We start from the raw sequence: 51,625 nt of genomic DNA, 5'->3' as shown, positions 1-51,625 counted from the left end.
ACGGCAAACATGGAACTTCTTCTCGGCAATCAACTGTAGATAAGTTTAGCAAACTATTTGGCACTTAAGTCCGACTCCCAAACAGGCAGTTCAGTTGCCGGATGATGCCGAAACCAGGGGTCGGTTTCTTCGTATTCATGGGGAAGGGCTATCCAAGTTTGAATGCCATGCAGGATGGCTTCTTTGCTGCGATCGTCGTCAGGCGTGCGTTCGGAGTGGACAATGCCTCGCCCTGCCGTCATCCAGTTCACCGCACGCCTGACGGATTTCTTGAACGCTGCCCACACTATCACGATGCAGCAAAACACCTTCAAACAGGTAGGTGACGGTTGCTAAGTTGATGTGCGGATGCGGTCTGACATCCACGCCCCGGCCGGGTGGAAACACCGCAGGGCCGAGATGGTCAAAAAAGATGAACGGGCCTACCAGTGCTAAAACGTCTGAGGGAAGCAAGTGACGGGCTTGGAATCCACCCAAATCTTGAATGTGTGGCTCATTGACATACTCACTGACCTGAAGGTACGGTGATTCTTAAGCCTCGCGACTTAAGTTTCTGCTTCTTCGCAACTGCCTCCACCCTCAAAGAGTTTTGGTCTTATGTTCGCTCCACAGACTAACCCCGCAAGCCCTGCGGTTTTTACGTGTCGAATACCAAACGGAATTCTTCTCCTGTTTTGATTCTAGGGTTAGACTTCCATTGCCCTATCCTCTTTTCCCGGTCTACCGATTTTGCTTCGCCGCCAGCACCTCGGGCTGAACTTCGCTCGTATAGGCTGTTTGATCCATCGTCTCGGGTGGGTCGTTGACCAATTACATTCTAATATAAAGCCGTCCTAAAAGGACGGGGTTTCTACCCAAATTTGTGATGAGATGCTGGATGGTATCCGTCATAATGTTTATGAAGTTCCCAACGCTAATCGTCTATGTCAAAAGTGCATGATACAAAAAGCTATCCTTGTAAAGGACGATCGCAATATCAGTGACTGGTCTAAACTTTCCCAATCGAAAGCTCTTGTAGAGTGTCGAGTTCTCAACGAGCTTTCTGCTTACGAGACGATGGAGAGTTCATCACTGACTTGAATCCTACCTTTGACTAGGGAGCGAATCAGACGATCGAGTGAGCCACGTTCTTCTTCACTGATAGACTCATCGAGGATGGCGGCCATCATGCCGTAGCGGTCAGCCTTGGTAACGCGGTGAGTATCGGTGACAGTGGCAATTAATTCGTTGATAGCGCCGGGGAGAAGATTAACTGGATACATGGGATTGTTTTGAACTCGACACCTTAATCATCTCGTGGTTTCTCCTAAGAGCAAGTGATGGTGCTGGTTTTTTTCCGTGATAATACTGAAAATCTTCGGTGAACCAAGTCCGTGTTACCAGTGATCGAAGTCACAACATTGAAACTAATGCAGCGGTGGAACAATTAGAACCCACATCTTGCACCCTTCTCAAGAACAGGCTTTTCGGCCTGTTCCACAAAGAGTGAATTTTCTTGTGGAACAGGCCGAAAAGCCTGTTCCTAAAATGCCTATCGAGAATGGTGCAAGATGTCAGTTAGAACCAACCTTCGGCCCTTCAAGTGTCACAGTGATAATTTTCGTTTTTCACGAGTCTGAACCTCTTGCTGTGCAAATGTTTCAGACCTTCATAGGAAGAACTACCTCTTCTTCAATCACTTGTCAACAAGTAACGACTGTTGACTTTTTATCCAAAATCAAAATAAGTAGACAGACAAAAAAATTAGTCCGCCTACTTAATCGCTAACTAGAAATCACTCCCACTCGATCGTTCCCGGTGGCTTAGAAGTAATATCGTAAACCACTCGGTTCACCCCCTTAACCTCATTCACAATCCGATTCGAGATCAGTTCCAACAAATCGTAAGGAACCCGCGCCCAATCAGCCGTCATCCCGTCTTCACTCTTAATAAATCGCAAGACGATCGGATAAGCATAAGTGCGCTGATCGCCCATCACGCCTACACTGCGAATCGGTAGCAAAACTGCAAAAGCTTGCCAAAGTTCACCGTACAATCCGTGCCGGTTAATTTCTTGGCGAACAATGAAGTCAGCATCCCGCAAAATATTTAGTCTCTCGGAGGTAACTTCTCCGATAATCCGAATCGCCAATCCCGGGCCGGGGAAAGGTTGTCGGTTCACTATTTCTTCGGGAAGCCCGATCGACCGGCCGACTTTTCGCACCTCATCCTTAAACAGTTTTCGCAGCGGTTCAATCAGCTTAAATCGCAAATTTTTCGGCAAACCGCCGACGTTGTGGTGGCTTTTAATTTTAACAGCAACTCGCTCGCCACTTTTGGGGTCTGCATTCGTGTCAGCCGACTCAATCACATCAGGATAAAGAGTACCTTGTGCGAGGTAGTCAAAGGGGCCCAGACGCTTCGATTCTTCTTCAAATACGTTGATAAATTCGTGACCGATCCGCTTGCGTTTTACTTCAGGATCGGTAATCCCTTCAAGTTGAGCTAAAAAGCGTTCGCGAGCATTAACATACTCAACGTCAATGTGGAATTGCTCTTTAAATAATTTTACCAACCGTTCTGGTTCATACTTCCGCATAAACCCTTGATCGATAAACATACAGGTAAGTTGGTCGCCGATCGCCTTATGCAGCAAGAAAGCCAAAGTAGAAGAATCTACACCGCCCGATAGAGCCAGCAAAACTCGTTTATCTCCCACTTGCGCGCGAATTTCGCGAATCGATTCCTCCACAAAAGTAGCAGTCGTCCAAGTCGGTTCGCACTCGCAAATGTGGTAAACAAAATTGCGAATTAAAGCTATTCCCCCGATCGAGTGAACTACTTCGGGGTGAAACTGAACCCCGTACAAATTTTTCTCGTGGTTAGCCACAGCAGCACACGGAGTATTGTCTGTGTGAGCGAGGATTTCAAAACCCGGTGGCAGTTGAGTACACGAGTCTCCGTGGCTCATCCACATCGTGCTGCCTTCTTCGACATTTGTCAGCAAATCTGTAGGATCGTCAATAAATAGCGATGCCTTGCCATATTCGGCTAACTTAGCCCGTTCAACCGTGCCTCCGAGCTGCTTTACCATCAACTGCATCCCGTAACACACTCCCAACACCGGTATTCCCAAATTCCAAATTTCTGGGTCGCAGTGGGGTGCTTTTTCATCGTATACAGAACTTGGGCCTCCTGAAAGAATAATTCCTTTAGGATTGATAGCTTTTAACTGTTCTGCCGTAGTGCGGTAAGAAATTACTTCTGAATATACTTGAGTTTCGCGAATTCGACGAGCAATCAGTTCGGAATATTGCGAACCGAAGTCGAGAATCACGATGATCTGGCGATCGATCTGCTGCATTAAAGAGTTTGTGAGAACGGACTCAGTTTCTATTTTAGTAGTCACGGTTATTGCGTAATTGCTAAGTGCTAATTGGGCAGAAAGTAGCGGACGTATCTGTCGCGCTCTCAGTACAATTCTAAGGAAGACTAGGAACCATTGGTCGCTAGGAATAAATCTTATTGATACTAGATTGCCGTCAGCGATGTTAGTCGATTAATCGGGTACAGGGCCATAGATTTACTTCGATCCTTACCCTAATTAATTGAATTCTTGCTTCAGAAATAGCTTCCCGAAGCAACCTAGTATAATTAAGGTTTAGGGACAGAGAATTATTACTTGTTAAATATTATCCCTGACCGATGTTTTAAACAGAATTCAGGGATATTCACACTACATTAACAAATTTGGGTCAAAAATGTATCTCCTATGTCACTTTTAACAATAATTTTGCGATCGCGCCCGAACATCACCGAGCCCACGGGGATGTGCAAGTTAGTGTGAGTAAAAATGCAATCCGATGACCGCAAGTCTATTTGTCGGGCGATGTCGCCGTAAATTAGATCGACCCAATTGCTCCCAAACTCGGCGTCTAAAGCCCGCAGTTGCCCGAGAGCCTCTTCGGCTGTCGCTGCGGCAAAAATTGCGGAACACGCATCAGCCGGCATTCCAGCCTTAGCACAGTAAGCTGTGAGAATTTCCCTGCGCCCGTCAGCGAGGTGGTGGTGAGTGTGAAAAATTCCCGCCGCCAATTTCATCAGTTTCCCGTGATAGCCAAACAGCAAAATTGACTGCACGCCCTGATATCCGGCTTCTACCAGCAGCGGGCCGAGCCAGTTAGCGGTTTTGACTAACCTCTCACGATTAATCCCCAGTTGTCGCGCCAAATCCAAGCCGTTTTCGCCGATGCAGAAAACCAAACAGTCAAACAGTTCGGCTTTTTGTTGCAGTTGTTCGCGGTAAACTTCCAACTGTCCAGGGGCGCTCAGCGGTTGAGAAATGCCCGTTGTACCCAGCAGCGAAAGTCCTTCTACCACGCCGAAAGCTTCGTTAGAAGTGCGGGTGGCTAGTTGCCGCCCAGACGGCAGAATCAGGGTGACAGTAATTTTTTCTCCCCCTGCGAGTTCTCGGCTCAGATTCGATCGCAACAGTCGCATTGCGTAATCATAGATCGCCGCCCCTCCACCGACTGTGTGACGCCCTATACCTTCACCGCCGAGAATCACAATCTGCTCTCCCTCTTCCCAATTCCCCAATTCCACCATTGCCCAAACGGGGGTATTTCGAGTCAGATCGAGATTGTCGCCCGGATCTGAGCGAGTCACTCCTAAAGCGGTATCAGTTTTGAGTACAGACGCCTGTTCGATCGGAATTTCTGCCGTTATTTGCGGTTCCAGTAAATTTACTGATACGCTATCAACAGACTGGATACCTGCGCGTAAGCACCGCAAAGCTGCAAGTGCGGCCGCACAGGCAAATACTGGCAGTGTATACCCCGATAAAGGTTGAGTTTTGGTCACGATCAAATGCAGAAATACATAAATTTGCTGGCGATCGACATCACGCCGTAGCAGTGATACCCCTCAAACATTTAAGCTTAATTTTAGGGTTTGTTATTATCAGCAGTTAGGGTAATTTTTGTCAAGTAATCATTTGGTTCTCCCAGTTGCTGATCGCAGCCACACTTTTGTTGAGGTGCGTTAGCGGAGCCCGCCCCTACGGGGGCTACGCCAACGTAGAGGATCGCCAACAACCCACTCCGAAGGCTTACGGGCCGGTGCGGGCGATTTTCACAAAAAACCCGGAATCTCGATCGCGAGCGCTGGGGCTGAACAAACGGATTCCAGGAATTAGGTACAAATCGTTAGCAGCTATACTCGGCAAGTCGATCGTCTTTCATTCTATAGATTTACCTAGCCGTAAATGTGTCAGAGCCGAGTCGAGGATCGGGCGAAATTTGTTTTGGCCCTTGGGGCGACTTGTTTGAGGCGGAATTCGAGCAATTGTTGGCAGGCGAAATGCTGCGATCGCTTCCTTGTTAAGCCCTAAAACCTACTTTTTTACAATTAGCAGATTTATATCTCCCAAGCGGTTGATGTCCCAGCGATCGCAAGTCATTTATATTGATCTGAATTACCCGGACGTGCCAGTCCTACTTTCGAGTTAGCCTCTTGAAGGTGGGGCTGGTTTTATCTAACCCTGTTACTTCAATTATCCAATCTACAATCTAAAACCTAAAATCTAAAATCGATTGACTATGGTTGAACCAGTTGCAGAGTTAAATGAACCTCTATCTCTTCAGACTGCAGAAATAGTAGAAATAGTAGACCCGAAAATATTTCAGCTCGTTCTCTCTCCAAAAATAGCTCTCAAATTTTCCAAAAAAGACGTTCGATCGACCCTGAAAGCCTCAACTCTAGACGGCGTTTTTGCCACTATCTTCGAGTCGGCGACCACCGGCGTGCTGCTGAGCAACTTCTTGCTGCAACTCGGCGCGAGTAGCGTGGAAATAGGTATATTCTTTGCTATTCCGATGGTGGTAAATCTCCTGCAACCATTAGGAGCCTACATCGCAGATCGGACAACCACCCGCCGCTCGTACAACCTATTTGTATTCAGCGTTTCGCGGCTGCTGTGGCTGGTGCTGGCGGTGGCAATTGTTTGGGGTTCCCAGCACCAAGATCCCCGCCAACTGCTGCAATGGACACTGGTAACAGTCGTAGCAGCTAGCGTGCTGGCAGCTTTTGCCAATTCTAGCTGGTTCAGTTGGATGGCTGCTGTGGTTCCTCAGCGCTTGCGGGGACGCTATTTTGGCTTTCGCAACAGTGCTGTCAGCCTCATCACTTTGCTGGGAGTGCCGTTGATGGGATTGGGAGTGTCAACTTGGGACGGCGGCCCAATTTTGGGCTACGGTATTGTTTTATTGGTGGGTGTTTTGGCGGGAATGATTAGTTTGGGGTGTCAATCCTTCATGGTTGATGTGAATCCCCAGGTATACAAAAAAAATGCACTGAACGATCGACTTACAAAGAAAAAAGAAAAGCAAATAACAGATTTTGTGCCTTCTGTGCTGAAAGATTCTAATTTTTTAATGTTTATTCTTTACTTCAGCCTATGGACATTTGCAGTTAATCTCAGCGCGCCTTTTTTTAATATCTACTTGCTGAAAGATTTAAGCTTGGATGTGAGTTTGGTAACGATTTACACCAGCTTAAGTTCCGGCGCAAATCTACTGCTGCTGATGTTTTGGGGTAAGTTGGCCGATCGCTGGGGGAATCGTCCGCTGCTAATTGCGGTTGGGCTGGTGGTGGCTGTAACCCCTTTGCTGTGGTTGGGTACGGGCAATTACCCGTTTGCCCTCTGGGTGTGGCTGCCGCTGCTGCACTTGTTGGGGGGAACGACTTTAGGGGCGATCGGGCTGTGTACTAACAATATTCAAATGGAGCTCGCGTCGATCGAGCAACCTTCGACTTATTTTGCGATCGGCGCTGCTGTTTCGGGATTAGCTGGGGCTTTGGGAACTACCGCCGGCGGCTTTCTTGCCCAACTTCCTGGTATGAGTTTGGGCTCACTGTTTGCCCTCTCGGCTGCTGTGAGGCTGGTAGGCTTGCTGCCTTTGATTTTGGTGCGAGAACCTCGTAGCCAGTCGCTGCGGTCGATCGTCCCCACTTTGGGACGTTTTAAATTTAATCGGGGCTAGGAAATTTTCGCACAAATTTACCGATCGAGAAACCAGAAAAGCCCACAGATTGTTAAAAACTTCAAGCAGATCGCAGAAAACCTGAGAGTGACTGAGACAAAAATTAACCTAAAACATCGCCTAAATCTGATGTGCGGCAAATATCTCACTATTATCTTGCAGCCAACCGACAAATCGATAATATATAGCTGTTCTAAAAACTCACTGTGCAGACCGTAAATGTGTTTAAAGGTTCGTTAGCTAGGGCGTCGTATCACTACTTATGTTACGATAATCGAGCATTTTCCCTGAAGCAAACCTACGATTTCACGCTCTGAATTTTTTACGTTTTAGGATAATCGAGCATTTTCTCAGAACCAAACCTACGATCTCACGCTCAGCCCTTTTTGTATTAAGAAATATAAATATTATTCACATTTTAATACAATAAACTCAACTAGGTGGTGGTTTGAGACTACTATCCTGACAATCGAAATAACTAAAGATTGCCCACCCACATAACAATTTCGATCCAAAAACTAGCAGCGATCGCCTGACGCCATACAAAAAGGGGAATTGGCAATTCTCTTGTAACCGATGACCAATGACAGATCGCTCTCAAATTTCCGATTCAAAGAGAGACAAGTAAAAATGAAACGTCTAATCGTTTGCTGTGATGGCACTTGGCAACAACTCAATAGTAGTTACCCAAGTAATGTGATTAAACTTGCCCAGGCAGTGAAATCGACCGCCAGTGACGGGGTTCCGCAAATCGTGTTTTATGACGAAGGAGTTGGAGCGGATAGTAACAAGATTTTGGGCGGAGCCACTGGACTGGGAATCGATAAAAATATACAAGATGCCTATCGTTTTCTTTCTCTCAACTATGAGAAGGGTGACGAAATATATCTATTCGGGTTCAGTCGCGGTGCTTACACAGTCAGGAGTCTAACCGGGATGATTTATTGCTCCGGTCTCCTATCCCGCCCTCATATTACCAGGGCATCAGAAGCTTACGAGCTTTACCGTAAACGAGACATTAAACCAAAGGATCGGGTAGCAGCCAATTACCGCGAAGATTACGGCGATCGCGTCCCGATTACCTTGCTTGGTTGTTTCGACACCGTTGGAGCCCTTGGTATTCCTACTCTACCCGCCTTCAAGAAGTATGACGAACAGCTCAAGAAAAGGTACAGATTCCACGACACCACTTTAAATAAGTTAATTCAAAATGCGTTGCACGCCGTTGCGATCGACGAAGTTCGCGAAATCTTTGATGTTACGCCTATGAAAAAAAATCCTGATATTGAGAACCAGCGGGTTATTCAAGTTTGGTTTCCCGGCTCGCATATCTGCATCGGCGGTGGAACGAAAGAATACAGCGGTTTATCAGATGCCGCCTTACAATGGATGATCGATTCAACCCGTAACCTGGGATTGGGGCTTGAATTCGATCCAAGTGCCATTCCCACAGGTATCAATCCCAATTATGAGATTGATTTTAAAAACAATCCTGGGTTCTTCAAATTGGCAGGAATCAAGTTCCGCGAGGTGGGCGATGCTATTGAGGATCTTCACGAAAGCACGATCAATCGATTAAAAAAACGCCAAGACTATCGACCTAAGAATCTGCAAAAAATTCTCTCCAAAATAATTGATAATATAGAAAAATGATAAAAATTTATCAAGCTCTCAGAACGGAACCTAATAAGACTATCTCATCTACAACAAAGGAAAAGCAATCATGAAAAGAGATACATCTAGAGATGGATTTAGCAACAAAGCTTTAGCATATACGTTGACTCATTTCAAACCAATTTGGAACTTAGTTCAAAGTTACGAGCCTCTGAAACGTAAACTAAACAAATTTTTTCTCAATAGCATCATTTACAAACTTCCGACTCGCCCGCTTCCCTATAGCTTAATGGGCTTAGATCCCAAAATTCCAGGGACAGATATTCCAAAAAAAACTGATACCTACATCTCTTGGGATTCACTTACAGACAAGACTTATACTGGGCGACATTTACCTCCCGACCCCGAATTTAACAAAGAAGGGAATTTACCACCACTGGGTAAATTAAAGACCTTATTTCAAAAAAGAGATGGAAAAACCATTTATTCAGACAAATCGACTCTGCTCTTTCCCTATTGGGTGCAGTGGTTTACAGATAGTTTTCTGCGGATCGATCAGCAAAACCGCTTCAAAAATACCTCCAACCATCAGATTGATATGTGTAATGTTTACGGGTTGACCCGCAAACAAACAAATATGCTCAGAGCTTTCAAAGACGGTAAATTTAAAACCCAAAAACTCAAGCGCAAAGATGGCGTAGAAGAAGAATATCCACTCTTTTATTATGCCGATCCTGAGCAGGGTATTATCGATCCTCAATTTGAAGGTCTTCATGCACCCCTTAATGATGAGAAAAGACAATCCCCCGAAAAGAAAAGCAAGCTATTTGCAATGGGAGTTGAACGGGCAAACGTCCAAGTTGGCTATGTCATGCTCAACACTTTATGTATCAGGGAGCATAATCGAATTTGCGATGTTTTGTCAAAAAGCTATCCAGAATGGGACGACGAGAGGCTCTTCCAAACCGCGAGAAATATTCTCATGGTGATTGTTCTCAATATCATTATGGAAGAGTACATTTTCCACATTACGCCCTATAATTTTAGGTTCTTTGCCGATCCTGAAGCTTTTACCAAGGAAAGTTGGTATCGAGAAAATTGGATGGCGATTGAGTTTAGTTTTGTCTATCGCTGGCATAGTGCGGTTCCTGAAACCTTTACCTATGACGGGAAAGAAAAATCCATGTACGATTCCCTCTGGAATAATCAGATGTTAATCGATAAAGGGTTGGGTGCATTGATGGAAGAAACTTGTTCCCAACCAGGCACTAGAATTGGTTTGTTTAACACACCTGATTTTAAGATCGCAGGAACACCTTATACATTTATTGATGCTACCGAACTAGCATCTGTTAAACTCGGACGGCAGGCGCAGTTAGCCAGTTATAACGATTACCGCGAAATGTGTGGTTATCCCAGGGTGACTGATTTCAATCAAATTACGGGTGACGAATACGCTCAACAGAAATTAAAAGAGTTGTACGGTCATGTTGATAAGATTGAACTATTTGTCGGATTGTACGCTGAAGATGTGCGGGAAAATTCAGCAATTCCGCCTTTAGTAGCACGGATAATTGGCATTGATGCTTTCTCCCAAGCTTTAACTAATCCTTTGTTATCGCCTAAAGTCTTCAATAAGGAAACTTTTTCTGAGGTTGGTTGGGAAATTATCCAAAATACCAAAACAGTCTCTGATTTAGTGAATCGTAATGTTCCTCCAAGCGATCCCAAGTACAAAGTCTCCTTCGATCTTTAAGTTGTAGCTGACAACTAAGACTCAAATTAGTTGGGGGCGCAAAGACACCTGCGCCCTCAAAAATGAGGAAGAAAAAGGCGATATTTTCGCAAGCGATAAGCTACGGCAATTCGGAAGCAATTGCACCAGCATTTATACTGTTTCACAGATGCAACGGTTTGTGTAGAGCCTTTTTTAGCGATTAACCAAAGGTTATGTTATGAACAAGAAGTTATTTACCGAATATCCCGAACAAGACGAACGCAAATATTACGATCTTTTGGTTGAGCAGGCCAAGCTTCGGATGGATAATCTTTACGGCAATAAGGATCGGGCGCTGCGAGATACTCACGCCAAAACTCATGCTTGCGTTAAAGGAACTCTGGAAATTTTTGACTTTGATGAGGAAGCGATTAAACGGGAATTGGGCAAACGCGCTTCGTTAACTTCTTCGCAACTGAATGCGATTTCCCTTAAGCAAGGTTTGCTAGCAAAACCCCAACAATATCCTGTTTGGTTGCGCTTTGCTAACGGCGCTACCAAAGTATACCCTGATTACCAAAAAGATTCGCGTTCAATCTCACTGAAAGTGATGGGGGTGGAAGGGGAACGACTGGCGCAAAGCCACGAGTCAAAAACCCAGGACATCATTGTTCACAATTCAGAGCTATTTGTGAGCCAAACCATCAAAGACTACTACGGCTTTTTTTCTGCTTTGGTTGAATCACCAGAGACATTGAAGAAGTGGCTAATTCGACATCCCAGACACTTTTTAGCTGTGTCAACGCTTACGGGTAGCCGGACTCCGAAGAGTTTGCTAACAGCCAAATATTGGAGCGGTTCACCCTCTGCTTTGGGTCTCAATCCCGATTTCGATCCCTCGCAACCTGGTCTAGTTCCTGTCGAATATCCTGCTGTAATTAAGTATGGGTTCACTCCGGTTTCATGCAAACCACCGCACGAGATAATTCCCGAACAATCTCGACCGGGAATTCCTAAAATTCCTTTTGTCGATCGCGCTAAAGCCTTGGGTTTAGATCCCAATAAGCCAGACAATTATTACCGGGACGATCTCATTCAAGCCTTGGCGAAACCTGACGCTCAATACTGTTGGGATTTTGGCATTCAGTTCCAAACCAGCCTAAAAATGCCGATCGACGATGGCATCAATGTCTGGAAGGAAAAAGAATCACCCTTCTTGAGAGTAGGTCGTCTCACCGTCAAGCATCAGATTATTGATTATGAAAAACAATCTGATTTCAACGAAAACCTGAGATATTCTCCCTGGAACGGCTTAGCAGTTCATCGTCCAGTAGGCGCCATAAATCGGATACGCGGTGTTGTTTACCCGGTTGTAGCGAATTATCGCCTTCAAAAGCGAGGTCTTGTCCACCAAGAACCAACCGGAGAAGAAACATTTTAGTACAGTCTAGAAACCCGGTTTCGCAGAAGTTACCGGGTTTCTGTGTAGTAATATCATGTCCTTCTGTAAGAGTTTGGCTCGATTCTCATCGTGCGATCCCCAAACCCTTTAAATGTAGCCTGTTTCACGTTGTTTTCCTAAATTTATCTTTAATCATTTGCTATTTTATCCTCACCTTGATTTGTCACCTCTGAAGGAAACGATAACTTAATATTGATATCTATAGAAATTGTTGCATTATTATTGTCATTAAAAAAATTAATATCAGTTATATGTATCTTAGCGTCTTTTGGTAAAGACCTACCGACAGTAGAATCACCCGATAAATCTACTTTATAACCAGCTTTATCCAACCATTGATGAACATTGCGCCAATTACCAACATCATCACTAGGAGTTTCAGGAATACCCTTAAAATATTGATAGAGAGTTTTGCACATATAAACCTCAGCCCCCCTAGCACTTTTCGACAATTGACGCGCAATATCACTAGGGCTGAAATTGCACAAAAGACCACGCAAATATAATTTTTCTGTATCAGTGAGCCCTTGGCGGGCGTTGGGGAAAATGCGACGTTTAGCTTCGGTAAATAGTTCATAGATGCGATTCAAGTCCCAAGTTTGGGCTGCTTCGGCAAATAGATCCTTTCTAGTAGGTTTTCGTGTAACCATTTTTCGTCTTGGTGGAAATTGCTAACGTAATGGTAGCATAAATTGATAATGTTTAATAGTTGCGGATTATTTTTTTTTGTTTTAAGGTAGATATAACAGTGATATTACATACATTGGTCTTTTATAGAACGCTTGCGGTCATATTTTTTTGTGGCCGTTTCGAGTATTCTGGAAAAGGCTAATGTAATAATAGCGTAATTTGGTAGTCTTTGTTAGCTTTAAGTTCGTTATCAACAGAACAATCCTAGCTTATCCAACAGTTGAATCATAAAAAGTATGCGAATTATATTTTTAGGTCCGAATGGCGCAGGCAAAGGCACTCAAGCTGCGATCGTAGCCAAGGACTTCGGGATTCATCACATTTCAACCGGCGAACTACTGCGACATGAGCGAAAAAACGAAACTAAAATAGGTCAAAAAGCACAATCTTATATAGATAAAGGGGCATTAGTCCCTGATAGCATTGTGCTAGATATTGTAAAAGAACAATTGACAAAAAAAGAAGCAACACCAGGTTGGATATTAGACGGATTTCCTCGGAACGTCGCTCAAGTTGGAGCTTTAGACAAATTATTAAGGGATTTAGATCAGCCAAGTTGTGATTGTGTTATCAATTTTGATGTACCAGACTCAGTTTTAGTTCAGCGACTGAGAAAGAGAGCCATCAAGGAAAATCGTACAGATGATACTCCAGAAGTTATTCGGCGACGCATCCAAATTTTTCAAGAAGAAACGGCACCTTTAATCAACTTATATAGTGAGTGGTTATTGCTAGAAACCATCAACGGGTTTATGTCTAAAGAGGCAGTTAGCTCAGCAATTCAAGAAGTTTTGTCAGAAGTAAAAAAGTCCACTAAGTCTTAATTGATAAATCAAGGAGGAAACAAATTATGCCTTTTACTCAAGCCGATAGAAATATCATTCGCGGCGGCCCAGGAAGTAGCAGTGAGCTTAATTATGATATTTACGCAGAATTACTGTGTAATATGGCGATTGATGCCACACAACCACCTGACCGACAAAATCAAAATTCACATCATAAAGAAGGCGCTTTTACCATTGGTATTTTTGGTTCTTGGGGGAGCGGCAAAACTAGCCTCATGGCACAGATGAAACGGGATTTTGAACAATTAGCAACTCCTGCAAAAAGATATAAAACGGTTTGGTTTAATGCTTGGAAATATGACGATAAACTGGATATTAAGAATGCTCTTATCCAGACAATTCTTAGTCAAATATGTGCAGATGAAAGTATCTCTCCAAAAGAGCGTCAAACTATTACAAAAGCCGCTTTAACTTATTCAGTTTGCGCTTTTAAATTAGCTGGTGTTTTAGCGACAGGATATGTTAATGGTGCAACAGCAGGTTTTATTAATACCGAAGCCATAGCTAAACAACTTGCAATGTTAGTTAATCCTGGTGAAAACCCTCACCTCATTAATCCTTATCAATTTATCAATGAATTTGAAGATGTCTTTGGAAAAGCAGTAGAAAGTTATGTGGGTAACAATGGCCGATTGATGATATTTATTGATGATTTGGATCGTTGCTTACCAGAAAATGCTTTGTCTGTCCTAGAATGCTTGAAATTGCATTTAGATCAGTCTAACTGTATTTTTGTCATTGGAATTGATAAAAGAATTATTGAGCAGGCGGTGGGACAAAGATATCCTAAAGAGCTTGGTATTACTGGTAGGGAATATATAGAAAAAATCATCAATCTTAACTTTTTTCTATCTGATAAAAATCGAGATGAAGTTAAAGATAGACTGCTTCAAGGTTCTTTAACTGCCCAGTATAGTAATGATGAAAAAATATGGGGGATGATTTCTAAAGCGACTAATTCAAATATCCGTAAAATGCAACAATTTATTACGGCTTTTTATATGATTCAAGAGATTGTCAAAAAACACAACTCTACCCTTGCTGATAAGCTCGCACAACTCCGATTAACCGACGATCGTCGAAGCATACTTGAAAAGAAAAAAATAGACTGGAATACTGATGACAAGTATAAATTTTGCAAAATAATTTTACTCCAGTTAAATTTTCCTGAGTTTTACGATCGTTTAGCTAACAATCATCAACTTATGGATCAAATATACACTGCTTGGCAAAATGAAGGTGGAACAGATGATAGCATAGATATTGGCATAGATAATTTAATCAAGTCTACGAACAAACATCCAATATTTGCACAATTCTTAGAAAATCGAAATTTAATAGACTTTATAGTTACCTACTATAATGATGGTAAAATCACAAATAGTGATGACTGGAAAGCGATTCAAAAATTATCTCAATCTGTAACTTATATGTAATCGTTGAAAAATCATGGAAAATAGCGATGGAAGTATAGAAGATACGAAGGTCATAACCAATGATTTTTGTATCTTAAAAGATACAGATACAGTAGCAGAAGCATTAGCTTTAATTACTGTGCAAAATGCGAGTGAAATTGTTATTGTAGATGAGGATAAAAAATTTGCGGGTATCCTAACTGACTTATCAATTTTACGATCGCTACCACCGCCAGCTTTAGATGTACCTGTTAAGTTTAGAATTAAAACCCATAAATTTCGCAAACAATTAAATGAGGAATTGGTTAATAGTTTAAAAAAGCCGATAATCGAGGTATTTAAACTAGAAAAAATCAAGCCTTATACTTCTAAAAATCAGAGGCTAATTTATGCGATCGATAAATTAGTGGAATCCTATAAATCAACTTCAGCAATCAGAGTTTTACCTATTATCAATGAGGAGGAAACAGTTTATGGCGTAGCTTCTCCCGAAAGCATCTTAAGTCACATTAAATCTAATCAAAAATTTTGTCAATTGAAAGCCGAACGCTTTTTAGCGTTACCGGAAGCGAGTGGTATGGAACAACCATATACTCTACTACCATCAGATACCCTAGCTCAATCTCGATTTGCGATGAAATATTTGCCGATAGAGCATATAACTATCTGCGATCGAGATGGCAATTTGCTAGGAATAGTTGATAAAAAGCAGGTGACAACACTGACTCATCCGATGTATTTTAGTTTAATGGGTATATCTTTATCGGAAATAATGAAACCTATAACTAAATTATGTTTGGTTGAGAAAAGTCAAACCTTGCAAGAGTGTATTAATGCTTACTTAAATTTGGGAGTTAAGGAAGTAGTTATTGTTGAACAATTGCTAGGCAAAAGTTACCCAAAAATGGTAGTAACGCCGATTGATATTTTACAATTCCGCGTACAAGTTTACCGTCAAAATTAAACAACAATGGAGGACTTTAATTATGCCTATTGATAATATGGAAGCACGTATCGATCAGGAGTTCCCTGCACTCCAACAGAATAGACCATTATGGTGGTTACAGCCAACTGACACAGTGGACTATTTAGATGCTATGATGGATGAATTTAAAATCAGGCACGTTCCCATTATTGAGCCTATTGATCCTAAAAGTGATGAACCAAGAGGGGAGTTAAAAACTGTCATTAGCAAGACAGACCTAGTGAAAATTTTAACTCCTCCCAACGAACTATATCCGCCAGAATTCCCTCTGACACCTCAACAAAAATTACAACTGCGAAAATTCAATCAAGAAATTAGTGCAAAATGTCTTAATGAAATTGAGGATTTTGCAAAACTTATGACGATACCTGTCAAGACTCTTTCTCTCAAAAATAGTAAAGTTAAAGATGTTTTTAAGGATTTAATGAATCCTGTAAAACCCGAAGGAGAAAATTTTACTCGACGATATCGGACTCTATGTGTATATGGAGATAATAAGCTTATCGTAGGAACAATATCCTACACCGATGTATTGCGTAAAATCAACGATCCAACAAGTCATACACAGTTCTTAAGGGAAACTATAGGTCAAAATAGCCTATTTAAGAAAAGAGAGGATCTTACTGTATTAACTGAGGATGACAATTTGTTGCGTGCCCGAAGAATTTTGAAGGAAAATTCCTTTACTCATATTCCTATCACAACAGCAGATGGTAGATTTGTGACAGGAATAGTTGATGATGTAATTGTTAATACTTTTTTACACGATATAACTTTGACTCAATACTCAAAATTGCCGTTAAAATATATTATGCTTCCGGTGAATGAGAGAAACAGCGTAAGTCCTGGAGATCGTACCTCTGAAGTGATTGAAACATTTGTTCCCGATAATTCTAAGGATAGACCTACTGCTCTTGTAGTTTGCACAAAAGACTCTGATAGTGGTAAATTTACCTTCGATGGAATAATCAGCTATACTGATATTTTTCGAGGCTTCCTAATGTTTATAAATCCAGGATCGCCAACTCCTGAAAATCCCAAATAAACTGCGAGATAATTGACGCAAACCAACTCCAAAAATGATTGTAGGTCGTCTCACCGTCAAGCATCAGATTATTGATTATGAAAAACAATCTGATTTCAACGAAAACCTGAGATATTCTCCCTGGAACGGCTTAGCAGTTCATCGTCCCGTAGGTGCCATAAATCGGATACGCGGTGTTGTTTACCCGGTTGTAGCGAATTATCGCCTTCAAAAGCGAGGTCTTGTCCACCAAGAACCCACAGGAGAAGAAACTTTTTAAGGGAGTAATTTGGGGCTGGGAAATCATTTAAGCCATCAGGCAGGTGTCGTCTGAGCAAATGGCAACTAATATCAAATCCGGTAGCATCGTCCTGTATTCATCTCTGTATTCTCTCCCTCTGCGTTCTCTGCGCCCTCTGCGGTTAAATCATTCCGATGCAACCGGAAACGATATAAAAGAAGTTAACAAGCGAAACCTTCAAAAAATCCCATCCCTTTTTAGGGGGTGGGAGTGTTAAAAATGATGAATTCTTAGTCCTCAGTCCTTAGTCCTCATTATTCAGTAGCAATTAATCAATAACTGGGTTCGTACCCAATTATTAATTATTCTGCTAGCAACCAACTGATGACTAATGACCAACGACTGATGACTAATAAATTAAGCTTGCCGTGAGTAGTATTCCACCACTAGCAGTTCGTTAATTTGTAGAGCAATCCACTCGCGTTCGATAACGCCATTAACTTTGCCAACCAGTTTTTGCTTATCAAATTCCAAGTGATTCGGCAAGTGAGCCAAGCCTGGGTCTTTGAGATTAGCTTCTACCATTGTGCGAGAGCGCTCTCTATTTTTCACAGCAACCACATCACCAGGCTTGCACTGATAGCTGGCGATATTGACTTCACGGTCATTGACAGTTATGTGACCGTGATTTACCAATTGTCTAGCGGACGGAATGGTTGGAGCCATTCCCATCCGAAACACAGTATTGTCCAAGCGCATTTCCAAAAATTGCAGTAACACTTGACCTGTGGAGCCCGTGACACGGCGGGCTTTGCGGACGTAACGGAGCAATTGGCGTTCCGTCACACCGTAATTGAAACGGAGTTTTTGCTTTTCTTGCAAGCGAACCGCATACTCAGAGAGCTTTTTGCGGTTTTGACCGTGCTGTCCAGGCGGATAATCTCGTCTGGGGGTTTTGCGGGTTAGACCGGGCAACTCTTTCAGGCGACGGACGATTCTCAATCGGGGGCCTCGATATCGAGACATTTATTTTCCTCTCTAATATCTGTATGCAATATTTATGCAGACTCTATATTATATGTTGGTAACGGTCAAAATTCAAATAAAGATCGATAAAAAAACGATCGACCGGAGGGCGATCCATAATGTGCGGTAAATTCTGAAGGAAAAGCCGATCGCTCGATCGCCCAAATCAGCCAAAAAAACTCACTACTCGATCTGCCATGCACAACCGCAATTTCTCCCGCACTTCTTCCCCAAAGCCAGCACCGACCGGCTCAAACCCTACCGGGCGCTGGATATTAGCTCTCGGCACGCAGCTAGCAGCACTTGGTTTGTTGGCAACAGCCCTGCCCATATCGCCAGCCTCAGCCATCACTATTAGAATTCCTCGCTCTAGGAATCCCTATCGCGTCTGCGCCTTGGAACTAATCGAAGCCGGAGTGGCAGCAGAGGCCGCCGCCGCCGCTTGTGCTGACGCCCTCCGCCCCCGCGACATATCTAAATGCGCCCTCCAAATCAACCGCAAAACCAAGATTTCTGGTGTCGAAGCGCTCTCTAGCTGTCGGCGGGTGAGGCGTCCCCAAGAATTGGCTACTTGCGTAGTGAATATTAACAGCAAAAGTCGAACTCAACCTGCCGATCCCCTGGTAGTGCTCGATGGATGCCGCCGCAGTTTATTGCCACAACAGTTTTCTGAATGCGTAGTCGGTTTGAGCGGCAGGCTCGAATTTCCCACTGACAGGTTAATCGCCACTTGTCTTGACCCCAGGGACAGCGTGAGCCAGTTGGACGGACGCCCTGCACCTACCCCTCCTGTGGAGCTAATTCCAACGCCTTCGCCCCTCAATTAATCACTGTTAACAGTTGACTGTTGACTGTTGACTGTTAACAATCTAAAATCTAAAATCTAAAATCTAAAATCGATTGACTGATGCCTACATTTTCCTAATCAAATGTCAGAAATTTTTGCTCAAATTACAGTCGAAGAATTAGCTCGCCAATTAGCAGAAACCAATGCTGAGAAATTGCAGCTTGTAGACGTGCGGGAACCTTACGAAATTGAACTCGCCGCGCTGCCGGGATTTGTAGCTTTTCCGCTGAGCGAGTTTGCCGAATGGTCTGGTGAAATTGACGCTAGACTCGATCGCGATACAGAAACCCTAGTTCTGTGCCATCACGGAGTGCGATCGGCTCAAATGTGCCAGTGGTTGACCGATCGAGGATTTACCAACGTTAAAAATATCGTTGGCGGTATCGATGCTTATTCAATGGTAGTCGATCGAACCGTCCCCCGCTATTAACATCAAATCCAGTTCTTAACTATCCTTTTCTTCAGAGTCCGCGCGGGCGGACTTTGTATGTGTAGAAACGAATAATATTTCCCCGGAATGAGCTAATTAACACCAGCAAATCGAAAATTGAAAAGCGTACTCATAGTGAGCCGATCGCGCCCCTGCCTTTTCGAGTCATAAAGAGCTTCATCAGCCGCCAGTAGCAGGGTTATCGCATCATTTTCCTCGCTGGGAACAACGCTGGCAATTCCCAAACTAATCGTTACCACAGAATTAGGTAGACCGTCAAGACTCTGCGGGTTAAAAAGAATATTCAAAGCTTTCACTTTTGCTCTAATTTGTTCGGCAACAACCAGAGCCGCCGACGCATCAGTTTCCGGTAAAATCACAGCAAATTCCTCGCCCCCGTAGCGAGCAGCTACATCAGCAGGACGCTGGAGCGATCGGCGAATTGTCTGAGCTACCAATCGCAAACAATCATCTCCTGCTTGATGTCCGTAGGTATCATTATATATTTTGAAATAATCGAGATCGCACAAAATTAAAGATATCGGAGACCCCTCGCGAGCCATGTGTTTCCATTCGGTTCGCAAGCAACTATCAAAATACCGTCTGTTGCCAATTTGAGTAAGTTCGTCCACATTCACCAAAGCTTGCAGCCTTAGATTTTCTTGCTGCAACTCCTCAAAACGAACCACCGATAACTTGTCCTCGCACAAATTTTGCCCTTGAAAATACAGGCGATATAATTCGCAAGACAAACTACAGTTATTTCCCTCTAATTTGACCAGTCCCATGCTCTCTAACTGATAAGCCATCAAAGGTTCAAGGTGAATGCTATTTTTAGCAGCGACAACTTGTTGGAAGGCGGAGGCGAGTTCGGGCTGCTGTTGAATGGCGATCGACTGATTTTGCAAGTAGTCGCTATAAATTCCGCTGTGAGTAGGAGCTGCTGTTAACAATTCTGCCAACTCGGCTAGCCCCAGTTCATTCCCTGGTTCATCCCGATCGACAAAGAGGCGATTTTGTTGCAAAATTGCCAGGTGATACAGCGCTAAATGCACTAAATAAGGATGCCCGCCTACCATGTTCATTAATTGCTCGATCGGAGCGCTATTGCTCCAGTTCAGTCCGTGTCTGCACGCCAAATCTTGAACTTGTTCAGCAGTAAATTCTGAGAGTTTAATCGGCATTCCTACATTAAATGGAGATTGATTAAGCCTCAAAGCAATATAAATCTCGGTCGAATGAATGACAACAATGCGGAGTTTTTGCCAAATTGTGCTAGCGCGAGCTTGTTCATACCAAAAACGGATCATCGAAAGAAAATCTTGAGCAATGTTAGTCCGTTCAAATATGCGATTTATTTCGTTAATCACCAAGACAATAGGACTGTCAATTAGTTCGAGCAAATAGTTTTCAAAGTAAATTGTGCAGCTGACCTTGCTGCCCATATCTTCATCCCAGAATTCATCAATATTTGGTTCGAGTTTGAGTTGCCGAGCGACATTGACACAAAGCCAGCGTAAAAATTTATCTAAACTAGCAAAAACCGCTGCGTCAGCTTGCTGAAAGTCTACAGTTACTGTGCGGTATCCACGATCGACTGTCGCGTGAACTATCCGCAGCATCAGCGAACTTTTGCCCATTTTTTTGGGAGCTTTAATGCGAACAAGGCCACCGGGTTTGCTAATTTCTGCACAGGCCAGGGCTTCGGCCCCTGAGCGATCGATATAAAATCGAGAGTCAAGCGGTATGGGGCCGCCGGGAAATTCTAGGTCTGCAACTGTTTGGATCAAGTTTGGTAATTTTTGGAGTCCTGCCATAGTCGTTCCGCAAGGCGATACCCTGACTGTATCTTACTGTGCATCAACCTTTGTCAGGTTAGGGGGGAGACGAGCGGTGTCCAAGATCGATCGACAATCCTAAAAAATCTAAGTTTTTAGGGACTTCCCGGAACTCACTTTGCTATAGTAGTGTCACTTTACCCAATCTCAAACCCTGCTTCAACACGGCTCTGCAGACCGACAAAAATTCGACGGTAGCCCAGACGCGATCTTTCTTGGCCTTTACCTGAAAAATAACTCGTTGGTCGTCGAGGTCGCGCAGGAAGAGCCCCTATCTAAGGAGAAATAATCATTGTCACGCCGCTACCTGTTTACCTCTGAATCGGTCACTGAAGGGCATCCCGATAAAATCTGCGATCAAATTTCCGATACGATTTTAGATGCCTTACTGACCGAAGACCCCAAAAGCCGCGTCGCAGCAGAAGTTGTCGTCAACACTGGCTTAATGCTGCTGACGGGCGAAATTACCACTAAAGCTCAGGTAAATTACATAGAATTAGCCCGGAAAAAAATAGCCGATATTGGCTACATCCACGCTGACAACGGGTTTTCTGCCAATAGTTGTTCAGTGTTGGTAGCTCTTGATTCTCAGTCTCCCGATATTGCTCAAGGGGTGAATACAGCCCACGAAAGCCGGGAACAATCGAGTGAAGAGGAATTAGACGCCATTGGAGCCGGCGACCAAGGCTTGATGTTCGGCTTTGCTTGCAACGAAACGCCGGAATTGATGCCTCTGCCGATTAGTTTAGCCCACCGGATTTGCCGTCAACTGGCAGCAGTCCGCAAAACCGGTCAGTTATCTTACCTGCGTCCCGACGGCAAAAGCCAAGTTACAGTAGTCTATGAGGACGGCAAACCCGTTGGCATAGATACGATTTTAATTTCTACCCAGCACACCGAAACGATCGGCGACATCACAGAAACGGCCGCAGTTCAAGCCAAGATCAAAGAAGACCTTTGGACTGCAGTCGTCCAACCTGTGTTTGCCGATATTAGCGTGCAGCCGGATGCAGAAACTCGCTTCCTTGTCAACCCCACCGGCAAATTTGTCGTCGGCGGGCCTCAAGGAGATTCGGGTTTGACGGGCCGCAAAATTATTGTGGATACCTACGGCGGCTATTCCCGCCACGGCGGCGGCGCTTTTTCTGGGAAAGACCCCACCAAGGTAGACCGCAGCGCGGCTTATGCTTGTCGCTACGTTGCTAAAAATATCGTAGCGGCTGGTTTGGCCCAAAAGTGCGAAGTGCAGTTGAGTTATGCGATCGGCGTTGCGCGGCCTGTTAGCATGATGATCGAAACTTTTGGCACTGGGAAAGTTGATGACGATCGCCTTTTAGAAGTTGTGAAGCAGCATTTTGAACTGCGTCCTGCGGGAATCATTCAGGCATTTAACTTGCAGAATTTGCCTGCTGAAAGAGGCGGCCGTTTCTATCAAGATGTGGCGGCTTACGGTCACTTCGGGCGCACTGACTTAGATTTGCCTTGGGAACAAACTGATAAGGCCGAACTTTTGAAAGAAGCTTTGAGCCAGCAGTTATCTGCTGTCGCTGGATAGTACAATGTTGGGGTGCGCGCAGCGCACCTTATCCATAAATAATATCGGGTGCTACCAATCAATATAGGGTGCGTACTCCGCACCTTATTCAAAAATAATATAGGCGGTGCTTCGGCGCATCTTATCCATAAATAATATCGGGTGCTACAAATTAATAACGTAGCGTGCGTACTCCGCACCTTACAAAAAAAAAAGAATAAATAAATGCGATTTTTCACACCTTTCCAATCTGCAATTCGCAGTTTGGTCTCTTCATTCCAACAGCGGTTGGCGACGACTGGATTTTCTGCACCAAATCCAGCAACGCTGCCAAGTTCATTTGCGACTAACAATCATGGTGGAATTCGCGGCGTTTGGATACCCACCACTGACTGCAAAGTTCTCACATCAAAAGAGCGAATTGCTGAGGCAATGGACTTTCTCGCCGATACGGGATTTAATACCGTTTTTCCTATAATTTGGAACCAGGGTTATACGGCTTATCCTTCTCAGATAATGCGAGAAAACTTTGGGGTGGAAATTGACTCGCGCTATCAAGGTCGCGACCCCTTAGCAGAAATATGTGTTGAGGCAAAGAGAGTTGGCTTAAAAGTAATTCCTTGTTTTGAATACGGATTTGTGAGTTCTTACAATCGCAATGGCGGTCATTTGCTGGCGAAAAAACCTGAGTGGATTGCCCGTGATGCCAGCGGCAATTTACTTAAGAAAAATAACTTTGACTGGATGAATACTCTTGACCCGGAAGTGCAAGACTTTGTGCTGGGGTTGATGCTGGAAGTTGCTAAGAATTATCCGGTAAACGGCGTTCAAGGAGACGATCGCATTGCGTTTCCGGTAGAAGGTGGTTACGACGAAAAAACGGTTAAACGCTATCGAGAAGAGTGCGGTAAAGCAGCACCATCGGATTGTAAAGAGCAACATTGGCTGCAGTGGCGTGCTAATATTATTACTGAGTTTGTAGCTCGTTTATACCGAGAAGTGAAAGCGATTAATCCTGATTTGTTGCTATCGATGTCGCCGAGCCCTTATGACTGGGGACTGGTGGAATATTTGCAAGATTCTAAAGCTTGGGTTGACAAAAATTTGGTGGATCTGCTTCACCCGCAGTTTTATCGCCGCGATTTTAATGCTTACAAACAATTGGTCGATAAAATGATTTCGGGACAGCTTAGCGGGCAGCAAGTAAAGTGCGTGTCGCCCGGTATTTTGTTGACGAATCGAGGCAGTAAATATAGCATAACTCCCGAGCTGTTGTTGCAAGTAATTGCTTACAACCGCTCTTGCGGGATTCAAGGAGAAGTGATGTTTTTTTACGAAGGTTTGCGAGATAACGATAACGCTTTGGCTAAGGTTTTGAAAAAAGGGCCCTATGCTCGTTGAGAGATTGTCCGGGAATCAAGCTGTTTCCGGTTGGCTGCACTCAACCGCGCCGATCGCTATTTCAAACCAAGTTGGTATAAAATAAGATGTTGCAGCATTCTCAATAAGCTTTGATTAACAAGCAAGATGCCTGTTCCCCAAAAAGTGAATTTTATTGTGGAACAGGCATCTTGCCTGTTGCTGACAATGGTGCAAGATGTGAGTATAAAATGATTTAGCAGAGCTAGGCTAGTTAAAAGCGCAGCGATGCCAAGCAGCAAGCGCAACTCATTGTCAAGCCGATCGCCCAAACAAACCCGATAATTAATAATTGGGGAGTTGCAAAAATAGTGGAATAAGACATATTTTAGAAGTGGGTGCAAGCTTTTTTTTAGAAGTAGCGTTTTGTAGACGCCATATTTTTTAAAGACAGTTTAAAAGAGCAATCTCAACCGCTCGCCAAAATATTAGGATAAATCAGTGACCTCAGCAGCAAGCCTCATCCAACAGCTACCCGAGCTCAGCGATGCTCAATTCCATCAAAAATATTTGAAACAAAAACAAGGGATGCACACCTTGGCGACTATATTGCCGCAAGTAGAACAGCAAAGTCTGGCGTTGCGGGCAGTAAAATTAGCTCTAAAAGTAAATTTAAAACTCGGCTCAAAGCTAGCAGGAACGGTAAAGCCAGAATTTCAAATAGCCACCATAAAATTAATCGACAAAATCCCCACTTCGCCCCTACTCAAAATTCAACTGCTGGCCCTCACAAGTTCGGATATGGCAATCCCGATACTGGTGGCCGCATTGAACCACAAAGAAAGTGCAGTGCGCCTGGAGGGGATTCGGGCGATCGGGAAAATCGGCTCCGAAGCAGCAGTAATTGAATTAGCCCGATCGCTCGCATCCAAAGATTCCCAAATCCAAGCTTGGGCCGCTTGGGCTTTAGGAGAAATTGACTCGAAACCAGCCGCCGTAGCACTGCTCAAAGCCATCAAACACCCAGACTCCGGGGTGCGCGCCTGGGCTGTTTGGGCCTTGGGCAAAATTAACCCGAAAATAGCCGTCCCCGCGCTGCTGAAAGCCCTCAAACACCCAGACTCCGAAGTGCGCTGGCGGGCAGCAGTCAACTGCGGGAAAATCGGCGTCTCTGAGGTAGTTCCCGGCCTGCTGAATGCCCTCAGAGACGAAAATCACATCGTCCGCGCTAGGGCGGCGGCGGCTTTGGGGAAAATCGGCGATTCTGAAGCAGTACCCGGCTTAGTAGAATTGCTTCACGATGATCCCGACTCCTATGCAGTTTCTTTGAGGGCCGCCGAGGCCTTGGGACAAATCGGCACGGAAACGGCTGTGGCGGGACTGGTGCAAGCCCTCAACCATGACGACTCAGACGTGCGGGGCAGTGCAGTTTCTGCCTTGGGAGAAATCAGCAGCGAGGTGGCTATGGTGGCCGTAATCGGGTCGCTCTGGGATCGAGATATTTTCGTGCGCGGCAGGGCGGCGGTTGCCCTTGGGAACATCAATACAGAGGGAGATGCGAAATTGCCAAAAATGGTGGTCGCGGGACTGGCGAGCGCAATTGGCGACAGCGAATCTTATGTGCGGTGGAGAGTTGCTGCTGCTTTGGGGGAAATTGGGACAGAGGAAGCTGTGGCAGGTTTGGTGCGGCTGCTGGGGGACGAAAATTCTGGAGTGCGCCAAAAGGCTGTTAAATCCCTCGGTCACATTGGCTCCACGGCTGCTATTGTTGCTCTGGAAACAGCTTTAAATCGCGAATTTGCTGACGTTCGTGCCCGGGCTGCCCAATACTTGGCGGATGTCAGCACTGAGGCAGAAACAGTTGATTTTGATCCCTCTGTTTCCCCGGATTTGTCGGGTGAAAAACTGCCAAAAATCCTGATTGCTTCGCAAGCAGAAGCCAGCGAATACATTGTTGAGCGCCAAGCGCGACGCGAGATTAAATACTTGATCTCGATCGGCAGTCCAGGCGTCCCCGAACCCAAAACTTTCGATCAAATCCCGAACCGAATGTGCCTGGAGTTTAACGACCTCGACACCCCCGTTGATGACCCCGATCAAATCTTGCCTAGCCTTAACGATGTACTGAAAATTATTGACTTCGCCCTCAAAATGTCGTCCCAGGGAGGCAGTTTGCTGATGTGCTGCCAAAGTGGGATCAGCCGTTCAACGGCCACAGCTTTGACTGTGTGTGCTGCGCTGTTGGGTCGTGGCAAAGAACGGGAAGCTTGGGCGTTGGTGCTCGCCGCCAGACCCCAAGCCAAGCCGAATCGCTGGATGGTACACTTGGCCGATGAAGCTTTGGGTAGAGACGGTAAGCTAGCACTGGCGATCGAATTGACTACCGCAACTGCAGAACTCGCAATGGCCAAAAATTGACAGAAACCATTCAGGATACAAACCCCGGATTCATCCATCCAGAAATAAAAAACCTGTATCCGATAAAACTTGCCGAACGTATTTATCCGTCGGGTCAATGCTTCAAATCTAAAATCTAAAATCTAAAATCTAAAATCGCGCCATCGATTGACTCGCAGAAACCGGGTTTCTTTTCGCGAGCCCTAAAGTTATACTCTACTAACGAGACTTCGCCTCAGACTTGTCTTTGCGGGGCAACGATGCCAAAAGTCGATCGCCAGGGTGCAAAAGTTCGATCGGCTGCCGCATTTGTGACATTCTGTGCTATGAAGTTGTCGGATGCTCAACAAAAACCGTCAAGCAATCGTCGCATTGCTGGCAGCCAAAGCCCAAAGCTAAGGAATCGGGTGCATTGTCAACAGACAATATCAGCTTTGGGCGAATCACAGGCAAAACAGGTCAGAGACAATTTTCTGCCTGTAACATTCCACGCAGGGATAATTCACTGCGGGGATAAGTTTTTATTTTTTTTGCCTGCTGCAGACTTTTACGAGTCGAAAAAGTAATTTGGCAACAGTCCTCAACAGCCTAATTATCTCTTAGACATCAACCGAATTTAAGTTTCTCCTCTGACTCGACCAGAGTTTCAGATGCTTTTTCGCAGATGTCTACGGTCAAATAGACAAGCTTTTCCGTTTGGAGAAATTAAGAGCGTGGTAGATTTTAACAGAAGACAGGGGTTGCATATGTCAAAAATTAACTTGCTAAAAAAAACAGGACATGAAGCAAGTTTATCGGTTGCAGTTTGTGAAAACCAGGGGGAATTGAATTCAGACTTAGAACCATTTAACCCGCCGAATAAAAACGTGAAAACGCGAAAAGTTAACCAAAATAATACCAATTTAGGTAAACAGATGCCAGTTTTTATTTCCGGAGAAGTGGCCTCTGTCGAAACAGTCAGCCCCAAAAAATCCAACCATGATTTTGTCGAAAAATTATCCTTAAAAGTCAGCCAAAGTTTGCCATCTAAAATTGGCAGTTTGCCTATCCATAAAAAAATTGGATACGGGTATTTGCTGGCAATAGGAATCGGATTTTTGGGTTCACTGAGCGGACTGGTGATTGCCGATTATTACCAAGGACAAGGATTAAAGCAATTCAATGATGCTCACCTACAAGCGCAATTGCTAGGCAATTTTAAAGATGCAGCGCTGGCGGCTCAATTGCAGGGTTCACAGCTAGATTCTTTTGTAGATAATTCGCTCAAGCTAAAACAGCAAGAAGAGCAGTTGGTTAAGAGTATTGTTAAGGCAAAAAATCTGCGGTTGCGTATAGAAAATTTTGCCGACAGCCAACCCGCTTGGCTGGCAGCAAAACCGGAAGTTCTCAAGCTTTTAGTGCAAGATTGCACTAAAAATTTAGAATCCTACGCCGATACTCTCAAGTCAACTTTGCAGGAAATCCAGCAATCGCAACTATCGCCTCGGGAGATAGAGTCGGCTAGAAAATTGCTCGCAATCGAAAGCGGAGAAGGTGTAAAACAGCTCAACAGCAGCCTTGAGGAATTGAGCAAAATCCTCGATATTGCCCAGCAGCAAGAGGGCCAAGGCGGTGAAGTGATGGAAGACGCCCAAGGCATGGAAAAAGCCATAATTATTTTTAGTATGCTGCTGTCGGTTGTGGTAGCTGGAATGGTGGCTTACCGGACGAGTCGGGCGATCGCTCAACCTATGATCAGCGTTACTCAGGTGGCCCAACAAGTAGCCGCTGAGTCAAATTTTGACTTGCGAGCACCCGTCACCGGACAAGGCGAAATCGGCTCTCTGGCGGCCTCTCTCAATCACCTAATCGAGCGGGTTTCGGGACATACAAAAGAATTAGAACAAGCTAAAGAAGTCGCCGTCGCAGCTAACACTGCTAAAAGCCAGTTTTTAGCAAATATGAGCCACGAATTGCGGACGCCTTTAAATGCGATTATTGGCTACAGTCAACTACTTTCAGAAGATGCCCAGGATGCGGGATTTGATGAGTTTGTACCCGACTTGCAGAAGATTGAAAAAGCAGGCGCGCATCTGCTATCTTTGATTAACGATATCCTTGATTTGTCAAAAATTGAAGCGGGGAGTATGAAACTCGAAATCCAGGAGTTTGACATCGAATCCCTGATTGACAATGTTGCGAGTGCCGCGAAACCGTTGGTAGAGAAAAATGGCAATGTTTTGGAGATTGAGTGCGATCGAACTGTGGGCATAATGCACGCAGATTTCAAAAAAGTGCGCCAGGTTTTGATACATCTGCTTAGTAATGCTGCGAAGTTCACCAAAAACGGTAGGGTGAAAGTGACTGTGAAGCGCATTGCAGGAAGTGGAAAATTGAATGCAGCAGGGCGTGAGGCGATTGACGATTCAATGGCTGCCGATGAAATTCCTTCTGGGGCGATCGCTTGTCCCCTGCCGAATGTTCAAGACTCGGATTGGATTTGTTTATCGGTTAAAGATACCGGAATTGGAATGTCGGAAGAACAACAGCACAAATTGTTTGAAGCTTTTGTGCAAGCTGACTCTTCAGCAGCGCGACCTTACGACGGCGCCGGATTGGGGCTGACACTTAGCCGCTACTACTGTCAGATGATGGGCGGGGAAATTTTGGTAGAAAGCGAAGAGGGAAAAGGGTCTATTTTCACTGTCCGCATACCGGCGGGAAACGGGTGATGTGATGTTTGGGCGAGAAATTTAGGAGATAAGCAGAGGGGCGAAAATTTATGTTTCAAACCTCTGGTTTTGTGTCGAAATGTTTTAGTCTTGTCAGTGGGGGCGATCGCACTCTATTAATTATAATTGGTTATTTTACCAATTCAAACAGCACAAACCGCTAGCTCCTGAACTCCAACCTAAATCAATTCTAATAAATTTCATTGAGTATTATTGAACCGCGAAGACGCGAAGGAAGAATCAGGAAGAATCAGGAAGAAGTAGATAATCTTTTACGGGGAAGGGAGTAAAAGATCGATCGCACAAACTACCCTCAACTTTTATCTTGTTTCTCATCGGATGGTGGGGACTGTTTTTGCATGTGTTTTTGGCGTTCTCTCACCGCTTGTTCCAAAATGAATGCTGACAAGCCACTGATTGAACGGCGTTCCTCATTTGCCCACTCTTGAAGTAGGTCATAGATTCCTTCTCCTATCGAGGTTGATATGCGTTTAGACATTAGAGGTTAATTGTTTCTTATGTAAACCGATCGCCATTGTCGAGTATTTTAGACAATTTTGTCGAATATGCAGCATAATGCTGCTTTTGCACAGCACTATGCTGCTATTGCACGCCCCAACTGCACTCAACTCTTCTCCTGCTTGTCATCCGATGGCTGGGGCTGTTGTTTCATTTCCTTTTGGCGTTCTCTGGCTGCTTGCTCCAAAATGAATGCTGACAAGCTGCTGACTGAACGGCGTTCTTGACTTGCCCACTCTTCAAGGATTTCATAGATTCCATCGGCTAAATAGGTCGCTAAGCGTTTGGTCATAAAGGATTCATTATTTTTTAGTTTAAGCCGATCGTCATTGTGCTTTATCTAGACCATCCTGTCGATAATGGCTCATTTAAAGCATATATGTATGCTATATCTGTGCTATAGTCAAAAAGTCAAAAGCCAGCGCCGAACTTTCCGAGGGCTCGCGCTGGCTTAGGGTTCCCCAAATACAAGGAGACAATCCACATAAAAGGAGACAATTACTATGGTAAAGCCTGTGAGCGACGGCAGCGAATATAACCGCGGCTATCAACAAGCTTTGAATGATTTTGGCATCACGCAACTGCTGTCGGGTATCCGCAGCTACTCTGATGAGGATTTTGATGCCGATCGCGCGCGCATGACTGGGCCAGAGATCGAAAGCTTTGCGGTGTTTCTGATTCTGCGCGTCGGGGCGAATCTCAAAGGTAGTACGATCGCCCGCTACCTCAACACTCTGAGAAAAGCAAATTCTCCGACGATCGCCGATCGCCCCGCGATCGAACTCAACTCTAATTCGCGAGGGAAAACACCTGAAAAGTCAAAGGGGGGCGATCGCAATTCTTGGGCGATCGTCCGCATTTTACCGAATGCTGAGCACTATACAATTGCGCGTTTTGTCAACCGCCAAGATGCGGACGATCGGCGGAGGGCTTTGTGTCGGTTTATTCCAGGGGGTGTGTTTGAAGTTGTTATGTGCGATCGCACCTAATCAATATACCTCTCCAATAATTATTGTGGAACAGGCCGGAAAGCCTGTTCAAGACTGGCTTTTCTGGAGAGCTCTAATCAACAAAAATGACGGTGACAATTGTAGCGACTCCGCATTAAGTCCGTCGGGGGTTAAAAACCCCCGCCTCATAGCGAAAGTCCTCGCTTCCGAGGACTGAAGAGGAGAGTTAAGATTTGTGCGCGGGGGGCTAGAAACCGGGTTTTTTACGACCATATTCGTTGCAGTCGGCAGATTCGATAAAAACCCGGTTTCTTTGGTGGGAGCGCGTAATTTCTGTCTGTTTCAATTCATACCTTGCATCATTCTCGATCGATCTTGCAGTCCTCGGAAGCGAGGAGTTTCGCTATGAGGCAGGGAATTAATTCCCTGCCAGACTGCGGGAGGAGCCAGACTTTTGCAAAAAGCCCGATCGCTCCTAGTTCGCTTCTACTACAATTAAAAAGCAAACTCTCTTTACTAAAACCGATGGAAACCATCAATCTTCAATAAGAAGTCCGCAACTTAATCGATCGACTGCCTGAAAATTTTACTTGGTCTGACCTAATATCGGCAATTTATCTCAGACAAAGAATGCAATCTAAACAAAGTAAAATCAAAGATATCAAACCAGGAATATAACAAAAAACTGTCTATAAAATTGAATAATACTCACCTAAATACAGCAGATTTGGCAGCGACAAAGGACTAATTACAATTTCTGATGATTTTGACGAACCGTTGGAATTCTTGCCATCACCGTTGGTCGAACGCTTGAAAAAGCTAAAGAATTGACTAAAGTCTTTGCTGAAATAGATGAAATTATTGCGAAAATTGAAAAATAACTTCAGACTGATGAACCTCATAGCTTTAAATCATGACTTTTATGAATACAGCTTCTGAATAATATGAATTGACATAACAGCGACTTAGTTATTTAATTATAATTATTTTGCTCGGATCGAAGCATTCAAAAACAGCAAGTAAAAGTATAATACGCCTAAGTCCAAATTCAGATGCGTATTCTATTAATCGTCAGTGGTGAATCATGAAAAGAATGAAACGAATTATTAGCAGTGTTTTGGTTTTGGGTGTGTGTATGACTCCTCTGACTCTGCCGGTGATGGTGCAACCGAGTTGGGCGCAAAGTCAAAATGCAGAGGTTGAAAAATTAAAGCAACTCATAGAGCAAGCAAAGCAACAGCAACCGCGACAGGCAATAGAAACATGGCAGCAGGTTTTAGCCATTGCACGACAATTTAAAAATAGACAACATGAAGCTCTAGCACTCAATAATATTGGTGCAATCTACGACAGTATAGGACAAGTGCAAGAAGCATTGAAATACTACAAACAAGCTTTATCAATTTGGTGGGAAGTGGGCGATCTCAACTCGGAAGCTATTACTTTGAATAATATTGGTGAACTTTACAAAAGCATTGGACAACTGCAAGAAGCATTGAAATACTTGAAGCAAGCTTTCGCAATTTTGTGGGCAGTAAACTATCGGGCGATTGAAGCTCGTACTTTGACTAATATTGGTACAGTGTACAAAACGATCTCGCAACCGCAATCAGCGTTGAAATATTTTAACCAAGCTTTACCAATCTGGCGGCAAGTGGGCGATCGCAACGGCGAAGCTGTTACTTTGAGTAATATTGGTGGAACCTACCACAGTATTGGACAACCGCAAGAAGCATTGAAATACTATAACCAAGCTTTACCAATCTGGCGGAAAATGGGCGATCGCGCGGGGGAAGCTACTACTTTGAATAATATGGGTTTAGTGTACCACAGTATTGGACAGCCGCAATCAGCATTAAAATACTATAACCAAATTTTACCAATTAGGCAGTCAGTGGGCGATCGCAAGGGGGAAGCTACTACTTTGACTAATATTGGTGGAGTATACAGCACCATTGGAGAACCGCAATCAGCATTAAAATACTATAACCGATCTTTACCTATTTGGCAGGAGGTGGGCGATCGCAATGGGGAAGCTCGTACTTTGAATAATATAGGTGGAGTGTACCTCAGCATTGGACAACCAGAAGAAGCATTAAAATACTATAACCAAGCTTTACCAATTTTGCAGGCTGTGGGCGATCGGATGATAGAAGCTCGTACTTTGAATAATATAGGTGGAGTGTACGCCAACATTGGACAACCGCAATCAGCATTGAAATACTATAACCAAGCTTTACCAATTCTGCAGGAAGTGGGCGATCGGATGATAGAAGCTACTACATTGAATAATATAGGTGGAGTGTACCTCAGCATTGGACAACCGCAATCAGCATTGAAATACTATAACCAAGCTTTACCAATTAAACGGGAAGTGAACGATCGTGCGGGGGAAGCTACTACATTGAATAATATTGGTGCAGTATACGCCAACATTGGACAACCACAGGAAGCGTTAAAATACTATAACCAAGCCGTACCAATTCTGCTGCAAGTTGGCGATCGCAATGGGGAATCTACTACATTGAATAATATAGGTAGAGTGTACCTCAGAATTGGACAACCGCAATCAGCATTGAAATACTATAACCAAGCTTTACCAATTAAACGGGAAGTGGACGATCGTGCGGGGGAAGCTACTACATTGAATAATATTGGTGGAGTGTACCACAGTATTGGACAACCAGAAGAAGCATTAAAATACTATAACCAAGCTTTACTAATTAAACGGGAAGTGGGCGATCGAATGATGGAAGCTACTATTTTGAGTAATATTGGTGCAGTTTATCAAGATACGATGCAACCAACTCAAGCGATCGAAAATTTTCAGCAATCTGTCCAAATTACCTTAAAAATACGAAAGGGTTTACAGCGAGAAAACCGCCAAAAGTTTTTAGAAGGTGAAAGAGGAAGCGCCGTTGCACTTGTTGACATCCTCATCGATCAAAACCAACCCGATCGCGCTTTTCAATGGATCAACATCGCCACCACAGCCGATCTCGCCGACTACACCCGCTTAATTGACGCCAAAGTTGCCAACCCCGAAGCACAAAAAGCCATTGACGAGTGGAATCAAAAAAATCAACAACTCCAAACGCTTCGCCGCCAACTCGAAGACAATTTCTCCGAAAATCTCTCCCGACAAATGCGAGAATTAGAAACAGAAGTCAACCGCCAAGCAGAACAAATTTCCCGCAGTTTCCCAGAAGTCGCCGAACTATTTGAAACCACACCCAAAGACATCGCCCAACTGAAAGCAAATATCGCGCCAGATACCGCTGTCATTCAACCCGTCTTGCTGACAAATATCTCAGGTGTCCCCAATACCGTCGCCCTATTTGTCTTGACAAAAGACAGTTTAAGTGTTAAAAAAGTTCCGATCGCTCCCGAAGAATTCGACAATCTCCTCACTCAATACCGCAAAGAAGTGCAAGATATTGGCGAAACAAACTTCACCGTAACAGGCAGCAAACTTTACGAAATCCTGATTCGTCCGATCGAAGACCAAATTAAAGCTATTTCCCCCAAACAATTGAGCATCATCGCCACGGAAAAACTACGCTACATCCCCTTTGAAACCCTGTATGACAAACAAACAAATGAATTCCTCATCCAGAAATATCCCGTCAACTATCTCACCCGCATTTCCACCAGAACAATTCCCGATTCAACTTCAAAAGGTGGAGTCTTAGCATTAGGAAATCCCGTCCCTCGTCCACCCCAAAATTTACCCGGTTCCGAAGCAGAAGTCAGAAATATCGCTCAATTATTGTCAGGAAGTTCAGCTTATATCGGCAATGACGCCACCCTCGATCGATTCAAAACTCAAGCGCCCCGCTTTCCTTTTTTGCACCTCGCAACTCACGGCTGTTTCCAACCGGGAGGCTGTAAAAATTTGGGCATGGAGGAAAATACATTGCTGTTTGCTGACAGTCAATTCAATATTCGCGATGCCGCCTTATTAGGATTGCAAAACACCATACTCATCACTTTAAGTGCTTGTGAAACTGCCATACAAGCGAATTCCAACGGTGAAGAAATATCGGGAATGGCCTATATATTTGAGCGGGCGGGCGCGCAAGCTGTGATGGCTAGTTTGTGGAGTGTTGATGATTCTGCTACTAAAGATTTGATGGTTCAATTTTATCAAAATATCAATAAAGGGATGAGTAAAAATGAAGCTTTGCGGCAAGCTAAGTTGAGTCAGATCCAGCGGCATCCGTTTTATTGGTCGCCGTTTATTTTAATTGGGGATGCGCGGTAGTTATAGAAGTTGACAGTTGACAGTTGATAGTAGCTGTAGGGTGTGTCGCTATTAAAAATCCCAAATGAAAGATGGACAATTTCATAGCGGCGCACCTGATAATATTCGTTGAATTGCACGCGATCGCATTCTGTCGTTGGGTGGGGCGGGTTTATGTAGATTGTTGGTTGGAATTATAAATTGTTGGTGAACCCGCCCCTACAAGCCCCCACAAAGCCAAGCCGCCGCCCCTTCCCCTAGCCGCAATTATCCCATCTTCTACCAGAAAATATGCAAAAAATGCCTGCTTCCCCACACTCAAACTAAAAAATTCCGCCTCCCGCGCTTCTCCACCGCGAATAAATCCTTGATACACAGTTTTACCCAACAATTTCACGGTAATTCTGGTAAAATCAAAAGCTAAAATATTTTTATTAACCAAAAACTTAGTCGGCCCGGAAAGAGTTAGTGCGATCGCCCCAACTTGCACCGAATTCTCCACCCTGCCGGTTTCGCTAGGCGCTTCCCCTTCAGCCACAGCTTGGGCCGAATAAGCAATTTGAATTTTCGCAATCCACTCAGGGATGTAACGTCCGGCACCCAACACAATCCCCGCTTTTTGTCGAGTCTTTTTCGTGCCGGTGATAAAGCAGAGTTGCCAGTTGCCGATTAATTGCTCGAAAGAATAGCGAATTTTATTTTTTTTCGCGTTTTTCTCAGCTTCTAGGAGGGCGGCGACTACGGCGTCGGGAGATGGTTTAGAATTAGATTTAGCGGCTTGTTCTAGAATTGATATGTTTTCCATTTAATATACAAACCAGTTTTATTGTTGGTAACAGAGATAATATTAGCTGAAGTAGCGGAGAAAAACATGGTTGCGATCGCCCCCACAGACACAGAAATCATCGTCATCGGCAGCGGAATCGGCGGCTTGACTTGCGCTGCAATGCTTGCCCGCTATGGCTTTGATGTTGTCGTTTGCGAAAGCCATTCGATCGCGGGCGGCGCCGCACACGGTTTTGAACGCGACGGATTTAGCTTCGACTCCGGGCCCTCCCTGTACTCAGGATTATCCTACAGCCCGTCTGCCAATCCGCTGCGGCAAGTTTTGGATGCGATCGGCGAAAAACTCCCCTGCATCACCTACGATACCTGGGGTTGCTGTTTGCCAGAAGGCGATTTCGACACATCCGTAGGCGCGAGTCAATTTGGCGAAGTGCTCGCACAACTGCGCGGCGCCGAAGCAGTCGCCGAATGGCGGCAACTCCAGCGCATCATGGAACCCTACGCCAAAGCTGCCATAGCCTTGCCCCCCCTGGCTTTGCGCTTCGATTTAGGCGCTGTTTTTACCCTCGGCAAATTTGCGCCGGCTTTCCTGCAAAGTGCTGGCGACGCGATCGCACTTGCAGGCCCTTTCAGCAAAATTATGGACAAAAATGTCAAAGATCCCTTTGTCAGAAATTGGCTGAATTTGTTGTGTTTCCTGCTGTCTGGACTTCCCGCCGACGGAACGATCGCAGCCGAAGTCGCTTTCATGTTCGCCGACTGGTATCGCCCCAATGCAGTTTTGGACTATCCGATCGGCGGTAGTGCAGCTTTGGTAAATGCCCTGGTACGCGGTTTAGAGCGCCACGGAGGGCAGTTGCTGCTAAATTCCCACGTTGCAGAAGTTTTGGTGGAAAACAACCGGGCTGCGGGCGTGCGGCTGCGATCGGGCAAAATAATTCGATCGCACAAAGCCGTCGTCTCCAACGCTTCCGTTTGGGATACCCTGAAACTGTTGCCTGAAACCTCTGTCCCGCAAAGGTTTCGGCAACAGAGGCAGGCGACGCCAGAGTGCGACAGCTTCATGCACCTGCATCTGGGAATTGATGCTGCCGGAGTGCGATCGGACTTGGCTTGTCACTACATCTTCGTCAAAGACTGGGAAATGGGCGTTGCGGCTCCTCAGAACGTCGTTCTCGTCTCGATTCCCTCCCTCCTCGACCCCCACCTCGCGCCTCCGGGAAAGCACGTCATTCACGCATATACCCCCGGAAACGAGCCTTACGATTTGTGGCAAAAGCTCGATAGAACCAGCGAAGAGTACAAGCTGCAAAAACAAGCGCGCGCCGAGGTAATGTGGGAAGCCTTAGAGAGAATTATCCCCAATATTCGATCGCGCTGCGAAGTCACCTTAGTTGGCACACCCCTAACCCACGAACGGTTTTTGCGCCGCCATCGCGGTTCCTACGGACCCGGAATTCGGGCGGGTAGTGGCTTGTTTCCCGGGCCGAGAACGCCTTTACCGGGGTTGTTTTGCTGCGGAGATTCGACGTTTCCGGGAATTGGTTTGCCGGCTGTTGCTGCTAGCGGTGCGATCGCCGCCAATACGATCGCACCTTTGGACAAACATTTAGAATTGATTCGGGAAGTTATTAATTAGTTGTTAAGCTGCTACGCATCTAAATTGAATACAGAGACGGGCAGGATGCCCGTCCCACAGGAATTGTAGAAAAATTTACTGTCAAATTAGATGCACAACAGTTTATTAAACATCTCCCATAATTATTGTGGAACAGGCACTGTGCCTGTTCAAAACCTGCTTTTTAGGAGATGTCTATTAGTTATTAGTTATATCGTTTCCGGTTGCATCGGAATGATTTAACCACAGAGGGCGCAGAGAACGCAGAGGGAGAGAATATAGAGATGAATAATTCCGATGCTACGGGATTTGATATTATTTGTTAACGTAATTATTGAAGGGCTTTCATAGCGAAGGATGCGAACCCAAGAGTAAACAATAATTTGATTTAGTTAGTAAAATGTGACCGATATCTGTCAGCATAGAAATAGATAGTTCGATCGCAAAGAGGCCACCGTGCAACCCGTAGACTTTACAACTTTAACCGCAGCTTGCAGCGAACTGCGAGCCCAATGGCTGCCAGCGCGCTTAGAACAAGTCTACCAGCGCGATCGATTTACCGTGTCCCTAGCCCTCCGCACCATGAAAGGGCGCGGCTGGATTGACCTTTCCTGGCATCCTGTGGCCGCCCGCATCTGCGTCGGCGACCCCCCGCCCCGCATTCCCGATACCTTCACCTTCAGCGAACAACTGCGGCACCAACTCAGCGGTTTAGCCTTAGTTTCCATCGCCCCTGTTTCCTCCTGGGAAAGAGTCATCGACTTGCAATTCGCCAAACGCCCCGGCGAACCAGCCCTCTGGCACCTGTACGCCGAAATCATGGGCAAATACAGCAACGTCATCCTCACCGCCCAAGATAACCTCGTTGTCACCTGCGCCCACCAAGTCAGCGCCAAACAGTCCACCGTCCGTCCCATCCAAACCGGGCAACCCTACGAAATGCCCCCGTCTTTGACCGATGCAGTGCCGAGTCTGAGTGAATCTCAAAACCGCTGGCAATCGCGAATTAGCCTGGTTCCCGGTCAATTAAAGGGCAATCTGTTGAAGAATTACCGAGGGATGAGTAAAGCCTTAGTTTTGTCAATGATTCGATCGGCTTCTTTAGACCCCGAACAATCCACCGACAGCCTCAATCCCGACGACTGGCAGCAACTATTCCAACGCTGGCTATACTGGCTGCAATGCCTAGAAAACTCCAAATTTCACCCAAGTTTTACCCCCGAAGGCTACACCGTCATCGATTGGCCGACACCAGAAAATCACAATGTAGGGGCGGTGCCCCCGTGCCCGCCCTCTGATTCTTCTTCGGTTCAAGAATTACTTAACAGCTACTACACAGGCGAAATCAATCAAGAAGTATTCGCGCAACTGCGGCATCAGCTTACCCAAAAACTCAACAACGTCCTAGCCAAACTGCGCCTAAAAGCCAACACATTTAAAGAACGTTTACAGCAATCAGCAGACGCCGACACCCACAAATCCCAAGCCGATTTGCTGATGGCCAATTTGCAGCATTGGGAACCGGGAATGAAATCGATTTCTCTCCCCGACTTTGAAACCGAGAAACCAGTGATCATTTCCTTAAACCCGGAAAAAAACGCCGTTCAAAACGCTCAAGCCCTCTACAAAAAACACCAAAAACTTAAAAGAGCTCGCATTGCAGTAGAACCTTTGTTAGCCGCCGTACAGGAAGAAATCGACTATTTAGAACAAGTTGAAGCCGCACTTTCGGTATTGGAAACCTACCGCAACACCCAAGATTTGCAAACCCTCGCCGAAATCCGCGAAGAACTGATCCAGCAAAAATATCTAGACGTACCAGATTACCGCAGTACCGACAAAAATGCTGCGATCGAATTTCACCGCTACCAAACCCCCAGCGGCTTTGAATTATTAATCGGGCGCAACAACCGCCAAAACGACCAACTCACTTTTCGCACCGCCAACGACTACGACTTATGGTTCCACACCCTAGAGATTCCCGGAAGCCACGCTTTGCTGCGTCTCAAACCCGGTACAGTTGCTGAAGAAACCGATTTGCAATTTGCCGCCGACATGACTGCTTACTACAGTCGCGCGCGCCACAGCGAACAAGTCCCCGTAGTTTATACAGAACCGAAATATGTATACAAGCCGAAAGGTGCTAAACCGGGTATGGTTGTATACAAGCAGGAGCGAATTGTCTGGGGTAGACCGCAGCAAGCCCCGGCTTGATTTATACAAAGTGTGTGAAGGGTCGATCGGCAATCGAAACCTCGTTTTTAGGCAAAATAAACGGTTTGGAACCGATAAACCTACGCAGGAACCGGGTTGTTGAACCTAGGCTTAATTATACAAAGTGACCCCAAGGGCGATCGTCCCCTAATATCAAATCCGGTAGCATCGGAATTATTCATCTCTGTATTCTCTCCCTCTGCGTTCTCTGCGCCCTCTGCGGTTAAATCATTCCGATGCAACCGGAAACGATATCAGAATTTATATTCGCCTGTAATGTAAAGTTTTATTACAGAAAATTAAATTTTGTTGTTATAATACCCCTTAAGAGAGATGATGTTTCTGTTAGAACCCTTTGCAAAGAAACGTGCAACTTGGGTTTCCTCACTGTGAGAACAACACTGTGGGAACACAACGGATTTAACTATTTGTGCAGACCAGCTTTTGCTAAAGCTGGTCGTTTCTGTTTAAACCCTAAACCCCAACTCAGACAATTTTAGATTTGCGATTTTAGATTTTAGATTAAAACCGCCAATCTAAAATCTAAAATCTAAAATCTAAAATCGATGTGGGCTGCTCCTAGAAAGTAAACGTCGTTCTGACAACCCCAATCACCAAATCAGAATTATTCTTATTGTGGTCAGGAGCAGTCAGCCAAATCAGACCAGGAGTGATAGAAATATTATCGCTCAACTTAAACTGATAGAAACCTTCAAGGTGCAGCGAAGTATCCTTATCTTCCGGCAAAGTCCGATTAGTAGAACTCGTCACCCGCGGCTCCATACCTACAACAATCCCCGCCACATTTCCTTCTTTCAACAAATCAGGAAAAGCCAAAGTAACTGCCCAGTTCCAAATTTTTTGATCGCCCCGCTGCACAGAACCCGTAGGAGTACCCAAGTTGGATAAAATGCGCTGATTAGTGTAACCAGCCCAACCGCCAATTGCAAATCTCCGGTTCAACTGCCACGAAGCTTGCGCGCCGTAGGAATTGCTAGAAACTGGCACATTGCTATCGCTGTCGAACCCGAAGGAACCGAGACGCTGCGGAAAATTAGAAGCATTGCTGCCGGTATTGGTAATTAAGTTGTAGGAATTAACGTAAGTTAAACCTAAAGCCATGCTGTCGCTCGGTTTGAAAGTCAACTGAGCCAAACCGCCGTAAGAACCGTTGAACAAACCGTTACCCCGCGTCGGGTTCGCGGGGTCGCCGGTCAAATACCCCAAACTAACCTCTAATTTTTCCCCAAACTGATGCCGCAGAGCGATGCCAGAACCACCAAGCAAATAGTAAATTGGGTTGCGAGTACCGAAGTTAGAAAGAGCGCCGTAGCTGCCGTCTCCGTCAAAGTAAGGGTTGACAGTGTTAACAAAATCATCAGCAGCGCCGGCATTAGCTTCGAGAATTACAGTCGTGCTTTTGCCTAGAGGGAATTGGTAAAGCAGCGCATCTAAAGCTACTATATTGTTAGCCTCGCCAAAAGGCCCGACATTAAACCGCAATTCCCCTTCAGCAGTTTTCGTATTTTCCGTAGAAAACGCACCCAAATTTAAAACTTGTAATCGAGTTCTCAGCAAATCTTCTCCTGAGAAACTCGTGTCGAAATTGATACGAACCCTGCTACCAAAAGCCGTGGTTCGATCGGCTTCGCGACCCTCGGCATCATCTCCCCTGGCGATACCGGCCAAACCAAATATCACTTCGCCGTTGAGTTTAGTCGTAGTTGAAAACTGATTTGCTTCTAATTCAGAGGCGCGCGCTTCCAAAGCATCGACGCGGCCGCGTAAAGTTGCCAATTCCGCCGCAAATTCTTCTTGCAACCTTTGCACAGAAGCCAAATCTTCTCGCGTCGCCAGACTTCTGGAACCGCCTTGAATCAGCTCGCTAACTTTATCCAAACACGCATTTAAACCTGCTGCAAACTCGTAGCGAGTCATCGCCCGGTTGCCGCGAAAAGTGCCGTCAGGATAGCCAGCTATACAGCCGTAGCGCTCTACTAGGGATTGCAAAGCTTGGAATGCCCAATCGGTTGGCCGAACGTCGGAAAGTTGCGAAACAGAGGTTACTTGGCCGGCCGCATCTTGGCTGCTACTGTCTTCGGCGCTGTATTGGTTGATTTGTTCTAAAACATTTGACTGTGCTTGAGGTTGGGCACTTGGCTCAGTCGATTGGGAAATCTGCTCTTGGGCGCTTAAATTAGCCGGTGTAGTGGCGGATTGCGTTTCGCTTAAGTTTGCGGGCGCGACTGCGGGGATTTGCTCCGCGACAGGTTGTTCAAAACTTAAGTTTGCGGGCGCGACTGCGGGTTTGGTTTCGCCTAAATCTGCTGCAACTTCCGGTGTTTTTGCTTGTTCGACAACTGGGGCGATCAAATCGTTAGTGAAGCCCTCGTAGAGGTTCGCACTTTCTTTCTCAATAGTTTCAACAGTCGATTTGCTCGCTAGCGACGCTGGTTCGGCTGTCTCAGGCTTTGCCGTCTCAGACTTTGCCGCCTCGGTTGCAGCACCTGCTAATGGCAATTGATGAGCTTGATCTGTGGTGGCAATTTCTACAGGTTTCTCTGCTGCTAGCGCCGTCGAAGATACGACTAAACTTGCTGCCAATACAGCGGGACTAATTAAAAGTCCCTTCCACAAAAATTTGGACATTTTTCCTCACACCACATTACGGCCGATCGCCCGTTCCGAAGATTTAGGCGCCAGCAAATCACCTTCAATATTCTGCCTAATAGTATTTCTTGTCAACAATCGGGGAAATCACTGCCGGAGAGTCCTGTTTTGCTGTGGCTGATTTCACAAAAACCCCGTTTATTCCCAAAATCCTTGGTTTGACTCACCGAAGAGCACCATTCTCAAGAACAGGCATCTTGCCTGTTCCACAAAGAGTGAATTTTCTTGTGGAACAGGCCGAAAAGCCTGTTCCTAAACAAGTAATTGAGAATGGTGCAACATCTCAGTTGGAAGATACGTACATAGAAACCTGGTTGATGGCGGGATATTGCGTAAGTGATCCCTCAGTAAGACTAATATTGACAGCACTGGCGCTAACAAATCATTTGATCGGCTACAAATACAAGTGAAACAACTCAAATACGCCCTAGTTCACGAATGGTTGACGCCCTTAGCTACTGGCGGTTCAGAACTCGTAGTACAGGAAATCCTCAAACACGTAGACGAGGCAGATATCTATGCCCTCATCGACTTTGAATCAGCCAATCCCGAAAGCTATCTTTTCGGGCGACAGATTGGCACAACTTTTTTGCAGCAGTTTCCCAATGCCCGCAGCGGCGTCCAAAAATATTTGCCGTTTCTGCCGATCGCGATCGAACAACTAGATCTGCGAGAATACGACATCATCCTCTCATCCTCCCACGCCGTCGCCAAAGGCATCCTCAGCAGTCCCCAGCAAATGCACGTCTGCTACTGCCACACGCCCATGCGCTACGCTTGGGACTTAACTTTTGACTATTTGCGTAGCAGCAAAGCCGGACGGGGTATCCAGGGGCTGCTGACGCGATATTTGTTGCATCGACTGCGGCAGTGGGACGTAATTTCCGCCAATCGCGTTGATTATTTCATCGCTAACTCTCAACACACTGCGCGCCGAATTTGGCGATGCTATCGGCGGCGGGCCCAGGTGATTTATCCCCCGGTAAATATCGAGCGATTTTCCTTGATGCGGCAAAAACAAGACTTTTACGTCACCGTTTGTCGGTTGGTAAGTTACAAAAACGTAAGTGCGATCGTCCAAGCATTCAATCAACTCGGGCATACTCTCATTGTCATCGGCACCGGGCCAGAATTAGAAATGATTCGGCAAATCGCCAAACCCAACGTGCAAGTGCTCGGCTGGCAGCCCGCCTCCATCGTTGAAAAGTACATGGCAGAGGCGAAAGCCTTTGTCTATGCAGCTTGCGAAGATTTTGGCATAGCTTTGGTAGAGGCTCAAGCTTGCGGAACACCGGTAATTTCCTATGCTGCAGGGGGCGCTTTGGAGACAGTGCTCGACATTCGCCAACACCCAGAGACAGGGACTGGTTTATTTTTTTCCTCCCAAACCGCAGCATCATTAGTCGAAGCTGTCGAGGAATTTGAGCAGTTGCAAGGCAAATTTGAGCCAGAAATCAGCAGGTTGCGCGCTGAACATTTTGCCCCCGATGTCTTTGGGCAGCGCTATCTAGCTTTTGTGGAAGGCTGCTATCAGGAATTTCAATCCCGTGATTTTACCGAGTCTGGGGCTTGAGAGTGCCAGAACCCCATAGCGGGACAATCTTCCTTCTGCCTTTGTATAAGTGCCTTCAGAAGACCTCTGCATCAGTGCCTTGTGCCTTCTTCCTTCTGCCTTTTGAAGCCATCTTCCTTCTTCCTTCTGCCTTTTGAAGCCTTCTGAAGGCAGAAAATTGAGTATTGGCAACATAATTGAGAGAACAAAGCGTCTTGAGGCTTTATGATCAGGACTGTGTGTGGTGTGAAGTGAAGGAGTAAGATGACTGCCGACAGCCAACTAATCTCCGGCAAGGTAATTCGAGCGATCGCAAGACGCGGTTTTGGGTCTGTCCTGCAAGGAGATAGACGCATAAGTCGTTCTCTACAGAGCCTCGACGGAGAACTTTTCAAGCGGTTATTTGACATCCTGTTTTCCTTATCGGTTCTGATCCTGTTTGCTCCGGTTTACCTGCTTTTGGCTTTCTTAATCGCCTTAAGCTCGCCCGGTCCTATTTTTTACGTACAGGAACGAGTAGGCAAAAACCGTAAAAGGTTTTATTGCCTTAAATTCAGAACGATGGTGGAAAATGCGGACGATATATTGCTGGAAATCATGGAAAATTCTCCGCATTTGCGTCAAGAGTTTGAGGACAATTTCAAGCTGAAACAAGACCCTCGAATTACCTGGATTGGAAGATTTTTACGAATGACCAGTTTAGACGAGTTTCCCCAGTTTTGGAATGTTTTAAAAGGAGATATGAGCGTCGTCGGGCCCAGACCTTTAGTTGAAGAAGAACTGCCGAGATACGGCAATCACATCAACAAAATTCTCACCATAAGACCTGGAATTACAGGCTTGTGGCAAGTGTCCGGTCGCAACGACATTCCCTATCCCCGCCGAGTCCAAATCGACCTCTATTACGCAAATGACAAAAACCTTTGGATGGATATGTGGATTGTTTTCAAAACAATTGGAGTTGTGATTTTTCCCAAAAATAACGGCGCATATTAATTTTTGTCCGCAGTCAGCAATCGGTAGTTAGTTTTATTTGTTACTGACCACTGATGCTGACTACTGACAATCAGCGACAAACTCTTTGTCAAAACTAAACAGTTCCTAGATGCCGATCGCAGAATTGTGAGCTTAACTAAAGGGGCAAATACTTAAATAAACCTACCTCTTATTCATCTAGAAATATCAGTTATTCTAGATAGACTACTTTAGGTTTAGGTGTTAAACTTAACTCTATAACCTTTGGCTTAAGGGGGATAGCCTACTTATCTTGGGATAGCCGACTACCCAACAGCGTAGGAAGTAAACTTCAACTGGCTTTAGGTAACTAAAGTTAAGTTTGAGTAAGTTTTATAAAGCAGTTTGACAATACGGTCGGCAGGGAGCAACAGCCTCTGCCAAAAAATTTATTGTAAATTAACACAGCCTGTCAAAGGAAAATCAGATGACGCAACGTAAGCGAGCGCTAATAACAGGTATTACAGGTCAAGACGGCTCCTACTTGAGCGAATTACTGTTAGAGAAAGGATATGAAGTTCACGGCATTATCCGGCGCAGTTCTAGTTTCAATACCGATCGAATTGACCACATCTATGTCGATCCCCACAGCGAGGGTGCGCGCCTGTTTCTACACTACGGCGACTTGACGGACGGCACCACTCTCCGCCGGATATTGGAAGAAGTTCAGCCGGTAGAAATTTATAACTTAGGCGCTCAATCTCACGTTCGAGTCAGTTTTGACTCGCCGGAATATACGGTTGACACAGTAGGGATGGGAGTATTGCGGCTGCTAGAAGCAATTCGGGACTATCAGCACCGCACCGGCATAGAAGTGCGGTTCTATCAAGCAGGTTCTTCGGAAATGTTTGGTTTGGTGCAGGAAGTTCCGCAAAAAGAAACAACTCCTTTTTATCCCAGAAGTCCTTACGCCTGCGCCAAAGTTTACGGTCACTGGCAAACAATAAATTATCGCGAATCTTACGGACTTTTTGCCTGCAACGGCATTTTGTTCAATCACGAATCTCCCCGCCGTGGCGAAACTTTTGTAACTCGCAAAATTACTCGCGCCGTGGCCAGAATAGTCGCCGGCAAGCAGAAAAAGATTTACTTGGGCAATCTCGATTCTAAGCGAGATTGGGGCTATGCTAAAGACTACGTGCGGGCGATGTGGCTGATGCTACAACAAGACAAGCCTGACGATTATGTCATTGCTACCAACGAGACCCATTCCATTAAAGAATTTCTCGATTTGGCTTTTACTTACGTCAATTTAGATTGGCAAAAATATGTGGAGTTTGACGAACGCTACTTGCGGCCGGCAGAAGTCGAACTGTTGATTGGCGATTCGACTAAGGCGCGCCAGCAATTAAATTGGGAACCTTCTGTAACTTTTCAGGAGTTAGTGCATTTAATGGTAGATGCTGACATGAAAGCTTTAGAGGAGCAAGGTCGAGGTTCGGGCAACGGATTTGATTAAGCTGCTACATCAAGCCTTCAGTGCGAACAATTTGTCGGGGTAGAACCCCCGTGTCTACCCCTTTGGCTAAAGGCGCGCACCGGAGGATTGCCCCTGCACAAAGTTCACAACTGATGAGAAGATTGTTAAAGCTATTAGCCCGCGATCGGCATTCAAAGAACCAGCTTAATTGCTCGCCAAATTTTAGGCTGTGCGGGCTAAAAAAAACATTAAAATGATAGTTGAGGAGTCGCGACCCGTATATCTAACTTTCGGGTGTGCACGGCGCAAATTGTCCCTATCGGGTGCAGCTAAAATAAATTTGTGGGCAACCTCATCCTGTAGCTGAAAGCTTTTTTTGCTAAAGCAACAATTTTAGAATTGAAATTGTCGATCGACCTTTATTCAAAATCCCGAGGCTAAAATTATGACAAGCTTGGATTTAAGCAGCAAACGCATTCTAGTCACGGGCGGCGCCGGTTTCTTGGGCCGTCAGGTAATCGACCAGCTAGTAAAAGCAGGGGCCGATGCTGATAAAATTTCTGTAACTCGATCGCGCGACTGCGACCTCCGCGTCATGGAAAACTGCAAGCGCGCCGCCGACCAACAAGATATCATCATTCACCTCGCCGCCCACGTCGGCGGCATCGGCTTAAACCTAGTCAAACCCGCTGAATTATTTTACGACAATTTGATGATGGGCGCGCAACTAATCCACGCCGCCTACGAAGCCGGAGTCGAAAAATTTGTCTGCGTCGGCACGATTTGCGCTTATCCCAACTTGACCCCAGTTCCTTTCAAAGAAGATGACCTCTGGAACGGCTATCCAGAGGTAACTAACGCACCTTACGGAATTGCCAAAAAAGCCTTATTAGTGCAACTGCAATCCTACCGCCAGCAATACGGATTCAACGGTATCTACTTGCTACCAGTAAATTTGTATGGCCCAGAAGATAACTTTGACCCAAAAAGTTCCCACGTCATCCCCGCATTAATTCGCAAAGTCTACGAAGCGCAAGAAAGGGGAGACAAAACACTGCCAGTTTGGGGCGACGGCAGCCCTAGCCGCGAGTTTTTGTATTCCACAGATGCCGCGCGGGGAATTGTGATGGCAACGCAAGATTACAGTGAATCTGACCCGGTTAATTTGGGAACGAATAGCGAAGTTAAAATTCGCGATTTAGTGGAAACTATTTGCGAATTGATGGGATTTGAGGGAGAAATTGTTTGGGAAACAGACAAGCCGAACGGTCAGCCGCGTCGCTGTTTGGATACCCAAAGGGCTAAGGAAAAGTTTGGTTTTGTTGCGGAGGTGAAGTTTAAGGAAGGGTTGAAAAATACCATTGAGTGGTATCGAAAACACGCAGTTTGAGTGTGAAAAACCCGGTTTCTTGAAGAAACCGGGTTTTTTTAGGAATAATATTATTTCCGGTCGATTACCCCTAATACGGTAGGGGCGGGTTCACGAAAAATATCTGCCAATAATTGACAATCTCAAAAACCCGCCCTTTTAATCGCTCGATCGTACATGATATAATATTAAATGCGGGTGAGAAACCTCATTTATAAGAGTCGGAGGTTGCCACCTATCCTACAGGAACCCGTCCCCCTTCTGGCACTAATAAATTATACAAATTCCGATGAAAATTCACTGACAATAGTCGGCAGCATTGCCGTGTCCCTACTGCTGTGTCCTGTATTTCATCCGAGTGAAAACTGCTATAATACAAATACCTCAACTGAAATCATCGAAAACTGAATTTTGGGAAAGCCAATGATTGCCGATCGCACCCACAATTATATCTCACCGGAAGAGTATCTGAAGTTAGAAGAACTCAGTCCGCTCAAACACGAGTATATTCAGGGCGAAGTCTATGCAATGGCAGGTGCAAATGACGCTCATGTAACTGTTACTGTCAACTTAGTTACCTTGTTGAGAAATCATGTTCGGGGTAGTGGCTGTCGTGTTTATATGTCCGACATGAAAGCCAGGATTGAATCGAAGAATATTTACTACTATCCTGACGTGATGGTAACGTGCGATGAACGGGACAAATCATCTCAATCTTTTAAAAGATATCCTTGTTTAATTGTCGAGGTTTTGTCAAATGGTACTGAAGGATTCGATCGGGGCGATAAGTTTGCTGACTATCAAGAATTAGAAACGCTGCAAGAGTATGTGTTAATTAGCCAAAAACGTGAGCGGGTAGAGTGTTTTCGCCGTAATGCTGAAGGGTTGTGGGTTTTGTATTCCTATACTCAAGGCAGCGAAATTCACTTGGCTAGCGTAAATTTTCGCACAGGTATTGATGCTATCTATGAGGATGTAATTTTTACTAAGGAAGATTCAGAAGCAGAATTTGATGAACTGCGATATAGGGGATAAATGGAAAGTGCGATCGTACCTCGGTTCAGGAAGGGCGATCGCTTTTGATATATTTAAAATGCCAGCAAGAAAGCCCCGATTATTTGTAAGATATGGATGACATACTCAATAGACACTCCGAGTGGGCCCGCCAACGATCCGATCGCCGCCGCTATTTCAGGAACACCGGCACCTGAACTGATTAAAGCTATCAACTGGCTAAGAATTTCAATCACCGCCGGTACGTTAGCAACCAAGCCAAACAGAGCGGCAACATAAACAGCTCCCACCTGGAGAGCTTCGAGTAGTGCTGTTAGCTGCGCGATCGCGTCTGGGCCTTGAGTGTGAATATAATCTAAAATTTGTGTGATTGCTGCTACCAGTGCATCCATCTTTCTTTCCTTTTAGGGTCAAATACTTACGATAAATCAATACTGTTAGTCAACTAGCTGAAAAAGCAGTTCAAAAAATAGTCTGATTATTTCAAACCAGCTCAAATCATTTCTCATCTTGGTTCCTACATTATTCAGCTTTTCAATATGTTAGATAAAATCAAGATTTTAAATAACCAGCCACTCAAAAGTAACATGACTGAAACTGCAAAAGCAGCAGCATTTTCTGGAATTCCAGAAATCTTGTGGCAGCCAGTGTAAATCATTAAAATTGTGTAGGTTATAGCCACAACCATAACTATAACAATAATTTCCACATTCGTTATTCCTAAAAGACTACTGATTAATAGCAATAATGACGCAGGAACTAAAGCGACACCAGCAATGAATATATCCCCTTGAAAGCTACCATATCCCCGAAATAGTTTGCGCGTCAAAAAACTAGCCCCTGCTATACTCAAAAAATTAGCAGCGCTGGCAAGTATCAAATTAAATAATGAGCTATTGCTCGAAAATTGTGTTAAAAATTTTTGGCACGCGAATACAAAGCAAACTACATATGCTATTCCAAAAGCAATTCCAACTCCTAAAGCACGTTCCTTGCCTAACCCTTCAAAAAAAACTGGAAGACCGCCAACAGGATTAATTAGAAAGATTTTTAATCCTTGAATAGCGTCATTAAGAGTGGATTTAACTTTGCTGGCGACTTCACTAGCCACTTCATTTGGATTTTCTTTTTCGTTCATAATTAATTATTGATGGAAGTATTTCTTTGTTATATTTTGTTGCAAAAAAGCAATAAAATATATTTTTGACTCTTACAGCTATATTATGGAAAGCCAGTTAATTTATTAACTTTTACCAGTAATCTTTCTCACAATTTTTCTATGCTTATCAATGACATCAGCAACCTCTTTGACTGTCTCCTTTTGTTCTTGCGACAGGGGACATTTTAGCTTAGGTTCTCTTTTTGGTTGGTCAGCCATGAGCTTAATACTCTAATGTTGTGCTATAGTTCATTAGCGGAAAAATATCGCTTATCTTTGGATAATATCATTATATTTATAGTGATGTCCAGTCATACAACGTCAGAAAATGTAAGTTGTTTTACCTGACGCTCACTGTCAAAAAAAGTCAAATGTTGCCATCCATGTCATAAAATGTCATAAAATAGCAGGTATAATAAGCCAAACCCCTAAACTTAAGTCACCGATGGACGTTAAAGAAGTCTTGAGATTTGCCGATGACCTGGTTTTCGCTAAGACGGGAGAACATTTGGAGGATCTGCAAGAAGCTATCCTGGGTGGTGTATGGGAAGGTCAAAAATACTCTCAAATCGCAGAAGTATCGCATTGTAGCGAAGGTCACATCAGGAATGTAGCTTCAAAATTATGGAAGCGTTTATCAAATGTCTTAGGTGAAGAAGTTACTCCCTCGAATTTACGATCGACACTTGAGAGACGACAATTATTCATCATTTCATCAAATTCGGGAAACGATTTTTTTATTGGTAATGTCAATGTCTGTAAGGATAGTCAATTTTCAGAATATCCACAAAAGCGATCGCCCTCAACCCCGACCTCAGACACATCCCAACCCCAAACCAGACTAGACTTAGCAGACGCACCTCATATTTCATTATTGTGCGATCGCACATCCGAACTCGCCACCCTCGAAAAATCCATCGTCCAAGAAAAGTGCAACCTCGCAGCAATATCAGGACTCAGTGGCATTGGCAAAAGCGCACTTTCCCTCCACCTCATCCAAAAAATTCAGCATAACTTTGAATACGTCATCTGGCGAAGTCTCCGCCACTCCCCACCCTTAGAAACAACCCTAAAAAATCTCCTAGAATTTCTTTTAAATAAACCCGAAATCGAACTCCCTAGCAGCATCCCCGATCGACTTTCCCTGTTAATGGAATTTCTGCGAAAAAACCGCAGTCTCATTATCCTCGACGACGTGCAAACGATTCTCAGCAGCGGACAATTAGCAGGAAATTACCGCCCCGAATGCGAAAATTACAGCATCCTCTTCAGACAAATCGGAGAAACCACCCACAACAGTTGCTTAATCCTCAACAGTTGGGAACCACCCAGAGAAATTACCGCCTTAAAAGGTGAAAATTCACCAGTTCGCACCTTGCAACTCAAAGGTATAGGTACAGCAGCAGCCGAAATTTTCCGACAAAAAAGTTTACTCAATCCCGAAACATGGGAAAACTTAATTAACACCTACCGAGGCAATCCATTGTGGTTAAAAATAATCGCCACCACTATTCAAGAAATATTCCGAGGTAGGGTTGCAGAATTTTTAAAATATGATATGCTATTCTTAGGGGAAGAATTGGCAGCAACATTGCACCCGCAGATAAATCGTTTGTCAGAATTAGAAAAAAAACTAATCTGCCGCCTCAGCCGCGAAGCAAATTCAGTTTCAATAGAGCAATTGCTACAAGATGCCGATTTATCGCCCTCCGAGTTATTCAACGGGCTGCAATCTTTGGGGAGGCGATCGCTCGTTGAAATAGAAGAACAGGAGAATGAAACGCTATTCAGCGTTTGTCCTGTGGTGAGACAATATGTGCTCTCAAATCCAGTTGGTTGATACTTTCCGACAGTCCGACAGTCCGGCAGTCCGGGAGTCCGACAGCCCGACAGTCCGACAGCCCGACAGTCCGGCAGGGGTTGAAACCCCTGCCTCAAAG

42 protein-coding genes are annotated in these 51,625 nt (G+C 44.9%); 28 read left to right on the top strand and 14 right to left on the bottom strand.

The annotated features are described in order from the left end of the window. Positions 1-53: 53 nt before the first annotated feature. The 5 genes from QUB51_RS14375 to cbiD all read right to left on the bottom strand — a co-directional run bounded on the left by QUB51_RS14375 (position 54) and on the right by cbiD (position 4,842). Positions 54-242 (bottom strand): pirin family protein, encoded by a 189-nt coding sequence (locus QUB51_RS14375; protein WP_333232458.1) that lies wholly within the window; start codon positions 240-242, stop codon positions 54-56. Then, a complete protein-coding gene (locus QUB51_RS14370; RefSeq protein ID WP_333232456.1) occupies positions 199-453 on the bottom strand; it encodes a pirin family protein in 255 nt (84 codons plus the stop codon). Before QUB51_RS14370 ends, QUB51_RS14375 begins: the two co-directional genes overlap by 44 nt. A gap of 593 nt (positions 454-1,046) precedes the next feature. Then, on the bottom strand, positions 1,047-1,262 hold the full coding sequence (locus QUB51_RS14365; RefSeq protein ID WP_333054638.1) for a hypothetical protein: 216 nt from the start codon (positions 1,260-1,262) through the stop codon (positions 1,047-1,049). 512 nt (positions 1,263-1,774) lie between these two features. Next, positions 1,775-3,388, bottom strand: a complete 1,614-nt coding sequence (guaA, locus tag QUB51_RS14360; RefSeq protein WP_445242999.1) for a glutamine-hydrolyzing GMP synthase — start codon at positions 3,386-3,388, stop codon at positions 1,775-1,777. Between the two features lie 332 nt (positions 3,389-3,720). Then, positions 3,721-4,842 (bottom strand): cobalt-precorrin-5B (C(1))-methyltransferase CbiD, encoded by a 1,122-nt coding sequence (cbiD, locus tag QUB51_RS14355; RefSeq protein WP_333054640.1) that lies wholly within the window; start codon positions 4,840-4,842, stop codon positions 3,721-3,723. Between the two features lie 167 nt (positions 4,843-5,009). Between cbiD and QUB51_RS14350 the strand changes: the two genes are divergently transcribed. From QUB51_RS14350 to QUB51_RS14330, 5 genes are all read left to right on the top strand, one after another. Further along, positions 5,010-5,309 carry a hypothetical protein gene (locus QUB51_RS14350; RefSeq protein ID WP_333054641.1) on the top strand — a complete coding sequence of 100 codons (300 nt, stop codon included), beginning with the start codon at positions 5,010-5,012 and terminating at the stop codon, positions 5,307-5,309. Between the two features lie 270 nt (positions 5,310-5,579). Further along, complete coding sequence (locus QUB51_RS14345) at positions 5,580-7,022, top strand: MFS transporter (RefSeq protein WP_333054642.1); 1,443 nt, start codon at positions 5,580-5,582, stop codon at positions 7,020-7,022. Positions 7,023-7,652: 630 nt separating this feature from the next. Further along, entirely contained in the window at positions 7,653-8,675 is a 1,023-nt protein-coding gene (locus QUB51_RS14340) for a DUF2235 domain-containing protein (protein ID WP_333211749.1), read from the top strand. Between the two features lie 70 nt (positions 8,676-8,745). Next, entirely contained in the window at positions 8,746-10,392 is a 1,647-nt protein-coding gene (locus tag QUB51_RS14335; protein ID WP_333054644.1) for a peroxidase family protein, read from the top strand. Between the two features lie 199 nt (positions 10,393-10,591). After that, positions 10,592-11,794 (top strand): catalase, encoded by a 1,203-nt coding sequence (locus QUB51_RS14330; RefSeq protein WP_333262217.1) that lies wholly within the window; start codon positions 10,592-10,594, stop codon positions 11,792-11,794. A 149-nt stretch (positions 11,795-11,943) separates the two neighbouring features. On the opposite strand, the gene QUB51_RS14325 is transcribed toward QUB51_RS14330, so the two are convergent. After that, the gene (locus tag QUB51_RS14325) at positions 11,944-12,465 is read right to left on the bottom strand and encodes a DNA-binding response regulator (RefSeq protein WP_333211753.1); all 522 of its coding nucleotides are present in this window, start codon (positions 12,463-12,465) and stop codon (positions 11,944-11,946) included. A 276-nt stretch (positions 12,466-12,741) separates the two neighbouring features. Between QUB51_RS14325 and QUB51_RS14320 the strand changes: the two genes are divergently transcribed. The 5 genes from QUB51_RS14320 to QUB51_RS14300 are packed head-to-tail and all read left to right on the top strand — an operon-like array spanning position 12,742 to position 17,054. Beyond that, positions 12,742-13,329, top strand: a complete 588-nt coding sequence (locus QUB51_RS14320; protein WP_333211755.1) for an adenylate kinase — start codon at positions 12,742-12,744, stop codon at positions 13,327-13,329. A 26-nt stretch (positions 13,330-13,355) separates the two neighbouring features. Continuing rightward, positions 13,356-14,786: a P-loop NTPase fold protein gene (locus QUB51_RS14315; protein WP_333262214.1), complete on the top strand. Its 1,431-nt coding sequence runs from the start codon at positions 13,356-13,358 to the stop codon at positions 14,784-14,786. Between the two features lie 13 nt (positions 14,787-14,799). After that, positions 14,800-15,729 carry a CBS domain-containing protein gene (locus QUB51_RS14310; protein ID WP_333211759.1) on the top strand — a complete coding sequence of 310 codons (930 nt, stop codon included), beginning with the start codon at positions 14,800-14,802 and terminating at the stop codon, positions 15,727-15,729. A 22-nt stretch (positions 15,730-15,751) separates the two neighbouring features. Continuing rightward, positions 15,752-16,795: a CBS domain-containing protein gene (locus QUB51_RS14305; protein WP_333211761.1), complete on the top strand. Its 1,044-nt coding sequence runs from the start codon at positions 15,752-15,754 to the stop codon at positions 16,793-16,795. 34 nt (positions 16,796-16,829) lie between these two features. Beyond that, positions 16,830-17,054, top strand: a complete 225-nt coding sequence (locus tag QUB51_RS14300; protein WP_333145388.1) for a hypothetical protein — start codon at positions 16,830-16,832, stop codon at positions 17,052-17,054. Positions 17,055-17,432: 378 nt separating this feature from the next. Here the strand turns inward: QUB51_RS14300 and rpsD are convergent, their stop codons facing one another. Further along, entirely contained in the window at positions 17,433-18,041 is a 609-nt protein-coding gene (gene rpsD / locus QUB51_RS14295; protein WP_172190738.1) for a 30S ribosomal protein S4, read from the bottom strand. A 197-nt stretch (positions 18,042-18,238) separates the two neighbouring features. Between rpsD and QUB51_RS14290 the strand changes: the two genes are divergently transcribed. Both QUB51_RS14290 and QUB51_RS14285 read left to right on the top strand, forming a co-directional pair. Further along, on the top strand, positions 18,239-18,868 hold the full coding sequence (locus QUB51_RS14290) for a hypothetical protein (RefSeq protein WP_333054647.1): 630 nt from the start codon (positions 18,239-18,241) through the stop codon (positions 18,866-18,868). 102 nt (positions 18,869-18,970) lie between these two features. After that, positions 18,971-19,318 carry a rhodanese-like domain-containing protein gene (locus QUB51_RS14285; protein ID WP_333054648.1) on the top strand — a complete coding sequence of 116 codons (348 nt, stop codon included), beginning with the start codon at positions 18,971-18,973 and terminating at the stop codon, positions 19,316-19,318. A gap of 92 nt (positions 19,319-19,410) precedes the next feature. Here the strand turns inward: QUB51_RS14285 and QUB51_RS14280 are convergent, their stop codons facing one another. Continuing rightward, positions 19,411-21,135, bottom strand: a complete 1,725-nt coding sequence (locus tag QUB51_RS14280; RefSeq protein ID WP_333262211.1) for an AAA-like domain-containing protein — start codon at positions 21,133-21,135, stop codon at positions 19,411-19,413. Positions 21,136-21,448: 313 nt separating this feature from the next. Here QUB51_RS14280 and metK point away from each other — a divergent pair, with 313 nt between their 5' ends. The 5 genes from metK (at position 21,449) to QUB51_RS14255 (ending at position 29,157) form a co-directional block, all read left to right on the top strand. Further along, positions 21,449-22,711 carry a methionine adenosyltransferase gene (gene metK, locus QUB51_RS14275; protein WP_333054652.1) on the top strand — a complete coding sequence of 421 codons (1,263 nt, stop codon included), beginning with the start codon at positions 21,449-21,451 and terminating at the stop codon, positions 22,709-22,711. Between the two features lie 204 nt (positions 22,712-22,915). Next, entirely contained in the window at positions 22,916-24,091 is a 1,176-nt protein-coding gene (locus QUB51_RS14270; protein ID WP_333262207.1) for a family 10 glycosylhydrolase, read from the top strand. A gap of 459 nt (positions 24,092-24,550) precedes the next feature. Further along, positions 24,551-26,467, top strand: a complete 1,917-nt coding sequence (locus QUB51_RS14265) for a HEAT repeat domain-containing protein (protein WP_333232445.1) — start codon at positions 24,551-24,553, stop codon at positions 26,465-26,467. Between the two features lie 239 nt (positions 26,468-26,706). Continuing rightward, positions 26,707-27,012 (top strand): hypothetical protein, encoded by a 306-nt coding sequence (locus tag QUB51_RS14260; RefSeq protein WP_333054655.1) that lies wholly within the window; start codon positions 26,707-26,709, stop codon positions 27,010-27,012. 180 nt (positions 27,013-27,192) lie between these two features. Further along, positions 27,193-29,157, top strand: a complete 1,965-nt coding sequence (locus tag QUB51_RS14255) for a HAMP domain-containing sensor histidine kinase (RefSeq protein ID WP_333211767.1) — start codon at positions 27,193-27,195, stop codon at positions 29,155-29,157. 313 nt (positions 29,158-29,470) lie between these two features. Here the strand turns inward: QUB51_RS14255 and QUB51_RS30415 are convergent, their stop codons facing one another. Both QUB51_RS30415 and QUB51_RS14250 read right to left on the bottom strand, forming a co-directional pair. Further along, positions 29,471-29,656 (bottom strand): ribbon-helix-helix domain-containing protein, encoded by a 186-nt coding sequence (locus QUB51_RS30415; RefSeq protein ID WP_333054657.1) that lies wholly within the window; start codon positions 29,654-29,656, stop codon positions 29,471-29,473. Between the two features lie 126 nt (positions 29,657-29,782). After that, on the bottom strand, positions 29,783-29,968 hold the full coding sequence (locus QUB51_RS14250) for a ribbon-helix-helix domain-containing protein (protein ID WP_333054658.1): 186 nt from the start codon (positions 29,966-29,968) through the stop codon (positions 29,783-29,785). 211 nt (positions 29,969-30,179) lie between these two features. Here QUB51_RS14250 and QUB51_RS14245 point away from each other — a divergent pair, with 211 nt between their 5' ends. Continuing rightward, positions 30,180-30,665, top strand: a complete 486-nt coding sequence (locus QUB51_RS14245) for a hypothetical protein (protein ID WP_333262204.1) — start codon at positions 30,180-30,182, stop codon at positions 30,663-30,665. A gap of 1,054 nt (positions 30,666-31,719) precedes the next feature. Beyond that, positions 31,720-34,890 (top strand): tetratricopeptide repeat protein, encoded by a 3,171-nt coding sequence (locus QUB51_RS14240; RefSeq protein ID WP_333262201.1) that lies wholly within the window; start codon positions 31,720-31,722, stop codon positions 34,888-34,890. A 151-nt stretch (positions 34,891-35,041) separates the two neighbouring features. Here QUB51_RS14240 and QUB51_RS14235 read toward each other — a convergent pair whose 3' ends face one another. Further along, complete coding sequence (locus QUB51_RS14235; RefSeq protein WP_333054661.1) at positions 35,042-35,674, bottom strand: hypothetical protein; 633 nt, start codon at positions 35,672-35,674, stop codon at positions 35,042-35,044. A 66-nt stretch (positions 35,675-35,740) separates the two neighbouring features. Here QUB51_RS14235 and QUB51_RS14230 point away from each other — a divergent pair, with 66 nt between their 5' ends. Both QUB51_RS14230 and QUB51_RS14225 read left to right on the top strand, forming a co-directional pair. Continuing rightward, entirely contained in the window at positions 35,741-37,294 is a 1,554-nt protein-coding gene (locus QUB51_RS14230) for an NAD(P)/FAD-dependent oxidoreductase (protein WP_333262222.1), read from the top strand. 435 nt (positions 37,295-37,729) lie between these two features. Then, entirely contained in the window at positions 37,730-39,487 is a 1,758-nt protein-coding gene (locus QUB51_RS14225; RefSeq protein WP_333054662.1) for an NFACT RNA binding domain-containing protein, read from the top strand. Positions 39,488-40,066: 579 nt separating this feature from the next. Here the strand turns inward: QUB51_RS14225 and QUB51_RS14220 are convergent. Next, positions 40,067-42,136: an iron uptake porin gene (locus QUB51_RS14220; RefSeq protein ID WP_333232437.1), complete on the bottom strand. Its 2,070-nt coding sequence runs from the start codon at positions 42,134-42,136 to the stop codon at positions 40,067-40,069. A 134-nt stretch (positions 42,137-42,270) separates the two neighbouring features. Between QUB51_RS14220 and QUB51_RS14215 the strand changes: the two genes are divergently transcribed. From QUB51_RS14215 to QUB51_RS14190, 6 genes are all read left to right on the top strand, one after another. After that, entirely contained in the window at positions 42,271-42,567 is a 297-nt protein-coding gene (locus QUB51_RS14215; protein ID WP_333262198.1) for a hypothetical protein, read from the top strand. After that, positions 42,564-43,730, top strand: a complete 1,167-nt coding sequence (locus QUB51_RS14210; RefSeq protein WP_333054665.1) for a glycosyltransferase — start codon at positions 42,564-42,566, stop codon at positions 43,728-43,730. The genes QUB51_RS14215 and QUB51_RS14210 overlap by 4 nt, the downstream gene beginning before the upstream one ends. A 243-nt stretch (positions 43,731-43,973) precedes the next feature. Next, positions 43,974-44,705, top strand: coding sequence for a sugar transferase (locus QUB51_RS14205; protein WP_333054666.1), 732 nt, complete (start codon positions 43,974-43,976; stop codon positions 44,703-44,705). A 445-nt stretch (positions 44,706-45,150) separates the two neighbouring features. Next, positions 45,151-46,182, top strand: coding sequence for a GDP-mannose 4,6-dehydratase (gmd, locus tag QUB51_RS14200; protein WP_333054667.1), 1,032 nt, complete (start codon positions 45,151-45,153; stop codon positions 46,180-46,182). 406 nt (positions 46,183-46,588) lie between these two features. Next, entirely contained in the window at positions 46,589-47,533 is a 945-nt protein-coding gene (locus QUB51_RS14195; protein WP_333262195.1) for a GDP-L-fucose synthase, read from the top strand. Between the two features lie 402 nt (positions 47,534-47,935). After that, positions 47,936-48,547 (top strand): Uma2 family endonuclease, encoded by a 612-nt coding sequence (locus QUB51_RS14190; RefSeq protein WP_333054690.1) that lies wholly within the window; start codon positions 47,936-47,938, stop codon positions 48,545-48,547. A 53-nt stretch (positions 48,548-48,600) separates the two neighbouring features. Here the strand turns inward: QUB51_RS14190 and QUB51_RS14185 are convergent, their stop codons facing one another. Both QUB51_RS14185 and QUB51_RS14180 read right to left on the bottom strand, forming a co-directional pair. Then, positions 48,601-48,918, bottom strand: a complete 318-nt coding sequence (locus QUB51_RS14185; RefSeq protein ID WP_333054669.1) for a hypothetical protein — start codon at positions 48,916-48,918, stop codon at positions 48,601-48,603. A gap of 134 nt (positions 48,919-49,052) precedes the next feature. Next, positions 49,053-49,664, bottom strand: coding sequence for a hypothetical protein (locus QUB51_RS14180; protein ID WP_333054670.1), 612 nt, complete (start codon positions 49,662-49,664; stop codon positions 49,053-49,055). A 466-nt stretch (positions 49,665-50,130) separates the two neighbouring features. On the opposite strand from QUB51_RS14180, the gene QUB51_RS14175 reads away from it, so the two are divergent. Continuing rightward, positions 50,131-51,525, top strand: coding sequence for an NB-ARC domain-containing protein (locus QUB51_RS14175; RefSeq protein ID WP_333262190.1), 1,395 nt, complete (start codon positions 50,131-50,133; stop codon positions 51,523-51,525). The last annotated feature ends 100 nt before the right edge of the window (positions 51,526-51,625 follow it).

The sequence above is a fragment of the Microcoleus sp. AT8-A3 genome (assembly GCF_036705675.1).
Classification (GTDB): domain Bacteria; phylum Cyanobacteriota; class Cyanobacteriia; order Cyanobacteriales; family Microcoleaceae; genus Microcoleus.
Note: the sequence above shows the minus strand (reverse complement) of the source record. Positions and strands in the feature narration are given on the sequence as shown.

What these genes read in the sequence shown, in the direction of transcription:
- QUB51_RS14375 (WP_333232458.1), bottom strand. Translation starts at nt 242, where the DNA reads ATGACGGCAGGGCGAGGCATTGTCCACTCCGAACGCACGCCTGACGAC.
- QUB51_RS14365 (WP_333054638.1), bottom strand. Translation starts at nt 1,262, where the DNA reads ATGTATCCAGTTAATCTTCTCCCCGGCGCTATCAACGAATTAATTGCC.
- QUB51_RS14345 (WP_333054642.1), top strand. Translation starts at nt 5,580, where the DNA reads ATGGTTGAACCAGTTGCAGAGTTAAATGAACCTCTATCTCTTCAGACT.
- QUB51_RS14340 (WP_333211749.1), top strand. Translation starts at nt 7,653, where the DNA reads ATGAAACGTCTAATCGTTTGCTGTGATGGCACTTGGCAACAACTCAAT.
- QUB51_RS14335 (WP_333054644.1), top strand. Translation starts at nt 8,746, where the DNA reads ATGAAAAGAGATACATCTAGAGATGGATTTAGCAACAAAGCTTTAGCA.
- QUB51_RS14330 (WP_333262217.1), top strand. Translation starts at nt 10,592, where the DNA reads ATGAACAAGAAGTTATTTACCGAATATCCCGAACAAGACGAACGCAAA.
- QUB51_RS14325 (WP_333211753.1), bottom strand. Translation starts at nt 12,465, where the DNA reads ATGGTTACACGAAAACCTACTAGAAAGGATCTATTTGCCGAAGCAGCC.
- QUB51_RS14320 (WP_333211755.1), top strand. Translation starts at nt 12,742, where the DNA reads ATGCGAATTATATTTTTAGGTCCGAATGGCGCAGGCAAAGGCACTCAA.
- QUB51_RS14315 (WP_333262214.1), top strand. Translation starts at nt 13,356, where the DNA reads ATGCCTTTTACTCAAGCCGATAGAAATATCATTCGCGGCGGCCCAGGA.
- QUB51_RS14310 (WP_333211759.1), top strand. Translation starts at nt 14,800, where the DNA reads ATGGAAAATAGCGATGGAAGTATAGAAGATACGAAGGTCATAACCAAT.
- QUB51_RS14305 (WP_333211761.1), top strand. Translation starts at nt 15,752, where the DNA reads ATGCCTATTGATAATATGGAAGCACGTATCGATCAGGAGTTCCCTGCA.
- QUB51_RS14300 (WP_333145388.1), top strand. Translation starts at nt 16,830, where the DNA reads ATGATTGTAGGTCGTCTCACCGTCAAGCATCAGATTATTGATTATGAA.
- rpsD (WP_172190738.1), bottom strand. Translation starts at nt 18,041, where the DNA reads ATGTCTCGATATCGAGGCCCCCGATTGAGAATCGTCCGTCGCCTGAAA.
- QUB51_RS14290 (WP_333054647.1), top strand. Translation starts at nt 18,239, where the DNA reads ATGCACAACCGCAATTTCTCCCGCACTTCTTCCCCAAAGCCAGCACCG.
- QUB51_RS14285 (WP_333054648.1), top strand. Translation starts at nt 18,971, where the DNA reads ATGTCAGAAATTTTTGCTCAAATTACAGTCGAAGAATTAGCTCGCCAA.
- QUB51_RS14280 (WP_333262211.1), bottom strand. Translation starts at nt 21,135, where the DNA reads ATGGCAGGACTCCAAAAATTACCAAACTTGATCCAAACAGTTGCAGAC.
- QUB51_RS14270 (WP_333262207.1), top strand. Translation starts at nt 22,916, where the DNA reads ATGCGATTTTTCACACCTTTCCAATCTGCAATTCGCAGTTTGGTCTCT.
- QUB51_RS14260 (WP_333054655.1), top strand. Translation starts at nt 26,707, where the DNA reads ATGCCAAAAGTCGATCGCCAGGGTGCAAAAGTTCGATCGGCTGCCGCA.
- QUB51_RS14255 (WP_333211767.1), top strand. Translation starts at nt 27,193, where the DNA reads ATGTCAAAAATTAACTTGCTAAAAAAAACAGGACATGAAGCAAGTTTA.
- QUB51_RS30415 (WP_333054657.1), bottom strand. Translation starts at nt 29,656, where the DNA reads ATGTCTAAACGCATATCAACCTCGATAGGAGAAGGAATCTATGACCTA.
- QUB51_RS14250 (WP_333054658.1), bottom strand. Translation starts at nt 29,968, where the DNA reads ATGACCAAACGCTTAGCGACCTATTTAGCCGATGGAATCTATGAAATC.
- QUB51_RS14245 (WP_333262204.1), top strand. Translation starts at nt 30,180, where the DNA reads ATGGTAAAGCCTGTGAGCGACGGCAGCGAATATAACCGCGGCTATCAA.
- QUB51_RS14240 (WP_333262201.1), top strand. Translation starts at nt 31,720, where the DNA reads ATGAAACGAATTATTAGCAGTGTTTTGGTTTTGGGTGTGTGTATGACT.
- QUB51_RS14235 (WP_333054661.1), bottom strand. Translation starts at nt 35,674, where the DNA reads ATGGAAAACATATCAATTCTAGAACAAGCCGCTAAATCTAATTCTAAA.
- QUB51_RS14230 (WP_333262222.1), top strand. Translation starts at nt 35,741, where the DNA reads ATGGTTGCGATCGCCCCCACAGACACAGAAATCATCGTCATCGGCAGC.
- QUB51_RS14220 (WP_333232437.1), bottom strand. Translation starts at nt 42,136, where the DNA reads ATGTCCAAATTTTTGTGGAAGGGACTTTTAATTAGTCCCGCTGTATTG.
- QUB51_RS14205 (WP_333054666.1), top strand. Translation starts at nt 43,974, where the DNA reads ATGACTGCCGACAGCCAACTAATCTCCGGCAAGGTAATTCGAGCGATC.
- gmd (WP_333054667.1), top strand. Translation starts at nt 45,151, where the DNA reads ATGACGCAACGTAAGCGAGCGCTAATAACAGGTATTACAGGTCAAGAC.
- QUB51_RS14195 (WP_333262195.1), top strand. Translation starts at nt 46,589, where the DNA reads ATGACAAGCTTGGATTTAAGCAGCAAACGCATTCTAGTCACGGGCGGC.
- QUB51_RS14190 (WP_333054690.1), top strand. Translation starts at nt 47,936, where the DNA reads ATGATTGCCGATCGCACCCACAATTATATCTCACCGGAAGAGTATCTG.
- QUB51_RS14185 (WP_333054669.1), bottom strand. Translation starts at nt 48,918, where the DNA reads ATGGATGCACTGGTAGCAGCAATCACACAAATTTTAGATTATATTCAC.
- QUB51_RS14180 (WP_333054670.1), bottom strand. Translation starts at nt 49,664, where the DNA reads ATGAACGAAAAAGAAAATCCAAATGAAGTGGCTAGTGAAGTCGCCAGC.
- QUB51_RS14175 (WP_333262190.1), top strand. Translation starts at nt 50,131, where the DNA reads ATGGACGTTAAAGAAGTCTTGAGATTTGCCGATGACCTGGTTTTCGCT.